Consider the following 57,671-nt stretch of genomic DNA (forward strand, 5'->3'; position numbering starts at 1 on the left):
TTCAAGCAGCTCATGAAACACGTTCGAATCGGCGCGCATCCAGACCGCCGCGCGCGCCGTTGGCGTGGCGCAATCGGCCATGGAAACCGGCCTGCGCTATGCCGAGGAGCGGGTTCAGTTCGGCAAGCCGCTGATCGCCTTCCCGCGTGTCGCCGACAAGATCGTGATGATGGCAGTGGAGATCGCCATCGCCCGCCAGATCACCTATTTCGCAGCGCGCGCCAAGGACGAGGGCCGGCGCACCGATCTTGAGGCCGGCATGTCGAAGCTGCTGGGCGCCCCGCGTCGCCTGGGCGGCGGCGGACAATGCGTTGCAGATCCACGGCGGCAACGGCTTCGCGCTGGAATATCCGGTGTCGCGCCTGCTGTGTGACGCCCGCATTCTCAATATTTTCGAGGGCGCGGCGGAAATCCAGGCCCAGGTGATCGCCCGCCGCCTGCTCGAAGGCGGCAACTGAGGCGAGGTTCTAGGGAACCGGGGGCGGGCCGGCCGGACCGGCCGCCGCACCCGCGACGGCCGCCCGCAGCGCGGCGGCAAGGCCGAGACGCTCCGTGAGGGCGGCGCGGGCTTCCGGTGTCATGTCGCGCCGGAAATGGTCGCCGTCCATATAGAGAAATTCGCCCTTCTCCCGGCTCATGCAGCCCTGCGCGTCACAGAGCGCATCGCCCGGCACCACCACGACGGTGTCGCGCCGCTGGCCCTGGAGGGAGCGGAACAGGGTGGTGACGGCGTCCTGCACCTCAGGCAGATACATATCCGCGCGACGCATGCGGCCGAGTTCGCGATCGCAGGGCGCGCGCAGCAGAGAACCGTCCTGCGCGGCGAGGCAGGTCAATGGGTCGATCTGCCAGCGCGGCACGTCGCCAACCACCATGAAGCCGCGGCCGGGGCCGGCGAGATCATCGGCGACGCGGGCCAGTTCGCCAGGCAACAGCGCCAGCCCGGCCTCGGGGCTCAGCGGATCGCCCGGATTGCGATAGAGCGCGCTCACCATGAGGTTCCAGTCGGCGCCGAGGATCACCAGCTTGATATCGGGTGACGCCTTCAATTGCGCGCTCACCGCCGCATAGCTGGCGTTGCAGATATCCAGCGGGCCGACGCCGCTGCGCTTCAGCCCATGCTCGGACACCACGGCGGAGCAGCTGCGGATGGTGGCGATCGACACCCCCACCTGTTTGCCTGCAACGTCCAGAAGCGGCGCCAGGTGCTCCGCATGGCTGTCGCCCCACAGGATCGCCCGCGTGCCGGCGGTCGCCCAATCCGCCCCGACCACGCATCTGCGCTGGCCGGCGAGGGTGACGTGCTCGCGGCATTGCCACGCCCACATATCGTTGGCCGAGCCCATGGCGGCGAGCGCGGGCGACACCCGGCTCGGGATGCCGCCGCTCAGATCCACCGCGAGACCGGCGCCCGCCACCGCCACGCCGGCAGCCAGCCCGGACAGAAGCACAATGCGCGGCCGCACCCGCGCGCGCCGGAACGGCTGCTCGACGAAGCGCCAGGACAGCCACGCCAGACCCACGCTGACGGCGATGAGACCTGCGGCCCGGACTGAAGTGAGCGGTTCGCCGTTGCGGTAATAGAGCGCGAACACCAGCACGGGCCAGTGCCAGAGATAGAGCGAATAGGAGATCTTCCCGATGGCGGGCAGCGGCCAGAATGCCAGCAACCGGCTCGCCAGGGTGGGTGCCGCCGATGGCAGCAGCAAGAGGGCGGCGCCCGCCACGGGCGCTATGGCATTGGCGCCCGGAAAGCTGCTGAGCGGCGTCAGCAGGAATGCCGGCACCAGGATCGCCGCGAGCCCGGCGATTTTCAGCAGGTCCATCGCCGCGCGCGGCAGCGCCCGCAGCCGGTCTTGCGCGAGGAACACCGCGCCGCCGGCCGCTAGTTCCCAGGCGCGCCCGAACGGCTGGTAGAATGCGCTCTTGGCCCCTTGGCCGACCTTGATGAGGGCAAGGGTGAGGCTGAGCGCGATCACCAGCGCGATCACCGCCCCCACCGCCGCCGGCCAGCGGCGCGACAGGCGCACGGCGCCTGCGAGCAGCAGCGGCCACACCAGATAGAATTGCTCCTCCACCGCCAGCGACCAGATGTGCAGCAGCGGCATGGTCTGGGCCGCGCCGTCGAAATAGCCGGTGTTCTGGAAGAAGAAGAAATTGGCGAGGCCAACCGAGGCGAACGCCGCGCTCTTGCCCAGCACCGCGAACGCGGCCGGCGTTAAAATCAGCGCGCCGGCGACGAGGCCGGCGATCAGCAGCACGGTGAGGGCGGGCACGATGCGGCGCACCCGCCGGTCATAGAAGCCCGCCACGGTGAACGTGCCGCGCCGCGCCTCCTCCAGGATGATGCCGCTGATGAGATAGCCGGAGATGACGAAGAAGACGTCGACGCCGATGAAGCCGCCGTGCGGCTGGAAGCCGGCATGGAACAGCACCACAAGGGTTACGGCGAGCGCCCGCAATCCATCGATGTCGGCCCTGTAGGCTGTCAGGCCCGTATCCCCCGCAATGCGCGTCTCAGTTCGCCCAGCCATAAACAAGCCGCCCCGCCCGATCAACGTCCTCCGCTTACTCTCTCGCTCGCCCTCGGGGAGTATTGCGGAATGCGCGGTGGCTTCCTCTCCTGATTGCGGGGGAGGGCTGGGGAGGGGGCAGGAGCCTTAAGAAGAGGCTCTGCACCCGGCTATTTCTCCCCAATTCCCCCTCCCTACCCCTCTCCGCTTGGGGCGGTGGCGGGGCGGATGGCGGATGATAGACCCCGCTATTTCAGGGAGCGCGGCGCGGCGAACAGGGATATGGTCCGCCGGCGATTGCCAGAGCCCGCCATGATTGATTCCCTTTCCTCCCCCGCAACCCCGCTGGACCAGATCCGTGATCACGTACGCGCATTGCCGGAGAGCGGCATTGTCGAGGTGATGAATTACGGCCGCAAGCGCGAGGGGACCATTCCGCTCTGGGCCGGAGAGGGCGATGTGCCGACCCCCGCCTTCATCTGCGAGGCGGCGGCGCGAGCGCTCCATGCGGGCGAAACATTCTACACCTGGCAGCGCGGCCTGCCGGACCTGCGCGCGGCGCTGGCGCGCTATCATAACAGGCACTACGGCATGCCCGAGACGCCGGAGCGCTTCTTTGTCACCGGCTCCGGTATGCAGGCGATCCAGATCGCCTTCGCCATGGTGCTGGGCGCGGGCGACGAGATCCTCATCCCCTCCCCCACTTGGCCGAACGCGCCGGCCGCCGCGCAGACCGCAGGCGCGCATCCGGTGTTCGTGCCGCTGGATTTCGGCCCGCGCGGTTTTACCCTCGATCCCGACCGGATCGCCGCCGCCATCACGCCGCGCACCCGCGCGATCTTCATCAATACCCCCGCCAATCCCACCGGCTTCGTCGCGCGCCGGGAGGATCTGGATGCGATCCTCGCCATCGCCCGCAAGCACGGGCTCTGGATCATCGCCGACGAGATCTACGGGCGCTTCCATTACGAGGGCGGGCGGGCGCCCTCATTCCATGACGTGATGGCGCCGGACGATCTCATTTTGTTCGTGCAGACCTTCTCCAAGAACTGGGCCATGACCGGCTGGCGGATCGGCTGGATCGAGGCTGACCCCGTGCTCGGGCAGACCATCGAGAATCTGATCCAATATTCCACCTCCGGCGTCGCCGCCTTCATGCAGCGCGGCGCCATCGCGGCGCTGGACGAGGGGGATGGTTTCGTCGAGGAGCAGGTAGCCCGCGCACGGCACGGCCGCGATCTGGTGGGCGACGCGCTGCTGGCCACCGGACGGGTAAAGGTGGTGAAGCCTGCGGGCGCCTTCTATCTGTTCTTCGGCATCGAGGGGCAGAGCGATGTGCGTCGCCTCGGGCTGACTTTGGTGGATGAGGCGGGGGTGGGCATTGCGCCGGGCACCGCCTTTGGGCCGGGCGGAGACGGCTTTATCCGCCTCTGCTTCGCGCGCGGCGAAGCGCAGCTGGAAGCCGCCTCCCAGCGGCTCTGCGCCTGGATCGAACGGCAGGCGCGCTAGCAGATGATGGCTGAAAGCTTGCGGCGCCCCAGGTTGGCGCAACCGAAGAACGCGCGGTCTGGCGGGAAAATGCGCGCCGTGAAGACGCCGGCCGGCTGACCCATGGCCGTGGTCTTCTCCCCCGCATTGGTCCGCGCCGCTTTGGTGCCCACGCTGGTGACACTCGGTGCCGGCGCGCTCGGCGGCTTCGCCCTGTATGCCTTCAATTTTCCCGCCGCCTGGATGTCCGGCGCGCTGGTCGCCACCACCATCGTCACCTTGTGCGGCGCGCCCACGCTGGTGCCCGAGCCGGTCCGCTTCGTGTGCTTCCTGTTGCTGGGCACCTCCATGGGCACGGCCTTGACCCCGGATATGCTCACCCAGGCCAGCAACTGGCCGATCAGCATGGGTTTTCTCGCGCTCAGCGTGGCGGGGGTGATGGGGGGCGTCACCCTGTTCCTGATGCGGGTGGCGAAATGGGACCTCGAGACGTCCTTCTATGCCTCGGCGCCCGGCGCGCTCGCCGCGACCCTCGCCATGGCGAGCGCCAGCGGGGCGGACATGCGCCGTGTCGCCTTCGCCCAGGCGATCCGCCTGTTCCTGTTGGTGGCGGTGCTGACGCAGGTGCTTGGAAGCGTCAACGCCGGGCCGCACGGCGCGGCTGTGGTGGTGTCAACGCCGTCCTCGCTGGTGGATCTGGCGATCCTGGTTCTTGTCGGCCTCGCCTGCGGGCTTGTCGCAGCCTGGCTCAGGGTTCCCGGCGGGGTGATGGTGGGGGCGCTGTTCGGCAGCGCCGCGCTTCACGCCTCCGGTCTCTCCGATGCGCATCTGCCCAATATCCTGCTGATCCCTTGCTTCGTGGTGCTGGGTTCGACGGTGGGCATCCGCTTCCAGGGCACCACCCTCGCCACTCTGAGGGAATGTTTGCTCGCTTCGCTCGGCGCGTTCCTCGTTGCCATCACCGTCTCGGTGGTGTGCGCCATCGCCGCCGCATGGGCCACGGGCGAGGACGTGGGCAAGCTGGTCACGGCGTTCGCGCCGGGGGCGCTGGAGACCATGACGGTGCTCGGCTTCGCGCTGGGCTATGATCCCGCCTTCATGAGCGCGCACCACATTTTCCGCTTCGCCGGCCTCTCCGTTGCGCTGCCGCTGCTGGCGCATCTGCTGTTCCAGAGCCGCCGGAAATTGTGAGCCGGGGTCACGGGTTCGTGTTGGCCCCACCGGTTGCGCCGGGCGATTGCTGCACTGCAAAAGAAGCGGCCGGCGCTGGGCCGGTGACGGGACGGGAAGACCATGACTTTCATCAATGATTTGGCCCTTCTGGTGGGGCGTCTGCTGATGGCCGCGCTGCTGCTGCCTTCCGGCATCAAGAAGATCACCAATATTCCCGGCACCGCCGCCTATCTCGGCAGCGCGGGCGTGCCCTATCCCGACATCATGGCGCTGGTTTCCGGCGTGGTGGAGGTCGGCGCCCCGATCCTGCTGATCCTCGGCGTCCTGCCGCGCATCACCGCGATCCTCACCGGCGGGTTCATTCTGGTGGCGACCCTGGTGTCCCACCGCTTCTGGCAGATGCCGGATGCCACCTTTGTCGCGCAGCAAACCCAGTTCCTGAAGAACATGGGCCTGATCGGCGGGATGATGTTCTATTTCGTCGCCGGCCCCGGCCGCTTCGGCCTCGGCAGGAAGTGGTAGCAAAAGCAATCCCGTCGTGCGGTCGGGGGACTATCGCGTGATCTGGGGTCCCCCTCTCCCTTCCCGGGAGAGGGCGTCTCCCCTGCGTAATGGACGCCGCTTGCATTTGCGCAAGCACCCGCTTGCGATGGCGAAGCTTGTGTTTGCGAGGGGAAGGTTTAGGTCGAAGGCGAGACCCTGCGTGGTCACTCCGTTCACAGGTGCTATCCATGACCTACAAAGTCGACCCTGCTGCCCTCGATACGCTGTTCCTCAAGGCGCGCTCCCAGAATGGCTGGACCAGCGAGCCGGTCACCAACGAGGAACTGCGCGAGCTGTACGAGCTGATGATCTACGGCCCAACGTCGGCCAACACCCAGCCGGCGCGGATTGTGTTCCTCACCACCCCGGAAGCCAAGGAGCGCCTGCGCCCCGGCCTGTCCGAAGGCAATCTGAAGGCCCTGGCCGCCCCGGTCATCGCGCTGATCGCCTATGACCTGGAATTCCATGACAAGATCCCGCAGCTGTTCCCGCATGCGCCGGGCTTCCGCGACCTGTTCGTCAATAACCCGGGGATGATCGAGCCCCACGCCTTCCGCAATTCCTCGCTCCAGGGCGCCTATTTCATCCTCGCCGCCCGCGCGGTCGGGCTGGATGTCGGCCCCATGTCGGGCTTCGACGCGCCCAAGGTGAACGCCGAATTCTTCCCCGGCGATAAGGTGAAGGTGAACTTCATCGCCGCTCTCGGCCATGGCGACCCGTCCAAGGTCATGCCGCGCCTGCCCCGCCTGCCCTTCGAGGAAGGCGCGCAGGTTCTCTGATTTCAGATGACTTTCCCTCCCCCTTGAGGGGGAGGGTCGGGTGGGGGGTATGGCGCCGCCGCCAGGACCACCCCCGCCGAATTTAGTGGAGAGATACCCGCCACCCCCGCCCTCCCCCTCGAGGGGGGAGGGTGAGAGCGGCGGAGTGGGAAATCGCCTCGCCCCTCCCGCCAAATATCGCCGCTGCGACGAACGGGACTTGCGCGGGGACATGCGATTCCGCTATGGTGCCCCTGCTTTCCCCAACGCAGGCGATGCGCGCTATGTTTCTCCGGTCACTCAGATCGGGTCGGCGCGTAAGGCGAAGCCAGACAGCCGGCTTTCCTGAAGACCTGCGAAATCCCCGCCACATAACCCGGCTTCCTCGCGAAGCTGCTGGTACAATTCAAGATTTCGAGGCTTTCCCTTATGCGGGAAGTAAAACTCCAGGATCTCAAGTCCAAGACCCCCGTCGAACTGCTGGCCTTCGCCGAAGAGAATGAGGTGGAGAACGCGAGCACCCTGCGCAAGCAGGAACTCATGTTCGCCATTCTCAAGCAATTGGCGGCAAGCGAGACCGAAATCATCGGCGAAGGCGTCGTCGAAGTGCTCCAGGACGGCTTCGGCTTCCTGCGCTCTCCCGATGCCAATTATCTTCCGGGGCCGGACGACATTTATGTCTCCCCCTCGCAGATCCGCCGCTTCGGCCTGCGCACCGGCGATACGGTCGAGGGTCAGATTCGCTCACCCAAGGAAGGCGAACGCTATTTCGCCCTTCTGAAGGTCAATACGATCAATTTCGAAGACCCTGAGAAAACCAAGCACAAGATCAATTTCGACAATCTGACGCCGCTGTACCCGGACGAGCGCCTGAAGCTCGAATGGGACGATGCCGGCGGCAAGAAGGACTTCTCCGCCCGGATCATCGATGTGGTCTCGCCCATCGGCAAGGGCCAGCGCGGGCTGATCGTGGCGCCGCCGCGCACCGGCAAGACTGTGCTGTTGCAGAACATCGCCAAGTCCATCACCGCCAACCATCCGGAATGCTTCCTGATCGTGCTGCTCATCGACGAGCGTCCCGAGGAAGTCACCGACATGCAGCGGTCGGTGAAGGGCGAAGTCGTCTCCTCCACCTTCGACGAGCCCGCGACACGCCACGTCCAGGTCGCGGAAATGGTGATCGAGAAGGCCAAGCGCCTGGTCGAGCATGGCCGCGATGTGGTGATCCTGCTGGATTCCATCACCCGCCTCGGCCGCGCCTACAACACCGTCGTGCCCTCCTCGGGCAAGGTGCTGACCGGCGGTGTGGACGCCAACGCCCTCCAGCGGCCCAAGCGGTTCTTCGGCGCCGCGCGCAATATCGAGGAGGGGGGATCGCTGACCATCATCGCGACCGCGCTCATCGACACCGGCTCGCGCATGGACGAAGTGATCTTCGAGGAGTTCAAGGGCACCGGTAATTCGGAGATCATTCTCGACCGCAAGGTCTCCGACAAGCGTGTGTTCCCGGCGCTCGACATCACCCGCTCCGGCACGCGTAAGGAAGAACTCCTGGTTCCGGCCGACGTGCTCAAGAAGATGTACGTCCTGCGTCGCATCCTCAATCCCATGGGCACGGTGGACGCCATCGAGTTCCTGTTGGACAAGCTGCGGCAGACCAAGACCAATCAGGACTTCTTCGATTCCATGAACACCTGAGGCGCGGCCCCGAAAGGGGCCGCCCGTGCCCCAGCCCGCGAGGGCACGCGGGCGTCAGGTTGCAGTCATCGGCGCCGGCCCGCGTGAAGCGGTCCGGCGCCGTTTCTTTTTCCGTCTGGCGCTTTCCCATCAGGCCCTTGCCCTTCCGTCCAGAGGACAGCGGCCGGGCCGTGTCTTGACGTTCCGTCTGTCAAAGCTGGGCCATACGGCCACGTTTGCGTTTTGGTCATCCATCCACGCGATGATGTTCAAGCAAATGCGGGGATTTGGGACATGAGACTCACGGGTGAGCGGACGACGCGCCATTCTTCTGATCCCAGACGCATTCTGCTGGATTGTTCGAGGACGCCGATGCTGCAGTCACCCACGGGTATTCCCCGCGTGGTGCAGCAGTATCTCAAGTTCGCCCCGGAAGCCGCGCGCCGTGTCGGCGTCGATCTCGTCCCGGTGGAAATCGCCCAGCCAGGCCGTTTCCAGCTGTTCCGCTTTCCCGGCACCTCCTCGGGCGAAAGCCGTCACACCTCCCGCCGGCCCAAGACCCCCGCTAGCACCATGGCGGTGAAGGTGCTGATCCAGGCCATGCGCTATCTCTGCCCCGTCCTGCGCCAGATCTTCCTGCTGGTGGGTGCTGTGCTGCCCTTCCACAAGGTGGAGAAGGTGACATCGCGCTGGGCGCGCTCGATGGACAAGCTGATCCCCAAGGTCAAACGCTACTTCGATCTGATGCCCACCATCCGGGAGCCCGTCGAAATCCGGCGCGGCGACATCATGTTCGTGCCGGGGTGCTGGTACAATATGGACATTGACGACTATCAGGCGGCGCGCGCGCAGGGGGCGGAAATCGTCTTCCTGATGCACGACGTCATGCCTGTCACCCTTCCGCAGATCCACGAATATCCTTGGCGGTGGGAGTTCCGCGAACGTCTGATCAAGGCGCTTGCCGTCGTCGATCATTACTATGCGATTTCCTGGCAGACCTTGAACGATGTGAAGGCGTTCGCGCAGACCCGCGACGTCACCATCAGGGGCGCGGTGGCTTACAACGGTTTCAACCCCTCCGTCGGTGTCGCCGATGCCGCTTCGCTCTCGCCGGAGGGGCAGGCGGTGATGGCCCAGCGGCCCTGGCTCATGGTCGGCAGCGTGGAGCCCAAGAAGGGGCACGGCGATGCGGTCGCCGCCCTGGAGACCCTGTGGGACGCCGGCTATGAGCGCCCCCTCGTGATCATCGGTCGGCCCGGCTGGCACGTCGAGGAAACCGCCGCTCCGATCCGCGAATCCCGCTGGCTCGGCAAGCGCCTGTTCTGGGCAGACACTGTGGATGACGCCGCGCTCGAGGCCTATTACGTCGGTGGACACGGCTTCATCTCCGCGTCGGTGGCGGAAGGCTTCGGCCTGCCGGTGCTGGAGGCTGCCGCGCGCGGCCTGCCGGTGGTGGTGCGCGACCTCTCGGTGTTCCGCGAAGTGCTTGGCGACAGCGGGATCTATTTCACCGACGTGCCCAACCTCGCCGCGGCGGTGGCGGCGCTGGAGGACCCCGAGCATCTCGCCGCCGCCCGCGCCGCCATTGCCGACCTCACCTGGTACGATTGGCCCGCCGTGATCAACGCCGTGATCGCCGATCTGCTCCGGCCCGACCGCAGCGTCGACCGGATCGTGCCGGAGCCGGAGACGCGCCGCCCGGTGTTCTCCGCGCCGGCCGCAAACGACACGGAGGCGAAGACACACGCAATTCGTGGCGGCGCAATCGAAATACACCCAAAAGTTGCTCTATTGGGAGCCTTATAGGCGGCTGATCGAGGGTGTTTCCAGCCTCCGCATCATCCGACTAAAAACACCCGCTGTTGACGCTCCTGACGCATTTCAGGGGCTATCGATTTACCGAGCCGACAAAAAGAGGGGGTTTTGACCCCTCAGGCGGCAAAAGCGGCCTTTAGGCCCTCCACGTCCGTCACCGGCAGGGAACAGCGCCCATCGCGGCAAATGAAGGCCGCTCCGGTCTGCGGCGCGGCGTCCGCCTGGGCGCGGGCGAGGCTTCCCGCAGGCAGATCGGCCACCGCGCCGGCGCGGATCACCACGCGGGTGAGGAAGGGCAGGCGCAGCGCCGCCTGCGCGAACGGCTCCCGCGCCTCACCGACCACCACGATCTCAGCCAGCGAGAGGCGCGTATCGAGCGCATTGAATAGGGCGCCATGGGCGAGGGCGGTGGCGGCCGCAACGCCGGAGAGGGCGGTGAGCACCCGGTCCGCGCGATCCCGCAAATCGTCCCGCCCAGTGAGCGCGGCGAGCCGCACCAGGGCGTCTGCCGCCACCGCATTATAGTTCGGCAGCGCCTCGTCCATGGTGGCGAGAGGGCGCACCACGAGGGCGTCCGCATCGTCCGCCGTGAGGAAATAGGCGCCGGTCACAGGGTCGGCGTGGTGCTGCTCCAGCGCCTCCAGGAAGGCTTCGGCCTTGGCCAGCGGGGCGGCCGCGCCGGTCGCCTCGTGCAGCGCGATACCCGCCCGCGCCATGGCCGCGAGGTCTGAGGCGAGGCCGGGAAACAGCAGCCGCCCCTCGCGCCAGGAGTGACCCAGCCGGTCTTCACGGACCATCAGCCGGCACACGGCGTCGAACGCGCGGCCCGCCATCTCCACCCATTCGGCCTCGCCGAGGAAGGCGCCGGCACGGGCCAGCGCCGCGATCATCAGGCCGTTCCAGTCCGCGAGGATCTTGTCGTCCAGCCCCGGCCGCACCCGCCGCGCCCGCGCCTCCAGCAGCTTTTCGCGCATCGGCAGCAGGCGCGCTTCGTCTTCCTCCGAGACATCGCCCGCCTTGGTGCGGTTGAGAATGACGCTGCCGTCCCAATTGCCCTCGGGGCTGACATCGTAGAAACCGCCGAAATAGGCCGCATCCTCCGAGCCCAGGACCGCCCGGATCTCTTCGGCGGTCCAGACATAGAACTTGCCTTCGTGACCCTCGCTGTCGGCGTCGAGCGAGGCGCAGAAGGCGCCCTCCGGGTTGGTCATTTCCCGCTTCAGCCAGACAACCGTCTCGCGCGCGCGGCGCAGAAACAGCGGGTCGCCGGTCTCCACATGGGCCAGAGCGAGCAGTTCGAGAAGCTGGGCGTTGTCGTACAGCATCTTCTCGAAGTGCGGCACCAGCCAGATTTCATCGACGCTATAGCGCGAGAAGCCACCGCCCAGATGGTCGTAGATGCCACCCTCGCACATGCGGTTGAGGCTAAAGGCTGCGGTGGCCCGCAGCGTTTCCTCGCCGGTCCGCCCCCCGGCGCGCCACAGCAATTCGAGCAGGCCGGACTGGGGGAATTTCGGCGCCCCGCGCAGTCCGCCGTGGGTGCGGTCGAACAGCCGGGCGACCTGCCCCGCCGCCGTATTCAGCTCACTCACCCCGATGGTTGCATGCCCCTCGGGTCGCGCGGCGGCGGCGATCCGCGCCAGAATGGCTTCGCGGTTCTGGCGCACCTTGTCGGGGCTGGCCTGGTAGACCTCCGAAATCTGCCGCAGAACGTCGGCAAATCCGGGCCGTCCGTAGCGCGCTGTCGGGGGAAAATAGGTGCCGCCCCAGAACGGGCCGCCCTCGCCATCCAGGAACATGGTGAGCGGCCAGCCGCCCTGTTCGCCCAATTGGTGGAGCGCGGCCATATAGATCTGGTCGACGTCCGGCCGCTCCTCGCGGTCCACCTTGATGTTCACGAACAGGGTGTTCATCACCTGCGCGATGGCCTCGTTCTCGAAGCTCTCGTGCGCCATCACATGGCACCAATGGCAGGCGGCATAGCCGACCGAGAGCAGCACTGGCCGGCCGGTGGCGCGCGCGTGCTCGAACGCCTCCGGCCCCCACGGCCACCAATGCACCGGGTTGTCCTTGTGCTGGAGCAGATAGGGGCTGGTCTCTCCCGTCAGGCGGTTCTCGCTCATGTTCGACTCCATTCGCGCGGTGGGGCGATCGGTTCTAAGAAGGAAGGGCAGGCGACGCGTCGTGCCACCATCCTGTTCCCTGTCGAGGGCTCTCTCGTGCGGTCATCGGACACCATCTTCGCCCTGTCCAGCGGTCGTTTGCCCTCGGGCGTCGCGGTGGTGCGCGTATCGGGGCCGGATGCCCAGGCCGCGGCGCGGCTCATGGCGGGGGCCGTCCCCGCACCACGCCACGCCACCTTCAAGATCCTGCGCGACGCGGCCGGCGCGCCGCTGGACCAGGGGCTGATCCTGTTCTTTCCCGCGCCCGCCAGCGCCACCGGGGAGGATATCGTTGAACTGCACCTGCACGGCGGGCGGGCTGTGGTGGCCTCGGTTCTGCGAACGCTGGCAGGCATCGCCGGGTTCCGGCCGGCCGAGCCGGGGGAATTCACCCGCCGCGCCCATGCCTCCGGCAAGATGGACCTCGCCGAGGTGGAGGGCCTCGCCGACCTTATCGCCGCCGAGACCGAGGCGCAGCGCCGGCAGGCTTTGGCGCTAGCCTCTGGTGGTCTGTCCAGGCGGGTCTCGCTGTGGCGAGAACGGCTGGTGCGGGCGCTGATGCTGGTGGAAGCCACCGTCGATTTCTCCGACGAAGGTGACGTTCCCGACGACCTATCCGCCCCCGCGCGGCAGGAAGCGGCCGCCCTGTGCGCCGAGCTGCGGGCCGCCCTGGTGGATGCGGAACGCGGCGAACGGGTGCGCGACGGCCTCGCCATCGCCATCGCCGGCCCGCCCAATGCGGGAAAATCCACCCTGTTGAACCGCCTCGCCGGGCGCGATGCCGCCATCGTCTCGCATATCCCCGGCACGACGCGGGACATATTAGAGGTGCATCTCGAACTCGCCGGCCAGGCGGTGACGCTCATCGATACGGCGGGCCTGCGCGACACGACCGACGAGATCGAGGCGGAAGGCGTGCGCCGCGCCCGCGCCCGCGCCGCCACTGCCGATCTGGTGCTGTGGTTGAGCCCACACGATGACCCCGCGCCCGCCGATCTGCCCGGCGCGATCCCCGTGCGGACCAAGGCGGATATCGGCGAGGGCGACACCGGCGGCGTCATGGTGGAAGGGGAGGCGCTGGCGATCTCGGCGCTCACCGGCCACGGCATCGACGATCTGGTGCGCCTCATCTCCGCACGGGCGGAAGGCCTCGCCGGCGGCGAGCCCGCCCTCATCACCCGCGCCCGTCAGCGCCACGCCCTGTTGCTCGCGCTAGAGCATCTGGAGCGTGCCAAGTCCACCGGCGCTGCATTCGCCGAAGACCTGTTTGCAGAGGACTTACGGCTCGCGGCGCGGGCGCTCGATGCGGTGGTGGGACGGGTGGACGTCGAGGACGTGCTGGACGCCCTGTTTCGGACCTTCTGCATCGGGAAGTGAGCGGAATGTTTCATGTGAAACATTCTTGGTGGGCGGGTGCGTCCGCTCCGATGCAGTGGCCTTGGTGAGAAGCCGGCACCTCGCTGCATAGCGGCGTTCCTCCCATCCTCACTGGCCCCCTCCCCAGCAAGCGGAGAGGGAGCGCGTTCGCACCGGTCGGGGCAACCTGATCTCACTGGATTGAGGCCGACCCCACCAACCGCAACACACGCCTCTCCCACCCGAAACGCCCCTTCGCACCCGCCCCATCCCCGGCTATCACTGAAGCCCCAGATACAGCGGCGGGCGGATGACCAAGGATTACGGCGACACCAATTTCATCACCGGCCTGCGCGCCGTTGCGGCGATCGCAGTGGTGCTGCTGCACGCGGGTGGGGCAGGGCTGCGGGAGATGGGGGCGGCGGGGGCGGCGTTCGTCGAAATGGCGGGGCGGGGCGGGGTCTATGTGTTCTTCGTCATCTCCGGCTTTAGCGTCAGCGCCTCCTATCTCCAGGCGCCGAGCTATGGTGCCTATCTGAACCGCCGGTTCTGGCGCATCGCGCCGCCGTATTATTTCTGGATCGCCGTCGTGGCTCTGGGGCTCGTGCCGCCTGCGGGGTGGGTGGAAATCTTCAAGGTGCCGGTGGATGCCTACAATGTGCTGCTGCACGTCAGCTTCCTCAGCTTCCTGGATTACCGCATCGCCGATTCCATCATCGGCGTGGAATGGTCGCTGCCGATCGAGATGTTCTATTACCTGCTGATCCCGATGGTTCTGGTGCGGGTGCGCAACTGGATGCAGATCGCGCTGCTGGTGGCGGGGTCTTATGGGCTGTATCGCCTCGGCCTCTCCAACCTCTCCCGCCTGCCGGTGAAGCAGGAGTTTGCCGGGCTGGCCTTCATGTGGAGCCCGCTGCCCTATGTGTTCTGCTTTGCCCTTGGCATCGCGGCATTCCGCATCCGGGAGCGGTTCGCCGCGCCGGGATGGGCGGGCGATCTCGCCCTCCTAGGGTCCGCCGCAGCCATTCTTGCCCTGGCGTTCAAGCTGAATGTGGTGGTGGGAGCGCTGCGCACCGATTTCGTGCTGTTCTCGGCGGCGACCTTCGCCATCATCGCGCTCGGCAGCCGGCGTGCGCTGCTGACCAACGCGCTGCTGAGCAACCGGCCGGTCCAGTATCTCGGCCTGATCAGCTACAGCCTCTATCTCAGCCATTCGGCGGTGCTGCACATGCTGGGCGCCATGACGCCGGCAAATCTCACGGTGAAGTTTGCTGTCGTCCTGGCGCTGACCATCCTTGTTTCCGCCGCCACCTATGTTCTCATCGAGAAGCCGGGGCAAAATCTCGGGAAGCGTTTCGAGCGGCGTCCGCGGGAGAAGGCGGCGTAGCCGGGGGAGGGGGATTCAATTCCCGCCCTCGGCTTTCCCCGTCTTGGGATAGAACACCTCTCCCCGGTCCAGCATGCCGACGAATTTCGCGATGCGCGCCGCGCGGGTCTTCTCCGTCTTGGCGGTCTGGATGCGATAGAGCACGGCGTAGCGGTTCGGCCCCTTCAGCGTCGCGAAGAAGCGGGCGGCTTCCGGCGCGGTGTCCAGGGCCGCCTGGAAATCCGCCGGCACCTTCTCCGTGCCTTGGGGGGCATAGGCTTTGTCCCAGCGCCCGTCCGCCTTCGCCGCCGCGATCTCGCGCAGACCCGCCGGGCGCATCTCGCCATTTTCCATGAGGGTGATCGCCCGTGTCCGATTGCGCTGCGACCAGACGCTCCTCGGCCGGCGGGGCGCGAAGCGGATCAGCCAGTAATCGTCATCCAGCGGCCGAAGCTGGCCGTCGATCCAGCCGTGGCAAAGCGCACCCTGGACGGCGTCCTCCTTGGACAGGGTCGGGACCGGTGCGCTTTTCTTCGCAAGCTTCAGCCAGATGCCGGGCGATGTCGGCCCGGTTTGTTCCAGCCACCGGGTCCAGGCGGCAAGGTTCGGAAAGCAGAGGACGGGCAGATCGGGTGCGGTCTTGGCCATGGGCGTCCTACATGTTTCACGTGAAACATCTCATCGTAAACGACCAGGCGCGCGCGTGCCTTGACCGCGCCGCGAAAGTGGCGTTCCAACAGGATCGACACAAGGCCGCAGTGGCGGCGATGGATCGGGATCATGGACACGACGTTCGATGTGATGGTGGTGGGCGGCGGGCATGCCGGCTGCGAGGCGGCGGCTGCGGCGGCGCGCCTTGGCGCGCGCACGGCGCTTGTCACCATGAGCGCGGCGACCATCGGCGCCATGTCGTGCAATCCCGCCATCGGCGGCCTGGGCAAGGGCCATCTCGTGCGCGAGGTGGATGCGCTCGACGGCCTCATGGGCCGGGTGGCGGACCAGGGCGGCATCCAGTTCCGGTTGCTCAACCGGCGCAAGGGTCCGGCGGTGCGCGGTCCGCGCGCCCAGGCCGACCGCAAGCTCTATGCCCGCGCCATGCAGGCTGCGCTCGCTGAATATGCCAGCCTCACCATCATCGAAGGCGAGGTGGACGACCTGGTGCTGAGCGAGGGGCAAGTGAGTGGGCAAGTGACCGGGCAAGTGACCGGCCTCGTCCTCACCGACGGGCGCGTGTTCGCCTGCGGCGCCGTGGTGCTCACCACCGGCACCTTCCTCAACGGCCTGATCCATATGGGCGAGGTGCAGATCCCGGCCGGGCGCATCGGCGAGAAGCCCTCGCTCGGCCTCTCCGGCACCCTGGCGCGGCTGGGCCTGGCGCTGGGTCGGCTTAAGACCGGCACGCCGCCGCGCCTGGACGGGCGCACCATCGATTGGGCGTCGCTTGAGATGCAGCCGGGCGACGAGGTGCCGGAGGCGTTCTCCACCCTCACCACCCATCTGCCGAACCCCCAGGTGGAATGCGGCATCACCCGCACCACCCAGGCGACCCACGATGTGATTCGCGCCAACCTCTCCCGCTCCGCCATGTATTCCGGGCGGATCGAGAGCACCGGCCCGCGCTATTGCCCCTCCATCGAGGATAAGGTGGTGCGCTTCGGCGACCGCGACGGTCACCAGATCTTCCTGGAGCCGGAGGGGCTGGACGATCCCACGGTCTATCCCAACGGTATTTCCACCTCGCTGCCGGAAGACGTGCAACGGGCGTTCCTGGCAACCATGCCGGGTCTTGAGAAGGTGGTGATCCTGCGGCCCGGCTATGCCATCGAATACGACCATGTGGACCCGCGCGAGCTTTCGCCCACGCTGGAGGTGAAGCGCGCCCCCGGCCTGTTTCTCGCCGGCCAGATCAACGGCACCACCGGCTATGAGGAGGCCGCCGCCCAGGGTCTGCTGGCGGGGCTCAATGCCACCCGCCGCGCCGGGGGAGGGGCGGGGGTGGTGATCGACAGGGCGGAGGGCTATCTCGGGGTGATGGTGGACGATCTGGTGACGCGCGGCGTCACCGAGCCCTACCGCATGTTCACCTCGCGCGCGGAATATCGCCTGACGCTGCGGGCCGACAATGCCGACCAGCGCCTTACCCCGCGCGGCATTTCCCTGGGCCTCATCAGCCGCACCCGGATCCGCGCTTTCGCGGAGAAGGCGACGGCGCTGGAAAGCGCCCGTGCCCGTGCCCGCGCGCTGAGCCTGACGCCCAACGAGGCGGCGACCCACGGGCTTGCGCTCAACCGCGACGGACAGCGCCGTACCGCCTTCGATCTTCTCGCCTATCCCGACATCGACATGTCGGTCATTAGCCGGATATGGCCGGAATTCAACGCTATTTTGCCGGCTATTGGTGAGCAGTTGGAGATCGACGCGAAATACGCCGTCTATCTCGACCGGCAGGCCGCCGATATCGCCACCCTGCGCCGCGACGAAAATCTCATCCTGCCGGACGACCTCGCCTATGCCGACCTTCCAGGCCTCTCGAACGAGCTGAAGCAGAAGCTCGCCCGGGTGCGTCCGCGCACCGTGGGGCAGGCGGGGCGGATGGAAGGGATGACCCCCGCCGCTCTGGCGCTGCTGGTCACGTATGCCCGTCGGCAGGGGGCGAAGACGCATGCCGAGGCGGGTGTGGCGGATGTCGCCCTGTGAATACCGGGGACGAGTCGTGGACATGGGCGTTGGAGGCCACCGTGATCCGTCCAGATCTACCGCTTGGGGGGCCTTGATGATGGCCACATCGACACGCACATCGGTGCAAAATGCGGTTTCACGTGAAACATTCGCCCGCCTGGAAATCATCGCCGATCTGCTAATCCATTGGCAGAAGACGATAAATCTCGTCGCCCCGGCGACCATTCCCGACCTCTGGTCCCGCCACATCGCCGATTCGCTGCAATTGATGAACCATGTTCCCGAAACCCCCTTGTCCTGGGTCGACTTGGGTTCAGGGGGTGGATTTCCCGGTCTCGTTGTCGCGGCGGTGCTGGCGGAGCGGGCGGGATCGAAAATGGCGCTGGTGGAAAGCGACACCCGCAAGGCGGCGTTTCTGCGCGAGGCGGCGCGGCGCGCGAGCCTGCCCGTGAGTGTGCACCCGCAGCGGATTGAGCAGGTGGCGCAGGCGCTTGCGCCGGGCACGCAGGTGGTGTCCGCCCGCGCCCTGGCGCCGCTGCCCAAGCTGCTGGACCTCGCCGCGCCGTTCCTCGCCGCAGGCGCGCTCGGGGTGTTTCAGAAGGGAAAGGATGCGGAAGGCGAATTGACCGCCGCGCGCAAAGACTGGACACTCCAATATGAACTTCGCCGTAGCCTCAGCGATCCCGACGGACGGGTTCTGCTGGTGACGCGGGCGGAGAAAACGGCCTCCTCCCCGAAGCCTGGAAACCTCAAGGGAAACCCCAGAGGTTGAAGGCAGGGCAGCCATACGCGGACACGCGCACATGATCCAATCCCCCACCACCGCCCCGATCACCGGCGGTGCCACGCCGCGCATCCTCGCGCTCGCCAACCAGAAGGGCGGGGTGGGGAAGACCACAACCGCCATCAACCTCGGCACCGCGCTCGCCGCCATCGGCGAGACCGTGCTGGTGGTGGACCTCGACCCTCAGGGCAATGCCTCCACCGGCCTTGGTATCGAGCGGTCACGCCGCAAGATCACCACCTATGACGTGCTCTACGGCGACGCCGCCATGCTGGACGCGGTGCAGGAGAGCGGCGTGCCGGCGCTTTACGTGGCGCCCTCCAGCCTCGACCTGTCCGGGCTGGAGATGGAGATTTCGCACGAGCGCGACCGCAATTTCCGCCTGAAGGCGGCGCTGAAGGCACTGGCGGAAGATCCGCTGGCGCCGCGCTTCACCTATGTGCTGATCGATTGCCCGCCCTCGCTTTCGCTCATCACCGTGAACGCCATGGCGGCGGCGAACGCCATCGTCGTGCCGCTGCAATGCGAGTTCTTCGCGCTGGAGGGGCTCTCCCAATTGCTGAAGACCGTGGAGCAGGTGCGCGCGGCCCTCAATCCGAGCCTCACCATCCACGGCATCGTGCTGACCATGTACGACAACCGCAACAACCTCTCCGACCAGGTGATGGCGGATGTGCGCAGCTTCATGGGCGACAAGGTCTACCAGACCGTCATTCCCCGCAACGTCCGGGTGTCCGAGGCGCCGTCCTACGGCAAGCCGGTGCTGCTTTATGATTTGAAATGCGCGGGCTCGCAGGCCTATCTACGGCTCGCCTCCGAAGTGATCCAGCGCGAGCGCGCCGCGCGGGCGGTGGCGGCTTAAGGATTTGAGGCCTTTCCCCCGCAGAGCCATTGCGAGTTCCCTCTCCCGCTTGCGGGGGAGGGCTAGGGAGGGGGAAATGGTGATGATCGACCGGGTGGGGCCTAGGCTCTGAAGCGGCCGCCCCCTCCCCAACCCTCCCCCGCAAGCGGGAGAGGGGGCGCTTTGGCACTGAATTGAGATAAACCAAGACAAAGGAACGACACATCATGGCGGAGGAAGGCCGTTCGCGGCTCGGGCGTGGGCTGGCGGCGCTGATCGGCGACATGGGGCCCGACGAGGCGCGCCCCGCGCCGAATCAGAAGAGTGCCAGGGGCGACCGCAGGGTGCCCATCGAGTTCGTGCGCCCGAGCGCCCGCAACCCGCGCCGCACCTTCCGCGAGGAGGGGTTGGAGGAACTGGCTAATTCGATCCGCGAGAAGGGCATCATCCAGCCCATCGTGGTGCGCCCGCAGGACGGCGACCGCTATGAGATCGTCGCCGGCGAGCGCCGCTGGCGCGCCGCGCAGCGGGCCGGGCTGCACGAGATTCCCGTCATCGTGGTGGACCTCAGCGATCGCGAGGCGCTGGAAATCGCCATCATCGAGAACGTCCAGCGCGCTGACCTCAACGCGCTGGAAGAGGCCCAGGGCTATGAGGCGCTGATGGCGCAGTTCGACTACACCCAGGCGGACCTCGCCAAGGTGATCGGCAAGAGCCGCCCGCACATCGCCAACACCCTGCGCCTTCTGAAGCTGCCGGAGGGAGTGAAGGTCTATCTCGCCGATGGCCGGATCAGCCCCGGCGCCGCCCGCGCGCTGCTGACCCATGACGATCCCGAGCGGCTCGCCCGGCAGATCATGGAAAAGGGCCTGACCGTCCGCGACGTGGAAAACCTCGGCAAGGCCAAGGCCGCCATCGCCAACCGGGTCGCCGCGCCCAAGGATGCCGATACGCGGGCACTGGAAAAGCGCCTGTCGGATATCCTGGGCCTCGCCGTCTCGCTCCAGTCCAAGGGCGAAGCGGGCGAGTTGCGTATCCGCTTTTCCGATCTCGACCAGCTTGATTTGCTGTGCCGCAAGCTCGGGGCGGACTGAAGCTCCGTCGTCATACGATTGTGTAAGCCGCCCCATCTTGGCGCTCCGACGTCATAGGCGTACCGTCATGTGGGCGTCATGGGTCTGGCGCATAGGCCTTCGCTCTGCGAAAGGCGAGGGACATTCATGAGCGACATGGCGCGCCCGGCGACGGCACCTTCCCCGAAGCCAAGCAAGTCGAAGTCGAGCGTGATACCGGACGCGCCGCCGAGCAGGCTCCAGACCTTCCTGTTCTTCGCGGTCCTGGTCGGCGGCCTGCTCTATGTGGCGGGATCGATATGGACCGACGTCCAGGCGGCGGCACCCGGCTCGCTCGCCTTCATGGCGTTCCTGATGCTGTTTCTGGCGCTGCTGATCGCGCTGGGCTTCGAGTTCGTGAACGGCTTTCACGACACCGCCAACGCGGTCGCGACCGTCATCTACACCCATTCCCTGCCGGCGCATTTCGCCGTGGTGTGGTCGGGCTGCTGGAATTTCATCGGCGTGCTGGTGTCCTCCGGCGCGGTGGCGTTCGGCATCATCCAGCTTTTGCCCGTGGAGTTGATCCTCAATGTCGGGTCGAGCGCCGGCATGGCCATGGTGTTCGCCCTGCTGATCGCCGCTATTCTGTGGAATCTCGGCACCTGGTATCTCGGCCTGCCGGCTTCCTCCTCCCACACGCTGATCGGCTCGATCATGGGGGTGGGCATCGCCAACCAGCTGTATCAGGGGCATAGCGGGCTCTCCGGCGTGGACTGGAGCCAGGCGGCGAACATCGGTTATTCGCTTCTGCTTTCACCCGTGGTCGGCTTCTTCGCCGCCGGCGCGCTGCTGCTGGCGCTCAAGGCGATGGTGAAGAACCCCGCACTGTACAAAGAGCCCAAGGCCAACAAGGCCCCGCCGTGGTGGATCCGCAGCCTGCTGGTGCTGACCTGCACTGGGGTCTCGTTCGCCCACGGCTCCAACGACGGGCAGAAGGGCATGGGGCTCATCATGCTCATCCTCATCGGCATCGTTCCCACCACCTATGCCCTCAACCGGGCGGTAGCGCCGGAGGATGTGGCCGAGTTCCGCGCCCTGACGCTTGCCACCGCCGCCTCGCTGACAAAAGGACTGCCGCCGGTGCCGGCGGGGGAGGCGGACCCGCAGGCCGTGCCGTCCAGCAACGCGCGCGGCATCCTCACCGTCTTCGTTCGCGACCATGATTTGCAGCCCGACACTGTGCCGGCGCTTGCGCAGATCGCCCGCGAGATGGGCGCCATGGTGGCCACCACCACCTCGCTGGCCCAGGTGCCCGCCGCCATCGTGCCGAACATGCGCAACGACATGTATCTCGCCTCCGAGACCATCCGCATCATGACCAAGGCGGGCGAGCCCAAGTTCGACCCGGAGACCAGGGAAAACCTCGCCGCGTTCAAGCGTTCGCTGGACGAGGCCACCAAGTTCATTCCGCTCTGGGTGAAGGTGGCGGTCGCGATCGCGCTTGGGCTCGGCACGATGGTGGGCTGGAAGCGCATCGTCATCACGGTGGGCGAGAAGATCGGCAAGACCCACCTCACCTATGCCCAGGGCGGCGTCGCCGAACTCGTGGCCATGGGCACCATCTTCGCCGCAGACCATTACGGCCTGCCGGTGTCCACCACCCACGTCCTCTCCTCCGGCGTCGCCGGCACCATGGCTGCGAACCGCTCCGGCCTTCAGCTCTCCACCATCCGCAACCTCGCGATGGCCTGGGTCCTCACCCTGCCGGCCGCGATCCTGCTCTCAGGCGGCCTCTACCTCCTCCTGCGCCAGTTCATGTGAGGAAGGGGCGTTGCTTCTCCCTCTCCCGCTTGCGGGGGAGGGCCGGGGAGGGGGCAGTGAGCCTCAGGAGAAGCACACCCAACCCTCTCTCACCAATTCCCCCTCCCTACCCCTCCCCCCGCAAGCGGGAGAGGGAATCCTCGGCGCCGCTCTGTCATTTAAGGGGAGAAAGCCGTGTTTCCGGGGATGGCGCGCGGGGCTCGCTTCCCTCGGGCTGCGGCGCAAACTAGCGTGCGGCCATGACCGATCATGCCGCTGTGCCCGCGCCGGATGAGGCCGCTGCCGATTTGCCCGCCGAGGCGTCGATAGAGGTGCCCGCAGTCGCGCCGGACGCGCCGAAACGCGATGAAAGCCAGCCGGTCCCGGCTGCGGCGGGCTACGTCACCCCGGTCATGGCGCAATATGTGGAGATCAAGGCGGCCAATCCGGATTGCCTGCTGTTCTACCGCATGGGCGATTTCTATGAGCTGTTCTTCGAGGATGCGGAACGCGCCTCGCAGGCGCTGGGCATCGTGCTCACCAAGCGCGGCAAGCATCTGGGAGAGGACATCCCCATGTGCGGGGTGCCGGTCTCCCGCGCCGAGGAATATCTCCACAAGCTGATCGCGCTGGGCTTCCGGGTGGCGGTCTGCGAGCAGTTGGAAGACCCGGCCGAGGCCCGCAAGAGGGGCGGCAAGAGCGTGGTGCGGCGGGACGTGACCCGGCTCGTCACCCCCGGCACCATCACCGAGGACGCGCTGCTGGATGCCAAGCGCGAGAATGTCCTGATGGCCGTGGCGCGGGTGCGGGCGGGCGATGATGCCCACGCCTATGGCCTTGCCTATGCCGATGTTTCCACCGGCGGTTTCCGGGTTGCCGCGTCCAGCCGCGCCAATCTGTCGGCGGATCTGGCGCGGATCGAGCCGGCCGAGGTTCTGCTTTCCGACGTGCTCTATGACGATCCCGACCTGCGCGACGTCTGGGACGCCCTGCCGGCGGTGACGCCGCTGCCGCGCCAGGGGTTCGAGGGGGCTGGCGCCGAGCAGCGGCTGGCGCAGTTCTTCCGGGTCGCCACCCTCGACGCCTTCGGCAGCTTCGGCCGGGCCGAACTGATCGCCGCCGCCGCCATCGTCTCTTATGTGGAGCGGACCCAACTCGGCGCCCGCCCGGCGCTCGCCCCGCCCACCCGCGAGGCGGACGGCGGGGCCATGCTGATCGACGCCGGCACCCGCACCAATCTGGAACTGGTGCGCACCACGTCCGGCGACCGGCGCGGCTCGCTGCTGGCCGCCGTGGACCGCACCGTGACGGCGGCCGGCGCCCGGCTTCTGGCGCGGCGCCTCTCCGAGCCGCTCACCGACCTCTCAGCCATCCGCGCCCGGCACGATGCGGTGGCCCATCTCGCCCATGATCCCGAATTGACCGCCACCCTGCGCCGACGGCTCGCCGGGGCGCCGGACCTTGCCCGCGCGCTCTCGCGCCTCTCCCTGGGACGTGGCTCGCCGCGCGATCTTCTCGCCATCGGCCAGGGCCTAGAGGAGGGGTTCGCGCTCGCCGCCGCCTTCTCCGGCACCCCGCCGGCCGACCTCGCCCGCTGCGCCACCGCCTTGGCGCGGGCCGAGCCGGGGCTGGCGCGCGACCTCCTCGCCGCCCTGGTGGAGGAGCCGCCGCACCTGCGCCGCGACGGCAGCTTCATCCGTGCCGGCTATGATCCCGATCTCGACAACACTCGTGGTCTCAGGGACGAAAGCCGGCGGATCGTGGCGGCGCTGGAACGGCGCTATGTCGACGAAACCGGCATCAAGACGCTGAAGATCCGGCACAATGCGGTGCTGGGCTATTTCGTCGAGGTGACGGCACAGCACGGGGAGAAGCTACGCGAGCCGCCGCATCTCGCCACCTTCACCCATCGCCAGACCCTGGCGGGGGCGGTGCGGTTCACCAGCATCGAACTGGCGGACCTGGAAAGCCGGATCGCTTCGGCCGGAGAGCGGGCGCTCGCCATTGAGCAGGCTTTGTTCGACCGGCTGGCAGCGGATGTGGTGGAGGCGTCGGATGAAATCCGCTCCGCCGCCGAAGCCCTGGCCGAACTGGATGTGCACGCCGCGCTGGCCCGTCTCGCGGTGGACGAGCGCCACGTTCGCCCCGAAATGACCGAGGGTTTCGACTTTCACATCGAGGGCGGCCGGCACCCCGTGGTCGAGCAGGCTCTGGCCCGCGCCAAGGGTCCGTTCGTTGCCAATGATTGCGATCTCTCCCCGCCGGAGGGAACGGAGGGCGGGCGCATCTGGCTCGTGACCGGCCCGAACATGGCCGGCAAGTCCACTTTCCTGCGCCAGAACGCGCTGGTGGCGGTGCTGGCGCAGGCCGGCTGCTTCGTGCCGGCGCGGGCCGCCCGCCTCGGCATCGTCGACCGGTTGTTCTCCCGCGTGGGTGCGGCGGACGATCTGGCGCGCGGCCGCTCCACCTTCATGGTGGAGATGGTGGAAACCGCGGCCATCCTGAACCAGGCGACGCCGCGCTCGCTGGTGATCCTGGATGAAATCGGCCGCGGCACCGCGACGTTCGACGGCATGTCGATCGCCTGGGCAAGCCTGGAGCATCTGCACGAGGTGAACCGCAGCCGCGCGCTGTTCGCGACCCATTTCCATGAATTGACCGCGCTCTCCCAGCGCTGCGCCCGGCTCACCAACGCCACCGTGAAGGTGGCGGAATGGCAGGGCGACGTGGTGTTCCTCCACGAGGTGGTACAAGGCGCGGCCGACCGCTCTTACGGCATCCAGGTCGCGCGGCTCGCAGGCCTGCCGCCGGCGGTGATCGCCCGCGCCAAGGCGGTGCTGGCGGAACTGGAAGCGGCGGAACGGGCCTCGCCCTCACAGCGGCTGGTGGACGAACTGCCACTGTTTGCCGCCGCGCGCCGCCCGGCGGCCGAGGCACCTCACGCGCCGGCCGACGACCGGCTCAGCATTGCCCTGGACGATATCGACCCGGACGAACTGACGCCCCGCGCCGCCCTGGAAGCGCTCTATGCGCTCAAGGCTGTACGGCGGACAGGGAAGGGCTGAGGGAGTGCTGGTGCTTTGTCCCGGACAAGCGACGGCGTAGCCGGAGCGCAGATCCGGGGCCCAGCGCAAAAGTCCGGGGAACCCGTCAATCCGCGACCAGCGCGGAGAGCATCTTCGTCGCGTGGCGCCGAAGATGGATTGAAGCGCCTTTGGCGATCCTTTGCGCTGAGTCCCGGGTCGCATTCCACTGCGCTGCGCTCCGTTGCATGAGCCCAGGACAAATGCGCCCCGACAAGCCTGCTCTGTTCAGCCTCAACCCGGCGGGGTGAACGGCATCGGCGGGGGAGCGGTGGGCAGGAGTTCGCCCCAGGCCGAGAAGGCGTCGCGGAACGCGGCGTCGCCGGTCGGGCCCTTCTCGAAGGCGAGGATTGCCCGCTTCTGGTTGGTGTAGACCACCGGAATATCGATCCAGGGCCGGGTCTGGAGCAGCTCGATGTTGCGCTCCTTGTCGGCCTGCACCGCAGAGAGGCCAACCAGGAAATAGGTCGGGCTGACCCGCACCGACAGGCCGGCGAGCGGCGCGCCCTGGGCGCTCTCGGTCTGCTTCATGCGGATGCCGGGCACATTGCTGATGCCGCCATAGGCGAAATCCGCCGGCAGGGTGAAGGTGATCTCCACCGTGTGCGAGGCCGGCAGCGCCTGGTCGGTATTGCGGCGAAGCGTGAAGCTGATCGACATCCGGCCAGGGATCTGAAGGTCGGCGCGAATGCCGAGGTCCGGCGGCATTCCGGGGCCGCCGTTCACGGTCTCGGTCTTCCAGGTCACCGTGCCCTCATAGCTCTGGAGGCCCTGAGCTGCGCCCTGTGCCTCCTCGAACAGATAGGCCCGCTGGGTGGTGGCGCTGGCGCGCGGGGCGGCCACGGGTGAGCGCCGGTTGTCGGTGCTCGCCTGGTTCACACGGTCGGAGCTTTTGCTGTGGTCGGCGCTCTTGGCGGCATCGGCCGGCTGCGCCGGCACGACGGCGGCGGTCTGCTTCTGGCCGCCGAACAGGGTTTCGCGGTTCACGATTGCATAGGCGCCGCCAGCGATCAGCACGCCGATCAGCGCCACGACCAGCACGGTGCGCTGCCAGCGCGGCGCGCCGGTGCCGGCTTCCTTGGCGGGCATGCGCGGACGCTCGGAGCGGCTGCCGACCTTGTTGCCTCGGCCGACCTTGGGCCGCTGGTCGGTGGCGGGGGAAACCGCTTCCTCCGGTTCGGCCTGGGCGGCGGGCGCTTCGACCGGCTCCGGAGCCGGGGGAGGTGTGGGCTCAGGGGGGGCTTCAACCGGCGGTGCCGGGGGCGGCGCCTCGGGCTCGGCTACGGGTTCTTCAACGACCGGCTCTTCGACCGGCTCAGGCTTGTTCTCTTCCTCGATTCGGCGAATGGCGCTTTCCAGCGCCTGGCGCTCGCGGCCGATCTCGCCCTCGGGCAAAGGCGGCTCGACGCTGCGCAACTGCTTCAGCAGCGCACCACGAGCGCGATCGAACACGATCTTGCGGGTCTCGCCGGTATTCTGGGCGAGCCCGGCGATCGCGCGAACCAGGAGCGGGTAGTAATCGGCCATGGGTCAGAAGAATGCCCGGTAGAGGCAAAGCCTTGGTTAAGCCTGGAACGGATTTTGAACGAGAATTGTGTCGTTCCGTTCCGGGCTCGTGGACAGGATCGCCACGGGGCAGCCGATAAGCTCCTCCACCCAGCGCACATATTTCACCGCGCCGGCCGGAAGATCCGCCCAGGAGCGTGCCCCGGCCGTGGATTCACGCCAGCCGTGGATGGTCTCATAGATCGGCTCAAGCCGGGTCTGCGCGCCACCTTCGGCCGGGAGATAGTCGATCTCCTTGCCGTCGAGGCGATAGCCGACGCAGATCTTGATCTCGTCGAACCCGTCCAGCACGTCGAGCTTGGTCAGCGCGATGCCGTCGATGCCACAGGTCTTCACCGTCTGGCGCACCAGCACTGCATCGAACCAGCCGCAGCGGCGCGGCCGTCCGGTGACGACGCCGAACTCGCGGCCCACGGTGCCCAAGGTCTGCCCGACGGCGTCGGTCAGTTCGGTGGGGAAGGGGCCTTCGCCGACGCGGGTGGTGTAGGCCTTGGTGATGCCCAGCACATAATCCAGCGCCGAGGGACCGACACCCGACCCGCTCGCCGCGGAAGAGGCGACCGTGTTGGATGAGGTCACATAGGGATAGGTGCCGTGGTCGATGTCCAGCAGCGAACCTTGCGCGCCCTCGAACAGGATGCGCTTGCCCTCGCGCCGGGCCTTGTCCAGCAAGTCCCACACCCGGTCCATGAACGGCAGGACCTGGGGCGCCAATGCCTCCAAATAGGCGATCAGCGCGGCAGCGTCCACCGGCTCAAGGCCGAGGCCCTTGCGCAGCAGATTGTGGTGGGTCAGCAGCCGGTCGACCTTGGCCGGAAGCGTGGAGGTGTCGGAAAGATCGACCAGCCGGATGGCGCGCCGTCCCACCTTGTCCTCATACGCCGGGCCGATGCCGCGTCGGGTGGTGCCGATCCGGGTCTCCGGGCTCGCGGCATTCTCGCGCAGGGCGTCGAGTTCGCGGTGCACCGGCAGGATGAGGGGGGTGGTTTCGGCGATGCGCAGCCGGTCAGGGCCGATCACGACGCCTTGCTTGGCGAGCCGCGCCAGTTCGTCCACCAGCGCCTGCGGGTCGAGGACCACGCCATTGCCGATGACAGATAGCTTGCCCGGGCGCACGACGCCGGACGGCAGCAGCGACAGCTTATAGACGACGCCGTCCACCACCAGGGTATGGCCGGCATTGTGCCCGCCCTGGAATCGAACGACCACGTCGGCCTGCTCGGAAAGCCAGTCGACGATCTTGCCTTTGCCTTCGTCGCCCCATTGCGAGCCGACCACGACCACGTTGGCCACCGCGTGAGGTCCTCCGCCGGGCGCTGCTTGCCGTCCCTTGGGATGTGGCAGCCGCGCAAACAAAGCAAAGCCCCAGTTTGGTCCGGGGCCATTAAGCCCGCGTCATAGAAGATCGCATCCGTGGAGGCAAGGCGCGGATCGTCTCGGGCACGCCCCATGGCGAAACCGGTGCCGGTTCGACACACCGCCGCCCGAGGCTGCGGCTCCGGCCGGTGTGGCCGACCCGGATGATCGGGCGGCGTGGCCGGGACCAGCTCTGGTTGACAGCGCCGGCCCTGTTGGTTTTTGATCCTGACAGCGCGCACTTGGAGCGCCGCCTGTCCGCGGCAAGGGAGCCAGCTCCCATCCAGTTGACCTAATCCTTACGAACCCTTCTTCCGGCCTTTCGTAAGCGGACACAAGGCTATTGGAAGGAAGGTTTTCCAATGGGCCGCGCCCTCACGCCCCAGACCAATATCATTAGCCTCCGGAAAGAGGCCAAGCGCTGGCTGAAAGCTCTGCGCGCTGGTGACGCAAAGGCTACAGCCCGGTTCGCTGCGGCGTGGCCGGACGCGCCGGCCGAGCCCGGTCTTCGCCACATCCAGCACGCCCTTGCGCTGGACCATGGCTGCGAGAGCTGGATCGCGCTCAAGGCAGCAATCGAGGAACTCGCCCTGGCCGGCAAGACTCGCGCGGCACGCGTCGATCAGGTGCTGCGCCACGGCTGGGACGGCGACCTCTCCCTGGCGCGCCGCCTGCTCCGGCTGGAGCCCGGCCTTGCCCGCGAAAACCTGTTCACCGGCGCCGCGTGCGGCGACCTCGCGACGGTTGAGCGGCGCCTGGCGCGAAATCCCGAGGACGCGCGCGCAGCCGGTGGTACGCTGAACTGGACCGCTCTCGCCTATGTCGCCTACAGCCGTCTGGATTCCGTCAACGCAGTCGCCATCGCGCAGCGCCTGCTGGAGGCCGGCGCCGATCCCAACTTCCAGTTCGACGATGGCTGGGGCAATTCGTTCAAGGTCGTGACCGGCGCCATCCGGCTGGGCGAGGGCGCCAAGCCCAGCCATCCGCAGGCCGGGGAGCTGGTGGAACTATTGATCGCGGCCGGTGCCGATCCGTTCGACTTCCAGGCGCTTTACGACATCTCCATCGTCGGCAAAGACACCCATTGGTACGAGGTACTGTGGCGCCACTGCGAAGCGCAGGGCATTGCCGACGGCTGGCGCGATCCAGCCGCCGGACGGCCCGGCGGCACGCTGGCGATGAGTACGCTCAATTATCTATTGGGCAATGCTGTCGCCCAGAACCATCTCGCCCGCGCCGAATGGCTGCTGGTGCGGGGAGCAGACCCCGATACGCCCCACGCCTATACGGGCCAGCCGGTCCATGCCTTGGCCCAGCTTTCGGGTTTCATCGAGATGGTCGTCCTGCTGGAACGCCATGGCTCAAGGTTGTCCCCATTAAAGGGCGTGCAGGCCTTCCAGGCCGCCTGCCTTCGCGTGGACGAGCCGGCGGCCCGTGTCCTGCTCGCGGCCGATCCGGCGATGCTGGACGACCCCGCGCCGCTCATCGCAGCGGCGGAATTCGGAAACGCGCCCGCCGTCGCCCTTCTGCTGTCGCTCGGCGCCTCTGCCTTAAATCTTGGCGAAGACGGCATCAGCCCGCTTCACCGGGCGGCTCAGGCCGGTTCATTGGACGCGGTCGACCTGCTGATCGCCGCCGGCGCCGATGTCGACCTGCACGAGCGGCGCTGGAAGGGCACGCCGCTCAGTTGGTCGGTGGTGATGGGAAATCCGCATGTGGCAGAGCGGATGGCGCCGCTGAGCCACGACGTGCGCACCCTCGCCTATATGGGACGGCTCGAGCGGCTTGAGGCGGTCCTACGGGCCGCGCCTGGGATGTCCAACCTTCGCCTGCCGGACGAGGTAGCCCCGACCCCGCTGTTCTGCCTGCCGGACGACCCCGATCTCGCAGTCGATGTGGCGCGCATTCTTCTCGCCCACGGTGCGGACCCCACCCTGCGCGACGGGAAGGGCTGCAGCGCCATCGATGTGGCCCGCGAACATGATTTCGACGCGGCGGCCGACCTGATGGAGGCCGGAATCCCGCGCATTTCCACACCTCGCTGACAGGCGGAATGCTCCAGGCCTTGCTGGCGCCGCCATACAGCAAGCAAGGCGCCGGTGGTCATCCGCTGTTGCGCAGGCCCGCCGAGATGCCGTTGATGGTCAACTGGATACCGTGCAGCACCTTGTCGTCGGGGCCGACGGCCGAGCGGTTGCGTCGATGCGCCTTGAGCAGTTCGATCTGCACATGGTTGAGCGGATCGAGATAGGGGAAGCGGTTGCGGATCGAGCGGTCGAGCAGCGGGTTGCTCTCAAGCAGCTTCTCCTGGCTCATGATTTCCAGCAGCCGGCCGACCGATCCCTCATATTCCGCCTTGATGCGCGAGAAGATGCGCTCGCGCAGAACCACGTCCTCCACCAGTTCGGCATAGCGCGAGGCGACGGCCAGCGAACTCTTGGACAGCACCATGTCCATGTTGGACAAAAGGGTGCGGAAGAACGGCCAGTCGCGATACATGGCGCGAAGCTGCTCCATGCCGTCCGGGCGGTCGGCGAGGAATTTGTCCACGGCGGTCGCGAAGCCGTACCAGGCCGGCAGCATCAGGCGGCACTGCGCCCAGGAGAACACCCAGGGGATGGCTCTGAGCGCGGTGATGGCCCGCGTCTTTTTCCGCGAGGCGGGGCGCGAGCCGATGTTGAGGGTGGCGATCTCCGAGATCACGGTGGAACCCCAGAAATAATCCTCGAAGCCCGGGGTCTCGTAGACCAGCCCGCGATAGGCATCGAACGCCGATTGCGACAATTCTTCCATGTTGGTCAGGAAGTCGGGACGCGGCGCGGTCTCGCCTGACTGAAGCAGGGTGGCTTCCAGCGTCGCCGCCACCAGGATCTCCAGATTGCGCCGGCCGACCTCGGGGTTGGAGAATTTGGAGGAGATGATCTCACCCTGCTCGGTGACGCGGATCTGCCCGTTTACCGCCCCGCCCGGCTGGGCGAGGATGGCGTCATAGCTCGGGCCGCCGCCGCGCCCCACCGAGCCGCCGCGCCCGTGGAACAGGCGCAGCTTCACGCCGTGGCGGCGGAACACCTCGATCAGCCCGATCTCGGCCTTGTATAATTCCCAGCCGGAGGTGACGAAGCCGCCGTCCTTGTTGCTGTCGGAATAGCCGAGCATCACCTCCTGCACCCCGCCCCGGCTGTCCACCAAGGCGCGGTAGGCTGGGATTGAGAACAGGCGGTCCATCACCGGCGCGCAGGCCTGCAGATCGCCGATGGTCTCGAACAGCGGCACCACATTGATCGCGCTGGTGCCGTCGGCGCGCACCAGCCCCACCTCCTTCAGCAGCAGCGCTGCCTCCAGCATGTCGGAGACGCCTTCGGTCTTGGAGATGATGCAATTGGGGATCACCGCCTCGCCGAGCGCTGCGTGGGCCTCGGCACCGGCAGCGAAGATCGCCAGTTCGTCACGGGTCTCCTCACTATAGCTCAGGTAGCGCGAGGCCAGGGGCCGTGCGGTGGCAAGCTCCTGCGTGAGGAGGGCAATGCGGGCGTCCTCGTCCAGCTGCCCGTAGGCAGTGCCGGGCACCACCGCTTCCAGCAGTTCGCCGACCGTGCGCTCGTGGACCTCGGAATTCTGGCGCAGATCGACACTGGCGAGATGAAAGCCGAAACAGTCCGCTGCCCGACGCAATTGCCGCAGCCGCCCCCGTGCCAGCACCCGCGAGCCATTCTCCGCGAGTGAACGGTAGATAACGTCGAGATCCGCCCCCAGGGCGGCGGCGGACACGTAGGGTTCAAGCCCCGGTGCCACCGGGGCTGGCGTCTCGCCCCGCAGCACGGCGGCGGCGCCCTGCAGGCGCGCCAGCACCACCGAGAGCGCGACACGGTAGGGCTCCTCGCGATTGCTCATGCCAAGGTCGGGCGAAAGCGCCATGAGCGCGCGCATGTCCTTGGACACCTTGACCAGCCGGCTCGCCAGGGAGAGTTCGGCGGCCAGCGTGACCACCTGCTCCTGGTAGAAGCGCATGATGCGCTCGCGATGCATCTCCACCGTCTCGCGCAGTACGGTGGCAGTGACGAAGGGATTGCCGTCCCGGTCGCCGCCGATCCAGGAGCCGATGCGCAGGAAGGAGGGAACCTCCGGCGCGGTGCTCTCGTCCAGCGTTTCCAGATGGTCCTCCACCGCACAGAACAGGCGCGGCAGCTCTTCCAGGAAGGTGTAGTCGTAATAGGACAGGCCGTTGGTGACCTCGTCCATCACGGTCAGCTTGATGCGCCGGAGCAGTGCGGTCTGCCACAAAGTGAGGATGGCGCGCCGCAGCGCCTCCTCCTGTTCGGCGGCCTCGCGCGGGGTGGCGGTGACGCGCTCGGCGCGGTCCAGCAGGCCGGCGATCTCCATTTCCCGGTTCAGCGTGCTCTTGCGCCGAACCTCGGTGGGGTGTGCGGTCAGCACCGGGCTGATCAAGGCTTCGGCGAAGAAATCCCGCAGGTCGGCCGCTGACTTCCCCGCCGCCGCGGCGCGCCCAAAGGCATTGGCGACCGTGCCCGGACGCGGCGCGGAGCCGGCGATCTCATGGGCGCGGTTGCGGCGGGTGTGGTGCACGTCCTCGGCGATGTTGGCGAGGTGGGAGAAATAGCTGAAGGCGCGGATGATCTGCACCGCCACCTCCGGCGAAAGCTCGCCCAGAATGGTTTCCAGCTCCTGCCGCGCGCCCTCGTCGGCATGGCGGTGGAAGCGGATCGAGGTGCGCCGCACGATTTCCACCAGATGATAGACCGGCTCGCCCTCCTGCTCGCGCACCGTGTCGCCGAGCAGCCGCCCGAGGCGGCGGATGTCCTCGCGCAGCGGCCGGTCCTTGTCGCTGGAGGTGTCGCTGGAATCCTCGCTTGGCTCACCAATCACTGCCCACACCGCGCTCGACATGGCCGCTCCCGCTCTGGCTGGTTTGGCACACTCTAAGGGGTCTTTTTGCGGGAGCGAAACCTTATGCGGCAGGTGCGAAGTAGAAGTTGCGGGACGCACCGTAAAAGGCCCGCGCAAACCCCGTCCACCCGGCGAGATTCATGCCAGCTTCACGGAGTTTTAGCCGTTTGCGCAGAGCGTGTGCGGTGCAAGGCTTGCGGAACCTAGGGTTTGCGGCGACAAGCGAGAGACCGGAAGACTTTCGACGCCTCGCGGGGGGCGGCATCGCACCGGGGGGACCATGGCACAGCCGATCGCGGCCTCACAGGCGCACGCTTCACAAACCTCCACCGCCCTCGACCTTGCGGTCCGCGCGGTGAAGCCGGCCATGTGGAGCGTTGTGGCCTTCAGCTTCTTCATAAATCTGCTGGGCCTCACCGGCTCGATCTACATGATGCAGGTCTATGACCGCGTGCTGTCGTCGCGGAGCATCCAGACCCTGGTGCTGCTGACCGTAATCGTCGCCATTCTCTATGCAGTGGGCGCCGCGCTGGAGGCGCTGCGCACCCAGCTTCTGATCCGTGCCGGCGTGAAATTCGACGAGAACATCAAGGAGCACGCCTTCGACGCGGTGCAGCGCGCCTCGTTGCGGCGGCCTTCGCCCAGCCATGTGCAGGCGCTGCGCGATGTCGACACGGTGCGTGATTTCTTCGCTGGCGCCGGGGTGATTTCGTTCTGCGACGTGCCGTGGGTGCCGATCTACATCATCTTCGCCACCATGCTGCACCCCTGGTACGGCATTCTCGCCGTGCTGAGCTGCCTGATTTCCGGCGTTCTTGCGTTCGCCAACGACCGGGTGACGCGCCCGATCCTCGACCGCGCCACCAAGGCCAACATCAGCGCCAACAATCAGGCGGTGACGACCTTCCGCAATGCCGAGGTGCTCCAGGCCATGGGCATGGTGCGCCAGTTGCGCCAGCGTTGGGGCGTGCATCGCGGCGCCGCCATGGGCTGGCAGGGGCTGGCGGCGGACCGTGCGGCGTTCCTGGTGGCCGCCACCAAGTTCAACCGCGTGTTCATGCAGAGCATGATCCTGGGGCTCGGCGCCTATCTCGCCATCAACCGCGAGATTTCGCCCGGCATGATGATCGCCGCCTCGATCGTGGTCGGCCGCTGCATCCAGCCCATCGAGACCGCCATCGGCAATTGGAAGGGCATCGTTTCCGCCCGCTCGGCCTATCGGCGCGTCCAGGAATTGCTGCGCATGATGCCGCCCCAGGGTCCGAAGATGCGCCTGCCCAACCCCACCGGCGCGGTGCAGGTGGAAAACCTCGTGGTCCATGCCCCCGGCCGCGACGTTCCGGTGCTGCGCGGGGTGTCGTTCGCGATCCCCGCCGGCGCGACGCTGGGCGTCATCGGGCCGAGCGCCGCCGGCAAGTCCAGCCTCGCCCGCGTTCTGGTCGGGGTGTGGCCCGCCAGCGCCGGGTCGGTGCGGCTCGATGGTTCGGACCTCTCCCATTGGGACCCGGAACAGCTAGGCGGCTCGCTCGGCTACCTGCCGCAGGATGTGGAATTGTTTGCCGGCAGCATCGCCGACAACATCGCCCGGTTCGGTGAGCGGGACGAAGCCAAGATCGTCGAGGCGGCGCAGATGGCCGGCGTGCACGAGATGATCCAGCGCCTGCCGCAGGGCTACAACACCGACATCGGCGAGAGCGGCGGTTCGCTGTCCGGCGGCCAGCGCCAGCGCGTCGCGCTTGCCCGCGCCATCTATGGCAAGCCGGCGCTGATCATTCTGGACGAGCCCAATGCCAGCCTTGATGCGTCCGGCGAGCAGGCGCTCACAGCCGCCGTGCAGGCGCTGAAGGCGGCCGGCAGCACGGTGGTGCTGGTGACCCACAAGACCAACAGCCTTGGCCTGTGCGACATGATTTTGCTGCTGAACGAAGGCACCGTGCACGGGTTCGGCCCGCGCGACGAGGTGCTCGCCAAGGTGCTCGGTCCCCGGCTTGTGCGCCCGGAAGGCGGACAGCCCGCGCGGGTGCAGCCGCCGGCCGGCACAGTGGTGGAGGCATGACATGAGCGAGACGCCCGTCAATCCTGCAAAGAGCCCAACAAAGATCTCTGCGCCCGAGAAGGCCGCAGCCAAGGTCGCCGAGGCGCGCCCGCCGGTGCCGTCGAAGGTTTCCCTTTTCAAGGCGAGCGCCGTCGGCCACGCCGCGAACCTGCGGGCTTCGCTGGAACGGCGCATGCCGGAGAACGCGGGCGCCCTGGTCGCCGACGCGCGCAAGCGCCTCGTTGCGGTCCGCGATGTCCTGCTTCCGCCGGTGAAGGAAGAGACCCTGGTGGATGCCACCTCCGGCATTCCCGCCCCCGCCCCCTCGGGTGACTACCGCCGCGTCGCGACCATGGGCTACGGCGTCATCGCCCTGACCTTCGGCGTGTTTGGCGGTTGGGCGGCCTTTGCCAGCATCGACAGCGCGGTGATCGCGCCGGGCGTGGTGTCGGTGGAAAGCAAGCGGCAGGTGGTGCAGCATCTCGAAGGCGGCATCGTCGCCGAAATCCTGGTCAAGGATGCGCAGATGGTGTCGGCCGGGCAGGTGCTGTTCCGCCTGGACCCGACCACTTCACTCGCCAATTTCGATTCGATCCGCGCCCAACTCGACGGCCAACTCGCCACCGAGGCGCGCCTCGAAGCCGAGCGCGCCATGGCCCCCGCCGTTGTCTTCCCGCCCACCCTGCAATCCCGTGCTTTGGATCCCGTGGTGAAAGCCGCCATATCGGATCAGCTGGCGCAGTTCCGCGACCGCAGGGCCTCGATGTCCGGGCAGGTCGAGATTCTGAACAACCGCATCAAGCAGGGTGAGACCGAGATCGACGGCCTGGCACGCGAGCGCGCCTCCGCCGACCAGCAATTGTTCTATTGCGACGACGAACTCGACGGCATCCAGAAGCTCAGCGACAAGGGCCTGGTCTCCAAGCCCCGCCTGGCCCAGCTCCAGCGTGAAAAGGCCCGCCTCCAGGGCGTGGTCGGCCGCAACATCGCGGACACCGCGAAGGCGCAGGCGAACATCGGCGAGATGCGGATGCAGATCAATCAGCTCAACCAGAAGCAGCAGGAGGAGATCGCCCAGCAGATCGTCGAGACGCGCCAGAAAATCTCCGACCTCAAGGAGAAGCTGAACGTCTCCGAGAACGTGCTGAAGCGCGTCGATATCCGCGCGCCGCGCGCCGGGGTGGTGCAGAACATCAACCCCAAGATCTATTCCATCGGCGCGGTGGTGCGGCCCGGCGACACCATGCTGGAAGTGGTGCCGCAGAACGACGAACTGATCGTCGACGCGCAGATCCCCACCACCGATATCGACCGGCTGCACAATGGCGTGTCAGGCGTGGAGGTGCGCTTCCCCGCGTTCCATTCTCGCACCACCCCGCTGATCCTTGGCGAACTGCGCACCGTGTCGCCGGACCGGCTGATGGACGAGACCACGCACCAGCCCTACTTCCAGGCGGTGGTGGCGGTGAGCAAGACCGATATCCCCGAGGACATGAAGGCGCGGCTGCGCCCGGGAATGCCGGCCGAGGTGGTTTTCAATACCGGCGAACGCAGCGTGATGTCCTATCTCACACGCCCCCTCGCCGATGCCCTGGCCCGCTCTTTCCGCGAGAAATAAGCGCCGGTTCCCTTCGGCGTTGACAGGGTTTGAGGCCACTCCTAGGGTGCCGCCCCCAGGATTGCTGCGCTGCGGGTTCCGCGGCGGAAAATGAGCTGCGGAGTCCGTTCCAAGGCCCCCTCAGCAAGCTGGGCAAGGGAGCGCGCACCGCATGAAAATCCTCGTCCCCGTGAAGCGTGTCGTCGACTACAACGTGAAAGTTCGCGTCAAATCCGACGGGTCCGGCGTCGAGCTTGCGAACGTCAAAATGTCGATGAATCCCTTCGACGAGATCGCGGTCGAAGAAGCCCTTCGCCTGAAGGAAGCCGGCAAGGCCACCGAAGTGGTCGTCGTTTCCATCGGCCCGGCCCAGGCCTCCGAAACCCTGCGCACCGCGCTCGCCATGGGCGCCGATCGCGGCATCCTGGTGAAGACCGACGGCATCACCGAGCCGCTCGCGGTCGCCAAGATCCTCAAGGGCGTCGTTGGCGAGGAGAACCCGAGCCTGGTGATCCTCGGCAAGCAGGCGATCGACGACGACGCCAACCAGACAGGCCAGATGCTCGCCGCCCTGCTCGGCTGGGGCCAGGGCACCTTCGCCTCCAAGGTGGCGCTCGAAGAGGGTGCCGTGCTGGTGACCCGCGAGGTCGACGGCGGCGCGCAGACGGTAAAGCTCACCCTGCCCGCCATCGTCACCACCGACCTGCGCCTCAATGAGCCGCGCTATGCTTCGCTTCCCAACATCATGAAGGCGAAGAAGAAGCCGATCGATGAGAAGACCCCAGACAGCTACGGGGTGGATGTCACGCCGCGCCTCACGGTGCTGAAGACGTCCGAACCGTCCGGCCGCAAGGCGGGCGTGAAAGTGGGTTCGGTTTCCGAACTGGTGGCGAAGCTGAAGGACGAGGCTGGGGTGATCTGATGACGACGCTGCTGATCGCCGAACACGACAACACGAGCCTCAACGGCACCACCGCCAAGGCCCTCACCGCCGCCGCCGCCCTCGGCGGCCCGGTGCATATCCTGGTGGCCGGCTCTGGCTGCGCCGCCGTGGCGGATGCCGCCGCGAAGCTTTCGGGTGTCGAGAAGGTCCTGCTGGCCGAAGGCCCGACCTATGCGCACCGCCTCGCCGAGCCGCTGGCCGCGCTGGTGGTCTCCCTCGCCGGCAATTACGACGCCATCGTCGGCCCCTCCACCGCAATGGTGAAGAACGTGCTGCCGCGCGTCGCCGCGCTGCTGGACGTGATGCAGGTGTCGGACATCATCAAGGTGGTCTCGCCCGACACGTTCGAGCGGCCGATCTACGCCGGAAACGCCATCCAGACCGTGCAGAGCGGCGAGGCGAAGAAGGTCATCACGGTGCGCACCGCCTCGTTCGCTGCGACCGGCGAGGGCGGCTCCGCCCCGGTCGAAGCGGTGGGCGCGGGCGAAGACCCTGGTGTCTCCAGCTTCGTCGACGAGGCTCTGTCCGCCTCCGACCGGCCGGAACTGACAGCGGCGCGGATCATCGTCTCCGGCGGCCGGGCCTTGGCCTCCAAGGAGAAGTTCAGCGAAGTGATCGAGCCCCTGGCGGACGCCTTCGGCGCCGCCGTGGGCGCCTCGCGCGCCGCCGTGGATGCGGGCTATGCGCCCAACGATCTCCAGGTCGGCCAGACCGGCAAGGTGGTGGCCCCCGAGCTGTATGTGGCGATCGGAATTTCCGGCGCCATCCAGCATCTCGCCGGCATGAAGGATTCCAAGGTGATCGTTGCGATCAACAAGGATGAGGAGGCACCCATTTTCCAGGTTGCCGATTACGGCCTGGTGGGTGATCTATTCACGATCGTGCCGGAACTGAAGGCCGAACTCGCCAAGGCCAAAGGCTGAGGCAACAAAGGCTGACGACGGGCCAAGGGCCGGCGCCCGGAGCACCGAGCATTTGGCACCGTCACGCTGACCGGTGGGGGCGTGCCTCCCGCCGATTTCACCTCAGGCGAAAGACGAAAGCATCATGCCGCTCGAGATCAAGAAGGTCGGAGTGATCGGCGCCGGTCAGATGGGCAACGGCATCGCGCATGTCTGCGCGCTGGCGGGCTACGACGTGATGCTGATGGATGCCAACCCGGATCGCATCCACGCCGGCCTTGCCACCATCAACGGCAACATGGCCAAGCAGGTGGCGCGCGGCACGGTGACTGAGGAAATGCGCCAGGAGGCGCTTTCGAAGATCATCGCCTCGCCGACCTACGAATCGCTGTCCGAGTGCGATCTCGTCATCGAATCCGCCACCGAGCGGGAAGAGGTGAAGCGCAAGATCTTCACCTCGCTCTGCGAGGTCCTGCGGCCGGAAGCCATGCTGGCCAGCAACACCTCTTCCATCTCCATCACCCGTCTCGGCGCGGCGACCGACCGGCCCGAGCGTTTCATCGGCATTCATTTCATGAATCCGGTGCCGCTGATGGAATTGGTTGAGCTGGTACGCGGCATCGCCACCGATGACGACACGTTCGAAAGCTCCAAGCAGTTCGTCACGCGGCTGAACAAGACCTATGCGGTGGCGGAGGATTTCCCCGCCTTCATCGTCAACCGCATCCTGCTGCCGATGATCAACGAGGCGATCTATACCCTTTATGAGGGCGTCGGCTCGGTGGACGCCATCGACCGCGCCATGAAGCTGGGCGCGAACCACCCCATGGGGCCGCTCCAGCTCGCCGACTTCATCGGCCTCGATACCTGCCTCGCCATCATGCAGGTGCTTCACGAAGGTCTGGCGGACAGCAAGTACCGCCCCTGCCCGCTTCTGGTGAAATATGTCGAGGCCGGTTGGCTCGGCCGCAAGACCCAGCGCGGCTTCTACGATTATCGCGGCGAGAAGCCTGTCCCGACGCGGTGAGGCAGCGTTAAGGCGGCGTCTGGTTTCTGCTTGCGCGCGTTGCCTTAAGTCCTTTCGAGGGTTGGGCATGCTGACACGACGCGGTTTTCTGGCGGGCGGGCTTGGCACCGCCCTTCTCTCGCGTTCCGCCTTTGCCCAGGTGCAGGGCGGGGATGCGCTGCAAGCTCTTATCAATGCGGAATGCCGCCGTGCCCGCGCCGAACGCGGCGCCCGCCTTGCCCTGGTGCTGGGTGTCGTGGGGCCGCAGGGCCAGGGCCGGCTGCTGTTCGCGGGTGGCGAGGGGCTGACCAATTCGGCTGGGATGCCTCTGGTGCTCGATGGGCGGACGCCGTTCGAGATCGGCTCCATCTCCAAGGCCTTCACCACCAGCCTGCATTATCGCGCCCATGGCCCGTTCCAGGGCACGCTCGGCTCCTGGCTGGGCAAGAGCGCGGACCTGTCGCCTGACGTGGCGGCGCTGGAACTGGCGAACCTCGCCGCCTACCGGCCCGGCCTGCCGCAGGACAACCAGGGCGGCGCCTATCCGCCCGGCACCCTGGCGAATTTCAAGAGCCTGTTCGGCTTTCTCTCCAGCTATCGTCCGCCGGCCGCCCAAGGCACCTGCTACGCCTATTCCAACCTCGGCTGGTCGCTGCTCGCCATGGCGGGCACCGGCATCGCCGGTGTTGATGCCGAGGGGTTCGCTGCGCGCTACGACCGCCAACTGAGGGATTATTGCGCCACCTTCGGCGCGCCGGACACCGGCTGGTTCCGTCCCGCGATGAAGCCACGCCTGCCGATGGGCTACACCAAGCAATGGACGCCCCTGCCGCCGAATGCCCCCTACCGCCCGACGAGCCCGGTGGGTGTCGGCTCGGGCGGCATCGTTTCAACAGGCGCGGACATGCTGGCCTATCTCAGGCTCAACATGGGGCTGATGAGCGGCGGGCTCACCGACCCGGCTCTTGCCTACCAGCAGGGGCTCGACCTTCAGTCTCCGGTCTGCAACGGGCCAGGCGCCCAGCGCACCGCCTATGGCTGGTTCCGCGCCAATGTCCGCACGCCCGGCGGGCCGGTGACGGTGCTCAACAAGAATGGCGGCGTCGCGGGCTTCACCGCGTGGATGGGCTTTTCCGCCTGGCAGGGCAGCGGCAAGCCCTCCCCGCTTGGCATCTTCGCCCTCTGCAACGGCCCGCAGGCAACGCCCGTGGGCCTGCAGGCGATGAAGCTTCTGCTCCAGCCCTAGCTCGGCCCGGCCAGTGCCGCCTTGATCAGAGCCTCGGCATCCTCGCTCGCCCATTCGGCGGGGCCGGCGAGGAAGCCGATTTCGCAGCCCTGGCCGTCGACCAGCAGCGTTGTGGGCAGGCCGAAGCCCCGGCCGGCGGCGCGCAGGGCGGAGAAGGTCTTGGTGCCGGGATCGGCATAGAAGGCCAGCGACTTGACGCCGATCTCGTTCAGGAACGCCTTGGGCTTCTCCACGTCGCGGGTGTCGAGATTGATTGCCACCACCTGGAACCGGTCACCGCCGAGCGTCTGCTCGAGCTTGTCGAGGGCGGGCATTTCCTTCCGGCACGGCACGCACCAGGTGGCCCACAGATTGACCAGCAGCAGCCGACCCTTGAAATCGCCCAGGGTCATCGGTGCGCCGGAGGCGTCGGTGAAGCTCAGCGGCGGCAGGCGCCGGGGCTCGGTCGCCAGCGAGAGCGCCGCGATCTCGCCCTTGGCGAGGCTTTTGAGCCGCGCCGCCGCCGAGACCGCCGGGGCGCAGGCCGGGTCCTTCACCGGAGCGGACGCCGCTTCGCCCGTTCCGGCCTGATTCTGCGCGGTCTGGGACGCGGGCGCATTGCGGGGGCCACCCTCCATCACGTATAGGGCGAGCGCCCCGGCCAAGGTGCCGGCGACCACCGCCGCACCGAGCACGGCCACCATGCGTCCGCGCCCGGCGCGAGGCGCAGGGTCGGCGGAGGGGATCGGGGCATCGGGTTCTGTCATCTCGGGAGGTCCGTCATGAGCAACAAGATGTGGGGCGGGCGGTTCTCTTCGGGGCCCGACGCGATCATGGAGGAAATCAACGCCTCCATCGGATTCGACCAGCGTCTTTACGCCCAGGATATCGCCGGGTCCAAGGCCCACGCTGCCATGTTGGCTGCGCAGGGCATCGTGGCGGCGAAAGATGTCCAGAAGATCCAGAAGGGTCTAGACACGATCCTGTCAGAGATCGAGGCCGGCACCTTCACCTTTCGGCGTGACCTCGAAGACATCCATATGAATGTGGAGCAGCGGCTCGCCGACCTGATCGGCCCGAGCGCCGGCCGGCTGCACACCGCCCGCTCGCGCAACGACCAGGTGGCGACCGACTTCCGCCTGTATGTGCGCGACACGGTGGACGCGCTGGACGCCCAGATCGCCGACCTGATGGTGGCGCTCGCCGAAAAGGCGCTGACCCATGCGGCCACCGTGATGCCCGGCTTCACCCATCTGCAGACCGCCCAGCCTGTGACGTTCGGTCACCATCTCATGGCCTATGTGGAGATGCTCTCGCGTGACCGGGGCCGCCTGCGGGATGCCCGCGCGCGGCTGAACGAAAGCCCGCTCGGCTCCGCTGCGCTGGCGGGAACCTCGTTCCCGATCGACCGCGATGCCACCGCCAAGGCGTTGGGCTTCGACCGTCCCACCGCCAATTCCCTGGACGCCGTTTCCGACCGCGATTTCGTCATGGAGACGCTTGCCGCCGCCTCCATCTGCGCCATCCATCTCTCGCGCTTCGCCGAGGAAGTGGTGATCTGGACCTCGCCCTCGTTCGCGCTGATCAAGCTGTCGGATAAGTTCACCACCGGTTCCTCGATCATGCCGCAGAAGCGCAATCCCGATGCCGCCGAACTGGCGCGCGGCAAGTCCGGGCGCATCATCGGTGCGCTCACAGGCATCCTGGTGGTGATGAAGGGCTTGCCGCTGGCCTATGCCAAGGACATGCAGGAAGACAAAGAAGGCGCGTTCGATGCCTTCGCCGCGCTCTCACTGGTGGTTGCCGCCTGCGCCGGCATGGTACGGGACTTGGAGCCGGATGCCGCCCGCATGCGCACGGCCGCCGGCCAGGGCTATTCCACCGCGACCGATCTCGCCGACTGGCTGGTGCGTGCGGTGGGCATGCCGTTCCGCGAGGCGCACCATGTCACGGGGCGGATTGTCGGCATCGCTTCGGATCGCGGCGTGCCGCTGCATCGCCTCACGCTGGAGGACATGCAGAGCGCGGATCAGCGGATCACCCAGGATGTGTTCTCCGTGCTCTCCGTCACCCGCTCGGTGCAGAGCCGCACCAGCTATGGCGGCACCGCGCCGGTGCGGGTGCGCGCCCAGGCGCGCCGCTGGCTGAAAAAGCTGAACGTGAAGCCCGCCTGAGGCCGGCCCGGTGGCCGCGCCCGGCTTCGACGATGCGTTTCGCGCGCGCCTGCACGATCTGCTGGTGTGGCGGCGCGATGTGCGCCTGTTCAGGCGTGATGCCCTGCCGGAAGGCGCGCTGGAGCGCCTGATCGAGATCGCCAGCCTCGCGCCCTCGGTGGGCTTGAGCCAGCCCTGGCGGTTCGTGGTGGTGGAAGACCCCGCCCGGCGGTCTGCTGTGCGGGCCTGCTTCGAGGCGAGCAATGCCGAGGCGCTGGCGCGGCAGGCCCCGGAGCGGGCGGCGTCATACGCCCGGCTGAAACTGGCCGGCCTCGACGAGGCGCCCTGTCATCTCGCGGTGTTCGCCGATCGGGGCACCGCCCAGGGACACGGGCTTGGCCGGCTGACCATGCCGGAGACCATCGATTATTCCGCTGTGATGGCGGTTCATACCCTCTGGCTGGCGGCACGGGCGGAGGGCATAGGCCTTGGCTGGGTGTCGATCCTCGAGCCCAATGCGATCGCGCAGATTCTCGATGTGCCGGCGAGCTGGTCCTTCATCGGCTATTTCTGCATCGGTTTTCCGCAGGCAGAGGCAGATGCGCCGGCCCTCGAACACCTTGGCTGGGAGCGGCGCCGAGCGGCGGCTGCGACCATCGTGCGGCGGTAAGGATGCATCCGCCGTGCTCAAGGGCTCGCGTTTGCCGCTGTCGCCGTTATAGTGGCGGCAAATTCGCCGGGAATCCTCGCGCCGTGTCTTTTCGTCCCCTCCTCGTGTCGTGCGCGCTTGCCCTCGCTGTTGCGGGTTGCGGCGTGAAGGGCCCGCTTGAGCCGCCGCCCGGCGCGCAGACGACGCCGAAGTCGCAGTCGAGCACGTCCGCCACACCCGCCCCTGCTGCTGCAACAAGCACCACCTCTTCCGAGGCGCGTCAGGCGGGTGAGCAGGCATGGGGCGCCAATCCCGTAGGGACCGGGGGCCTCAATGCGCCCGACATGCCGGGAAATTCGGTGTCCCGCCCTGTTGCGCCGAACCCCGCGACGCACAAGCCCTTCTTCCTCGACTTCCTGCTCTGAGGGCAGGCATCCCCCATGCATCATTTTGCTCTAAATGACGGTCGGCTTCACGCCGAAGGCGTCGAACTGACCGCCCTCGCGGATCGCGTCGGGACGCCCTTCTATTGCTATTCGACCGCGACGCTGGAGCGTCACTATCAGGTCTTCACGCAGGCATTCGCCGGTCGTGACGTGACCTTGTGCTACGCGCTGAAGGCCAATTCCAACCAATCCGTGATCGCCACGCTCGCCCGTCTCGGGGCCGGTGCGGACATCGTTTCCGGCGGTGAATTGAAGCGAGCGCTGGCAGGCGGCGTTCCGCCCAAGCGCATCGTGTTCTCCGGCGTCGGCAAGACACGCGATGAGATGGCCGCTGGGCTGGCCGCCGGCATCCTGTGCTTCAATGTCGAGAGCGAGCCGGAGCTGACGGTGCTCTCCGAGGTGGCGACGAGCATGGGCCTCGACGCGCCGATCTCGGTGCGGGTCAACCCGGACGTGGACGCGAAGACCCACGCGAAGATTTCGACGGGAAAGTCGGAGACCAAGTTCGGCATTCCGATTTCCCGTGCCCGCGCCGTCTATGACCTGGCAGCGCGCCTGCCGGGCATCGCCATCACCGGCGTCGATATGCACATCGGCAGCCAGATCACCGACATGGCGCCGTTCGAGAATGCCACGCTGCTGCTCGCCGAACTGGCGCGCGACCTCCATGCGGCGGGGCATCGCCTGCACCATATCGATCTGGGCGGCGGCCTCGGTGTTCCCTATGCCGCTACTGATCCGGCGCCGCCGGAGCCGGCCGCCTATGCCGAAGTGGTCACGCGGGCGCTGGGCGACCTCAAGCTGCCGCTGATTTTCGAGATGGGACGGATGATCGTCGCCAATGCCGGCATTCTCGTTACGCGCGTCCTGTATGTGAAGCGCGGCGAGAACCGGACCTTCGTGATCGTCGACGCGGCCATGAACGATCTGATCCGCCCGACGCTGTATGAGGCGCATCACGACATTCTCCCCGTGGTTCCGGCGCCCGAAGGCACCGAGGTCGCCATCGTGGACGTCGTGGGGCCGGTCTGCGAGACCGGCGACTATCTCGCCCTCGGCCGGTCCATGGCGCTTCCCAAGCCCGGCGACCTGTTGGCGGTGATGACGGCGGGGGCCTATGGCGCGGTCCAGGCGGGCACCTACAACACCCGCGCTTTGGTGCCGGAGGTGCTGGTCAGCGGCCGGCAATGGGCGCTGGTTCGCCCGCGCGTATCGGCCGAGACCCTGATCGGCCTGGACACGCCGGCGCCCTGGCTGTCCAAAGGTTAGCTGAGCCGGGGGAACACTCCGGCAGTCAGTGGGTTAGTCTGAAAAGGAGCCCTCTGATGACCCGTCCCCCACAGGTGCCAAAGCACCATTTCCAACTCCGCCGGGATACGCCCGGCATGCCCGCCGACCCCGGCTATTCGCTGGAGATGGTTGAGGAAGAGGCACCCGCGTCCATAGGCGAGCAGCCAGGCTGGCACCTGTGGGGCATGATGGTGGGCTTCATGGCCGCCGGAGCGGCGATCCTGACGATATTGTCCCTTAATACCTGATGAGCTGACGTTGTTCGTCGCAAGCGGGTGTCCCATTGCGGGACGTCCAGTGGCCTGGAAAAGAACAGCCTTGGAACATCCCGTGTCCGAATCGCGGTCCGGCTGTCGGTGCCCTTTCGTTCTCACGAGGCGGCATGACGCGTTGATGGAGCCGTAACGGCGCCGCCCTTGCTCCGCCGCGTCGCCCATGCCCTTATCTTGGCGCCGGTTCCCATTCTGCCGGCGTGCCCGGAGGCGCCCCATGCCGGCGATCGGACCCAATCTTGTAGTGATCGTCCTGCTGGTGCTGGCGATCGCTGTGATCTTCGCGGGGGTGAAGACGGTCCCGCAGGGCTATGAGTTCACCGTCGAGCGGTTCCGCCGCTACACCAAGACCCTCACGCCGGGCCTCAATCTGATCCTCCCCTTCATCGACCGCATCGGCAATAAGGTGAACGTCATGGAGCAGGTCCATGACGTGCCGACCCAGGAAGTCATCACCAAGGACAATGCCACGGTCGCGGTGGATGGGGTGGTCTTCTACCAGGTGATCGACCCGGCGAAAGCGAGCTATGAGGTTTCCCGGCTCGACATTTCGATCCTGGCTCTGACCACCACCAATATCCGCACCGTCATGGGGTCCATGGACCTCGATCAGTTGCTCTCCCATCGCGATGAGATCAACGAGCGTCTGTTGCGGGTGGTGGACGCCGCGGTCTCGCCTTGGGGCGTGAAGATCAACCGCATCGAGATCAAGGACATCGTGCCGCCGGCCGACCTCGTCGCCGCCATGGGGCGCCAGATGAAGGCCGAGCGCGAGAAGCGCGCCGTGGTGCTGGAGGCCGAGGGCCTGCGCCAGGCACAGATCCTCAAATCCGAAGGCCAGAAGCAGGCGCAGATCCTGGAAGCGGAGGGCCGGCGCGAGGCCGCCTTCCGCGACGCGGAGGCGCGCGAGCGGCTGGGCGAAGCGGACGCCAAGGCCACCGCAATTCTCTCCACCGCCGTGGCCGGCGGCGACCCGGCGGCGCTGAATTATTATATCGCGGAGAAATACGTGAAGGCGTTCGAGCGCCTTGCCGCCTCGCCGAACCAGAAGGTGGTGCTGATACCCTACGAGGCGACGGCGCTGCTCTCCACCCTTGGCGGAATTGGTGAAATCGCCCGCGAAGCGTTCGGTGAAGGCGCGCGCACGCGCCGCGCGTCTGGGGCGACAGGCCCGGCCGGCGGCACCTTCTCCGGCAGGGCGACGCCTGAGGCATGACGCAGATGATGGATACGGTCCTCCAACTGGGGCCTTGGGGCTGGTTTGTGCTCGGCGGCATTCTGCTCGTGGCGGAAATCGTCACGCCGGGCGCGTCCCTGGTCTGGCTCGGCGTGGCGGCGTTCGTCACCGGCGGCCTCGGGCTTCTTGCGCCGTTCTCGTGGCAGACGCAGATCCTGGTCTTCGCCGCTTTGTCGCTGCTTGCGGTCCTGCTAGGGCGCTGGCTGGTGCGTGCCCCGGAAAAGGCCAGCGACCGGCCCTTTCTCAATCGCCGCGCCGACGCCATGGTGGGCCGCAGCTTTTTTCTGGAGACACCGATCCAGGAGGGCGCCGGGGCGGTGCGGGTGGATGATTCCCTGTGGCGGGTGGATGGGCCGGATTTGCCGGCGGGAGCCCAGGTCAAAGTGGTGCGGGTGGATGGGCCCACCCTTATCGTCGAACCGAACTGAAGCGGACGGAACACACGCATGTCCACGCCGGCCCCGGACCGCGAACAACCTGCCCGCCTTGACGCCTTCCCCCACCGCCTGACCATCACCACGCGCTGGGCGGACATGGACATCTACGGCCACGTCAACAATGTAGTGTTCTATTCCTTCTTCGACACCGCCGTGAATGAATACCTCATGGCTTGCGGCGTGCTCGACCCCAACAGCAGCCAAGTGATCGGACTGGTGGTGGAAACCCGCTGCGTCTATTTCCGCAGCGTCGTGGTGCCGGCTCCTGTGATCGCGGCGGTGCGGGTGGCGCGGCTGGGCGGCAGTTCGGTGCGATATGAGGTGGGTATCTTCCAGGGCGATGACCCCACCGCCTGCGCGCAGGGGCATTTTGTCCATGTCTATGTGGACCGCACCACCCGCCGCCCGGTGCCCCTGCCCCAGGACATGCGCGCCGCGCTCGCCCGGCTGGCCTGATGAGCTTCAGGGACCGAGCAGGTCGATCAGCGGCGGGATCAGCGGCTCGTCGGCCGGCGGCATGGCGAGTTCGCGCAGCTTTCCCGGGCGCACCCATTTCAGCGCGGTGTGCTCCAGGGCCTGGACGCGGCCGTCCCAGCGGCGGCAGATCCAGAGAGGCATCAGCAGGTGGAAACTCTCATAGGCATAGCTGGCGAAGGTGAGCGGGGCGAGGCAGGCTTCCTTCACCTCGATGCCCAATTCCTCGCGCAGCTCGCGGATGAGGGTTTCCTCCGGCCGCTCGCCCGGCTCCATCTTGCCGCCGGGAAACTCCCAGAGGCCGGCCAGCTGCTTGCCCTCGGGGCGCTGGGCCACCAGCACCCGACCGTCCGCATCCACCAGGGCGCAGGCGACGACGAGCGTGATCTTCATGACCGATAGTCGCCGTTGATGGCGACATATTCCTTCGTGAGATCGCAGGTGAGCACCCGGTCGGCGCCGTGGCCGAGGCCGATATCGACGGTGAGGTCGATGACGTCGTTCTTCATATATTGCGAAACCTGGGCTTCGTCATAGGTCGGATCGCGCATGCCCTCGGCGGCGACGCGGATGTCGCCGAAGGAGATGGTGAGGCGGTCGCGGTCGGCCGGTTCGCCGGCCTTGCCGACCGCCATGACCACGCGGCCCCAGTTCGCGTCCTCGCCGGCCACGGCGGTCTTCACCAGCGGCGAATTGGCGATCGACATGGCGATGCGCCGCGCCGACTTGCGCGAGACGGCGCCCGTCACATGAATGCGCACCAGCTTGCGGGCACCCTCCCCGTCCCGCGCCACCTGCTCGGCGAGATCGGCCAGCACGACGTGCAGTGCCTTGCGGAAGTCGCGCAGCCGCTTGTCGTCGTGGTGCTTGATGGACGCGACGCCGCGCGCCTTGGCGGCGCCGGTGGCGAACAGCAGCAGCGTGTCGGAGGTGGAGGTGTCGCCGTCGATGGTGACGGCATTGAAGGTGTCGCGCACGCCCTTGGACAGCAGCTTCTGCAGCACGTCGGCGGCGATCGGCGCGTCGGTGAAGACGAAGGAGAGCATGGTCGCCATGTCAGGCGCGATCATGCCGGCGCCCTTGGCCATGCCGGCGATGGTCACGTCCACGCCATCCAGCGACACCGTGGCGGTGGCGAGCTTGGGGAAGGTATCCGTGGTCATGATGGCGCGGGCGGCATCGATCCAGGGACCGGGTGCGAGGCGATTGGCGGTGTCCTGAAGCACGCCCTCGAACTTGGTGCCGTCCAGCGGCTCGCCGATCACCCCGGTGGAGGCGAGCAGGATCTCGGAGGTCTTGCAGGACAGCGCGCGGGCGGCGATCTCGGCGGTGAGTTCGGTCGCCTCGCGACCCTTCACGCCGGTGAAGGCATTGGCATTGCCTGAATTGACCACGAGGCCCCGCGCCGCGCCCTTCTTCAGAACCCACCGGCACCATTCGACCGGCGCGGACGGGCAGAGCGAGCGCGTCGTCACGCCGGCGACCGTGGTGCCTGGCGCGAAGGCGGCCAGCAGCACGTCGGTGCGGCCCTTGTAGCGAATGCCGGCGGCGGCGGTGGCGAAGGTCACGCCGGGAACCGGGGGGACCTGAACTTCGACCTTGGGGGCGAGGGGGGATATGGACGCGGACATGGACCCACCTTTACCGGCGCCGGGAAGTCGGCGCGATGGATGTGCCGCAGGTCGCGGCAAGAGGCAAGGGGCCGGCAATTTCCTGTGCCGGCAACAAAAAGGGCCGCCCGAAGGCGGCCCTTTGATCCCGGGCGCGGAGCATCTGTTTCCGCGGCTCAGTTCTGCTTGCGCAGCTCAGTTCTTGGGCGCGGGCGCGGTAGGTGCAGCCGGGGCGGCGGCGGGCGCCGCAGGGGCGGGAGCCGCTGCGGTCTTTTCCACCTTGGCGTCGGCGCGCAGCTTGGTCACGAGGTCGGTCTGCGATTTGCGCACCAGATACTGGTCGATCTGGTCGGAGACCTGGTCATAGGTCGGCACCGGCTTCTGGCGCTTGTCCTCGACCTTGATGACGTGCCAGCCGAACTGGCTCTTCACCGGGTCGGACACCTGGCCCTTTTCCAGCTTGAACGCCGCTTCGGCGAACTCGGGGACCATCTGGTCCTTGGTGAAATAGCCGAGGTCCCCGCCATCTTCGGCGGCGTCCTTGGAGTTTTCCTTCGCCAGCTTCGCGAAATCCGCGCCGGCCTTGGCCTTGGCGGCGATTTCCTTCGCCTTGGCTTCGTCGTCCACCAGGATATGGCGGGCGTGAACCTCGATCTCGGGCTTATTGGACGCGACGAATTCCTCGTAGGTCTTGCGCTTGGCGTCCTCGGTCACGGCCTTCTTGGCCTCGGTGGTCATCAAGGCTTCCATCAGCGCCTTGGTCCGCGCGTAGTTGATGCGCGCCACGAATTCGGGGCTCTGGTCGAGCTTCTGAGCCGCCGCTGCCTGGGACAGGAGCGTCATGTCGGTGAGGAAGGAGAGCACATAATCCTTGCGCTGATCCGGCGGCACCTGCTGAAGGCCGGGGCCGACATCTTCCTCGGCGATGGCGATTTCGCTGGCGCGGATCGGCGTGCCGTTGACGGTCGCGACCACCGGGTCGGCGTCGGCCTTGGGCGCGGGCGCCGCAGCCTGGGCGGGCGCGGCAGGCGTTGCAGCCGCAGGAGCGGGAGCTGCCGCCGGCGCGGCGGGCTTGGCGGGGGCGGGAGCCTGGGCCTGCGCCATGTTCAGGGCGAGAGCCGACAGAGCCGCCGCCAGCACGGCGGTTTGGGCAGTACGCGTCATGTGCGGTTGTCCTTCGTTATCCTTAGGGGCGCCCCCGCAGGGCCCTCCCGGCGGCGCGCACCCTCGCTCAGCTTCACGGGCCTTGCAAGGGGACCGAATGCGCTTCGCGCTTTACCCCATGCCTTTCCGGGGTGGCGCCGACGCGGCATGAAGGCGGCATTCCCATGGCGGCGGCGCTTTGTGCGAAAAACCTTAGTCGGAAAAAACCCACATGCGGCCTTCCGCTTTGGCCCGCGACGCTGTATAAGGCGCCCCTTCAATCAAGAAGATTGGGTTTCGCTGAGCCTGCGCGAACCGACGCTGCGGGCGGGGCTTGATACAACGTTTGCCGGAGTTTTGGACATGGCCGTCCCGAAGAGAAAAACCTCGCCGTCCCGTCGCGGCATGCGCCGTTCGGCGGACGCGCTGAAGCAGCCGACCTATGTCGAGGACAAGGATTCCGGCGAACTTCGCCGTCCCCACCACCTCGACCCGAAGACCGGCATGTATCGCGGCCGGCAGATCCTGAAGCCCCGGGCGGAAGCCTGAGCCTGGACAGCGACGCCCGCCAATGCGGGCGTCAGCGACGTTGCGGTGTGGCAATGCCCGCCGCAACCCTTTGATTGCGTTGCCGCCTCGGCATCATTGCGCATCAAGGCCGGTGACTTTTCAGTCGGGATATGCGACCCATCGGTGACACCCTCTGCCGGAAATGGCGGGGTCGCCGAGGAAGACGCATGCTCACGCCCATCCCGCTGCTGATCGTCCCGTTTGCCATTTACAATATCATCGTCTTCCTCACGCCCGGCGTCGAATGGGGCGCGGTCATCGCGTCCCTCACTATGATGTCCGGGGCCGTCTGGCACGTCACAGTGGGTGACGCATTCCTGGCTTTCTGCCTGTTCGTGCTGATGTTCGAGGTGCTGAAGGCAACGCGCATTTCCTCGCGTTCCATCGTCGATCACATCCTGTCGATTTTGGTGTTCGTCCTGGCCCTGGTTGAATTCCTCATGGTGCCCCAGGCCGGGACCTCGATATTTGCCTTGCTTGTCGGTATAATGTTACTCGATGTCATCACCGGGTTTTCGGTCTCGGTGCGCGTGGCGCAGCGCGACGTTGCGTTCACGCCTCCGGCGGCTTGATCCGGTGTCGATGCCAGAGGCGCGCTGATAATCTCGGCGCCTCCATTTCAAAGCTTCTCTTGATGTGAGCGTGACCAGCTTGGGACAAGACAGAGAGACCCGGCCGGCGGGAGGTTCCACATCCGCCGTGAGCGATTCCTCGTCCTTCGCGGGCCTATCCACACGCGCTGAACTGATGGATACGCTCGCCGGCCTGCTCAACGCAGGCGACGCCGGAAATTGGGGTCTCCTGCTTGTCGGCATCGACCATCTCGGCCGCATGAACGACACCTTCGGTTTCGGTGTGGCCGACCAGATTGTTTCGGAAATCGCGCAGCGGCTTCAAGTGTTTTCCGATTCGACCGACCTGATCGCCCGCTATTCCGGAAGCAAATTCGCCTTTTTGGCCTGCAGCCGAAATACACAGGCTGAATTAGAGGCGCTTGCCGCCGATATCTCGGACGCCATCTGGGAGCGCCCGATTCAGACCGAGGTCGGCCCGCTGCCGGTTTCCGTGACCCTGGGTGGTTTGTCGGGCGCCCCTGTCGGAACCACACCGGCGACGGTGATGACAAACGTGAAGGATGCGCACGACCTGGCGAAGCGCACGGCGCGCGGGTCGTTCCAGATGTATAAGCGCGATGTCGCGGCGGAGAAGCGGCAGCGGGCCAATCAAAAGATCGCCGGCAAGATCGTGAAGGCGATCTGGGATGGCCGAGTCTCCCTGGCGCTCCAGCCCGTGGTTCATATCCGCACCCGCGAACCGGTCTTCCACGAGGTGCTGGTGCGGATCTCTCCGGCCCCGGCCGAAGGCTTGCGGGATGCCACCCACATCATCTCGGCGGCCGAACGGCTTGGCCTGATGGGGTTGCTGGACCGGCATATTCTCGGCCTGGCGACGCAGGCGCTGCGGCGCCATCCCGAGCTTCACCTCTCGGTCAACGTGTCCCCGTCGTCCCTTGCGGATCGGGCGTGGCTGAAGTTATTTGCCAGCGAAGTATCACAGGACATCGGCCCTCGGCTGATCATGGAGCTGACGGAATCCGCCGTGGTTCACGACCTGGACGCGGTCGGTGCGTTCGTCGCTCAGGCGCACGCGTGCGGGGCGCGCGTCGCCATCGACGATTTCGGCGCCGGTTCGACATCGTTCCGCAATCTGCGGGCCTTGGGCGTGGACATTGTGAAGATCGACGGCAGCTTCGTCGTCAACATGCGCAAGTCGGCCGATGACCGGGCGTTTGTGTATGCCCTGATCCAGCTCGCGCGGCAGCTCAACATCCAGACCGTGGCTGAGTGGGTGCAGAATGAGCAGACCGCCGCCGCGCTTGCTGAGGTGGGCTGCGATTATATCCAGGGCGCGCTCACCGGCATGGCCGTGCCGTATGAGGCGCCACTGCCGCAATAGAGCGCTGCCGCAGACCGCATGAGCCAAATGACGCAATAAAACGGGCGCCCGACCTTGGCTGGGCGCCCGCTTGGCAGAGTGGCTGCTTACTCCGAGCCTTCGGGCTTGGAGGCCAGCCTTTCCAGCTTCTGCTGCATATCAATCATCTGGCGCTTCAGCAGGTCCAGTTCGTCGACCGGCCGCTCGGGGGTGGTCGTCGCCGGAGTGGCTGCGGTTTCATCCTTGTTGAAAGGCATGAAAATATTGAAGGCCCGCTCGAACATTTCCATGTTGCGACGCACATGCTCGTCGAAGCCACCGAACGGGGTGCCCGTCAGCGTCTTCGCCACATGATCGCGCATCTTCTCCTGCTCCTTGGTGAAGCTGTCGATGGAGAGTTCGAGATATCGCGGCACCATCATCTGCATGCTGTCGCCGTAGAAGCGGATGATCTGGCGCAGGAACGCGATGGGCAGCAAATTCTGCCCCTTGTTCTCTTGCTCGAAGATGATCTGCGTCAGCACCGAGTGGGTGATGTCGTCCCCGGTCTTGGCGTCATAGACGACGAAGTCCTCGCCTTCCTTGACCATGGTGGCAAGATCTTCGAGGGTCACATAGGTGCTGGTGCCGGTGTTGTAGAGCCGACGATTGGCGTACTTCTTGATGGTGACGGGCTCTTGGTTCTTGGCCGCTTTGCTCATTCCGTTTCCTCTCTCTCCCCCAGAAGGTACGGCGTTTTTCGCGACGCGGCCAGATTTTTGTGCGCAGCATGGGGAACTATTGTGCGCAGCATAAACACTGCGCAGATTGAGTTTCGCGGCGTCCCGCATTGACATTCGCCGCCATTGACACGACATCGCACGGCAACGGACGATGTACCGCTCGGGGCGCGGCATGTTGGACGCTCTCGCCGCAAAGGCCTCGCCTGCAGGAGATCACCATGAGTGACGACGTCGTCATCGTCGGGGCCGCGCGCACCCCGGTGGGTTCATTCAACGGAGCCCTCGGCTCCCTTGCCGCGCATCAGCTCGGCGCCATTGCCATCAAAGCCGCGCTTGAGCGCGCCGGCGTTGCCTCGGATCAGGTGAGCGAGGTCATTCTCGGCCAGGTTCTCACCGCCGCCCAAGGCCAGAACCCGGCCCGGCAGGCGTCGATCGCCGCCGGCGTGCCGATCGAAAGCCCCGCCTGGGAAGTGAACATGGTCTGCGGCTCGGGCCTGCGCTCGGTGGCGCTGGGCGCCCAGGCGATCCTGACCGGCGACAGCGAAGTGGTCGTGGCCGGCGGCCAGGAATCCATGAGCATGTCCACCCACGCCGCGCATCTGCGCAACGGCACCCGCATGGGCTCGCTCGACCTGACCGACACCATGATCAAGGATGGTCTGTGGGACGCCTTCAACGGCTATCACATGGGCAACACGGCCGAGAACGTGGCGACCAAATACCAGATCACCCGCGCCGACCAGGACATCTTCGCGGTGGCGTCGCAGAACAAGGCGGAAGCCGCCCAGAAGGCCGGCAAGTTCAAGGATGAGATCGTCGCCGTCACCATTTCGTCCCGTAAGGGCGACGTGGTGGTCGACACCGACGAATATCCCCGCCACGGCGCGACCGTGGAAGCCATGGCGAAGCTGAAGCCGGCGTTCGTCAAGGACGGCACCGTCACCGCGGCGAATGCCTCCGGCATCAATGACGGCGCCGCCGCCGTGGTGTTGATGAGCGCGAGCCGTGCCGCCGCCGAAGGCAAGAAGCCGCTGGGGCGGATTGTCTCTTGGGCGCAGGCCGGCGTCGATCCCTCCATCATGGGCACCGGGCCGATCCCCGCCTCCAAGGCGGCGCTCGCAAAGGCCGGCTGGACCGTAGACGACCTCGACCTGATCGAGGCCAACGAGGCCTTCGCCGCACAGGCCATCGCGGTGAACAAGGAACTCGGCTGGGACACCTCGAAGGTGAACGTGAACGGCGGCGCCATCGCCATCGGCCACCCCATCGGCGCGTCCGGCACCCGCATCCTGGTGACGCTGCTCCATGAGATGGAGAAGCGCGACGCCAAGAAGGGCCTCGCCACGCTTTGCATCGGCGGCGGCATGGGCATCGCCATGTGCATCGCCCGCGACTGACGAAGCGTACAGTCTGCAATGAAGGCCGGCTCCTCGCCCCTCCAGATCACATCTGTGGTCTAAGACGGGCGAAGGGTCGGCCTTTCGTGTTTCATACGTTTGTTTAGCGACAGCAAGACGCGGAAAAATCTGTCGAACGCAGGCGAGACGTTGCGTAGAAGCAAGCCGTCGGTGCAGGCTTCGAAATAACCAAGCAAAACGAAGAGGGGAGAGAAACATGGCGCGCACTGCACTTGTCACAGGCGGCACCCGAGGGATCGGCGAGGCCATCTCCATCGCGCTGAAAGGCGCCGGCTACAATGTCGCCGCCAGCTACGCCGGAAACGCCGCCGCCGCCGAGGCATTCAAGGAAAAGACCGGCATTCCCGTGTTCAAGTGGGACGTGTCCGATTTCGAGGCCTGCAAGGCCGGCGTCGCCAAGGTCGAGGCCGAACTGGGGCCGGTGGAAATCCTGGTCAACAATGCCGGCATCACCCGCGACGCCACCCTGCACCGCATGACGCTGGAGCAGTGGAACGCGGTGATCAGCACCAACCTGACCAGCTCCTTCAACATGTGCCGCCAGGTGATCGAGGGCATGCGCGCCCGCAAGTTCGGGCGCATCGTCTGCATCTCCTCCATCAACGGCCAGAAGGGCCAGTTCGGGCAGACCAATTATTCCGCCGCCAAAGCCGGAGAGATCGGTTTCGTGAAGGCGCTTGCCCAGGAGAGCGCGGCGCTCGGCATCACCGTGAACGCCATTGCGCCCGGCTATGTCGCCACCGAAATGGTGCGCGCGGTGCCGGAAGAGACGCTGAAGAAGATCATCGCCACCATCCCGGTGGGCCGCCTCGGCGAGCCCGAGGATATCGCACGCTGCGTGCGGTTCCTGGTGGGTGACGATGCCGGCTTCATCACCGGCTCGACGCTGACCGCCAACGGCGCGCAATACATCACCTGAGACTTACAGGTCGTTGCCCCGGGCGCTCTGCCCGGGGCGCTTCTCCAGCTTCATGTGTGCCGCGATGGCGTGGGTCAATTCTGTCGCGGCGACGCGGATCGGCCTTGTCGCCATCGCGTTGTGGTCGACCCTGGCGCTCGCCACGGCGGCGACCGGCGCGGTCCCCCCGTTCCAGCTCACGGCGCTGACCTTCGCCATCGGCGGATTGGTTGGGCTGGTGGCCGCGCTGCGCGGTCCCGGCCTCAGCGTCCTGCGGCAGCGGCCCCTGGCCTGGGCCCACGGCATCGGCGGGCTGTTCGGCTATCATTTCCTGTATTTCACCGCCTTCAAGCTCGCCCCGCCGGCCGAGGCCGGGCTGATCAATTATCTTTGGCCGCTTCTGATCGTGATGCTGTCGGCGCTGCTGCCCGGCGGGCGGCTGAGGCCGGCCCATGTCATCGGCGCGCTGCTCGGCCTGTTGGGCGTCGCGGTTCTGCTGGCGGGGCGGGGGCTGACCGGCTTCAGCGCCGCCTATCTCCCCGGCTACCTCGCGGCCTTCGCGGCGGCGTTCGTCTGGGCCGGCTATTCCGTGCTCTCCCGCCGCTTCGCTGATGTGCCGACGGAAGCCGTCGCCGGCTTCTGCCTTGGCACGGCGCTGCTGGCGCTGCTCTGCCATCTGGCATGGGAAACCACCGTGTGGCCGGCAAACATCATCGAATGGACGGCGGTGGCGGCGCTCGGCGTCGGTCCGGTCGGAGCGGCATTCTATGCCTGGGATATCGGCATGAAGCGGGGGGACGTGCGGTTTCTCGGCGTCGCGTCTTATGCCGCGCCGGTGCTCTCCACCGTGCTTCTGGTGCTTGCCGGCTATGCGCAGATGGGCTGGCCCCTTGCCCTGTCTTGCGTGCTGATTGTCGGGGGCGCTGCGCTCGCGGCGCGGGCGCGGACCTGACGGCGTCTGGTTGCAGGCGCTGAATGCCATGGCGGCCGTGCTTGTCAGAGCCCGGTTGAAGCTTTAGCACTCCGCCCCAATCACGATGCGCCCTCCAAGGCCCGCTGACACAGGAACAGTCCAATGGCGACCCACAAGCTCCTTCTCCTTCCCGGCGATGGCATCGGCCCCGAGGTCGTGGCGCAGGTAAAGAACGTCATCGCCTGGCTCGACAAGGAGGGTCTCGCCTCGTTCGCCGTGGAAGAGGATCTGGTGGGCGGTAGCGCCTACGACGCGCACGGCGTCGCCATCTCCGAGGGCGCGATGGCGAAGGCCAAGGCCGCCGACGCCATCCTGCTGGGCGCGGTGGGCGGACCGAAATGGGCCAATGTGCCTTACGAGGCGCGCCCCGAGGCGGGCCTGCTGCGCCTGCGCAAGGATCTCGTCCTGTTCGCGAACCTGCGCCCGGCCCTGTGCTATCCCGCGCTCGCGGACGCGTCCTCCCTGAAGCGCGAAATCGTCGAGGGCCTCGACATCCTGATCGTGCGCGAGTTGACCGGCGGCGTGTATTTCGGCGAGCCCAAGACCATCACCGATCTCGGCAACGGCCAGAAGCGCGCCATCGATACCCAGGTCTACGACACCTATGAGATCGACCGCATCGCCCGCGTCGCCTTCGAGCTGGCCCGCACCCGCCGCAACAAGGTGACGTCGTCCGAGAAGAACAACGTGATGCGCTCGGGCGTCCTCTGGAAGGAGGTCGTCACCGCCCTTCATGCCAAGGAATACAAGGATGTGGAGCTGGAGCACCAGCTTGCGGATTCGCTCGCCATGCAGCTCGTGCGCTGGCCCAAGCAG

General features: G+C 66.9%; 47 protein-coding genes and 1 pseudogene (1 of these 48 running past the window's edge). 37 read left to right on the plus strand and 11 right to left on the minus strand.

All coding sequences use genetic code 11. The features are described from left to right. Positions 1-458, plus strand: a pseudogene (locus tag ADADO0_RS00435) (acyl-CoA dehydrogenase family protein); the annotation flags it as partial. A 9-nt stretch (positions 459-467) separates the two neighbouring features. Here the strand turns inward: ADADO0_RS00435 and ADADO0_RS00440 are convergent. Then, positions 468-2,534, minus strand: a complete 2,067-nt coding sequence (locus tag ADADO0_RS00440) for an acyltransferase family protein (RefSeq protein WP_511303087.1) — start codon at positions 2,532-2,534, stop codon at positions 468-470. 291 nt (positions 2,535-2,825) lie between these two features. Here ADADO0_RS00440 and ADADO0_RS00445 point away from each other — a divergent pair, with 291 nt between their 5' ends. The 6 genes from ADADO0_RS00445 to ADADO0_RS00470 all read left to right on the plus strand — a co-directional run bounded on the left by ADADO0_RS00445 (position 2,826) and on the right by ADADO0_RS00470 (position 9,958). Then, positions 2,826-4,022, plus strand: a complete 1,197-nt coding sequence (locus tag ADADO0_RS00445) for a pyridoxal phosphate-dependent aminotransferase (RefSeq protein WP_511303088.1) — start codon at positions 2,826-2,828, stop codon at positions 4,020-4,022. A gap of 102 nt (positions 4,023-4,124) precedes the next feature. Continuing rightward, complete coding sequence (locus tag ADADO0_RS00450) at positions 4,125-5,192, plus strand: AbrB family protein (RefSeq protein WP_511303090.1); 1,068 nt, start codon at positions 4,125-4,127, stop codon at positions 5,190-5,192. Between the two features lie 102 nt (positions 5,193-5,294). After that, a complete protein-coding gene (locus ADADO0_RS00455) occupies positions 5,295-5,696 on the plus strand; it encodes a DoxX family protein (protein ID WP_511303092.1) in 402 nt (133 codons plus the stop codon). A 209-nt stretch (positions 5,697-5,905) separates the two neighbouring features. After that, positions 5,906-6,496 (plus strand): malonic semialdehyde reductase, encoded by a 591-nt coding sequence (locus ADADO0_RS00460; RefSeq protein ID WP_511303094.1) that lies wholly within the window; start codon positions 5,906-5,908, stop codon positions 6,494-6,496. Between the two features lie 408 nt (positions 6,497-6,904). Continuing rightward, positions 6,905-8,173 carry a transcription termination factor Rho gene (gene rho, locus ADADO0_RS00465; RefSeq protein ID WP_511303095.1) on the plus strand — a complete coding sequence of 423 codons (1,269 nt, stop codon included), beginning with the start codon at positions 6,905-6,907 and terminating at the stop codon, positions 8,171-8,173. Between the two features lie 351 nt (positions 8,174-8,524). Then, positions 8,525-9,958, plus strand: a complete 1,434-nt coding sequence (locus ADADO0_RS00470) for a glycosyltransferase (protein ID WP_511303096.1) — start codon at positions 8,525-8,527, stop codon at positions 9,956-9,958. 125 nt (positions 9,959-10,083) lie between these two features. Here the strand turns inward: ADADO0_RS00470 and ADADO0_RS00475 are convergent, their stop codons facing one another. Then, a complete protein-coding gene (locus tag ADADO0_RS00475; RefSeq protein WP_511303097.1) occupies positions 10,084-12,090 on the minus strand; it encodes a thioredoxin domain-containing protein in 2,007 nt (668 codons plus the stop codon). 96 nt (positions 12,091-12,186) lie between these two features. On the opposite strand from ADADO0_RS00475, the gene mnmE reads away from it, so the two are divergent. Further along, positions 12,187-13,506: a tRNA uridine-5-carboxymethylaminomethyl(34) synthesis GTPase MnmE gene (mnmE, locus tag ADADO0_RS00480; RefSeq protein ID WP_511303099.1), complete on the plus strand. Its 1,320-nt coding sequence runs from the start codon at positions 12,187-12,189 to the stop codon at positions 13,504-13,506. A 289-nt stretch (positions 13,507-13,795) separates the two neighbouring features. Next, a complete protein-coding gene (locus ADADO0_RS00485) occupies positions 13,796-14,872 on the plus strand; it encodes an acyltransferase family protein (RefSeq protein ID WP_511303100.1) in 1,077 nt (358 codons plus the stop codon). A 15-nt stretch (positions 14,873-14,887) separates the two neighbouring features. Here ADADO0_RS00485 and ADADO0_RS00490 read toward each other — a convergent pair whose 3' ends face one another. After that, positions 14,888-15,499, minus strand: coding sequence for a YdeI/OmpD-associated family protein (locus tag ADADO0_RS00490; RefSeq protein ID WP_511303102.1), 612 nt, complete (start codon positions 15,497-15,499; stop codon positions 14,888-14,890). 132 nt (positions 15,500-15,631) lie between these two features. Here ADADO0_RS00490 and mnmG point away from each other — a divergent pair, with 132 nt between their 5' ends. The 6 genes from mnmG (at position 15,632) to mutS (ending at position 25,075) form a co-directional block, all read left to right on the plus strand. Continuing rightward, complete coding sequence (mnmG, locus tag ADADO0_RS00495) at positions 15,632-17,548, plus strand: tRNA uridine-5-carboxymethylaminomethyl(34) synthesis enzyme MnmG (protein WP_511303104.1); 1,917 nt, start codon at positions 15,632-15,634, stop codon at positions 17,546-17,548. Positions 17,549-17,624: 76 nt separating this feature from the next. Continuing rightward, positions 17,625-18,302, plus strand: a complete 678-nt coding sequence (rsmG, locus tag ADADO0_RS00500) for a 16S rRNA (guanine(527)-N(7))-methyltransferase RsmG (RefSeq protein WP_511303105.1) — start codon at positions 17,625-17,627, stop codon at positions 18,300-18,302. A 31-nt stretch (positions 18,303-18,333) separates the two neighbouring features. After that, positions 18,334-19,176, plus strand: coding sequence for a ParA family protein (locus tag ADADO0_RS00505; protein ID WP_511303107.1), 843 nt, complete (start codon positions 18,334-18,336; stop codon positions 19,174-19,176). A gap of 206 nt (positions 19,177-19,382) precedes the next feature. After that, positions 19,383-20,249 carry a ParB/RepB/Spo0J family partition protein gene (locus ADADO0_RS00510; RefSeq protein WP_511303109.1) on the plus strand — a complete coding sequence of 289 codons (867 nt, stop codon included), beginning with the start codon at positions 19,383-19,385 and terminating at the stop codon, positions 20,247-20,249. 126 nt (positions 20,250-20,375) lie between these two features. Further along, positions 20,376-22,031 carry an inorganic phosphate transporter gene (locus ADADO0_RS00515; protein ID WP_511303111.1) on the plus strand — a complete coding sequence of 552 codons (1,656 nt, stop codon included), beginning with the start codon at positions 20,376-20,378 and terminating at the stop codon, positions 22,029-22,031. 239 nt (positions 22,032-22,270) lie between these two features. Beyond that, complete coding sequence (gene mutS / locus ADADO0_RS00520) at positions 22,271-25,075, plus strand: DNA mismatch repair protein MutS (RefSeq protein ID WP_511303112.1); 2,805 nt, start codon at positions 22,271-22,273, stop codon at positions 25,073-25,075. A 252-nt stretch (positions 25,076-25,327) separates the two neighbouring features. Here the strand turns inward: mutS and ADADO0_RS00525 are convergent, their stop codons facing one another. Continuing rightward, on the minus strand, positions 25,328-26,620 hold the full coding sequence (locus ADADO0_RS00525; RefSeq protein ID WP_511303113.1) for a hypothetical protein: 1,293 nt from the start codon (positions 26,618-26,620) through the stop codon (positions 25,328-25,330). 36 nt (positions 26,621-26,656) lie between these two features. Then, positions 26,657-27,952 carry an adenylosuccinate synthase gene (locus ADADO0_RS00530; protein WP_511303115.1) on the minus strand — a complete coding sequence of 432 codons (1,296 nt, stop codon included), beginning with the start codon at positions 27,950-27,952 and terminating at the stop codon, positions 26,657-26,659. A gap of 425 nt (positions 27,953-28,377) precedes the next feature. Between ADADO0_RS00530 and ADADO0_RS00535 the strand changes: the two genes are divergently transcribed. After that, a complete protein-coding gene (locus ADADO0_RS00535; RefSeq protein WP_511303117.1) occupies positions 28,378-30,060 on the plus strand; it encodes an ankyrin repeat domain-containing protein in 1,683 nt (560 codons plus the stop codon). A gap of 58 nt (positions 30,061-30,118) precedes the next feature. Here the strand turns inward: ADADO0_RS00535 and ppc are convergent, their stop codons facing one another. Next, a complete protein-coding gene (gene ppc / locus ADADO0_RS00540; RefSeq protein ID WP_511303119.1) occupies positions 30,119-32,920 on the minus strand; it encodes a phosphoenolpyruvate carboxylase in 2,802 nt (933 codons plus the stop codon). A 280-nt stretch (positions 32,921-33,200) separates the two neighbouring features. On the opposite strand from ppc, the gene ADADO0_RS00545 reads away from it, so the two are divergent. The 6 genes from ADADO0_RS00545 to ADADO0_RS00570 all read left to right on the plus strand — a co-directional run bounded on the left by ADADO0_RS00545 (position 33,201) and on the right by ADADO0_RS00570 (position 40,649). Next, complete coding sequence (locus ADADO0_RS00545) at positions 33,201-34,976, plus strand: type I secretion system permease/ATPase (RefSeq protein ID WP_511303120.1); 1,776 nt, start codon at positions 33,201-33,203, stop codon at positions 34,974-34,976. 1 nt (position 34,977) lies between these two features. Continuing rightward, entirely contained in the window at positions 34,978-36,573 is a 1,596-nt protein-coding gene (locus ADADO0_RS00550) for an HlyD family type I secretion periplasmic adaptor subunit (protein ID WP_511303121.1), read from the plus strand. A 151-nt stretch (positions 36,574-36,724) separates the two neighbouring features. Next, entirely contained in the window at positions 36,725-37,474 is a 750-nt protein-coding gene (locus tag ADADO0_RS00555; RefSeq protein WP_511303122.1) for an electron transfer flavoprotein subunit beta/FixA family protein, read from the plus strand. Then, positions 37,474-38,418, plus strand: a complete 945-nt coding sequence (locus ADADO0_RS00560; protein ID WP_511303123.1) for an electron transfer flavoprotein subunit alpha/FixB family protein — start codon at positions 37,474-37,476, stop codon at positions 38,416-38,418. The genes ADADO0_RS00555 and ADADO0_RS00560 overlap by 1 nt, the downstream gene beginning before the upstream one ends. Before the next feature lie 124 nt (positions 38,419-38,542). Beyond that, a complete protein-coding gene (locus ADADO0_RS00565; RefSeq protein ID WP_511303124.1) occupies positions 38,543-39,424 on the plus strand; it encodes a 3-hydroxybutyryl-CoA dehydrogenase in 882 nt (293 codons plus the stop codon). Between the two features lie 67 nt (positions 39,425-39,491). After that, entirely contained in the window at positions 39,492-40,649 is a 1,158-nt protein-coding gene (locus ADADO0_RS00570; protein WP_511303125.1) for a serine hydrolase, read from the plus strand. Here ADADO0_RS00570 and tlpA read toward each other — a convergent pair. Continuing rightward, positions 40,646-41,395 carry a thiol:disulfide interchange protein TlpA gene (gene tlpA / locus ADADO0_RS00575; protein WP_511303127.1) on the minus strand — a complete coding sequence of 250 codons (750 nt, stop codon included), beginning with the start codon at positions 41,393-41,395 and terminating at the stop codon, positions 40,646-40,648. The two genes, ADADO0_RS00570 and tlpA, sit on opposite strands and share 4 nt — an antisense overlap. A 15-nt stretch (positions 41,396-41,410) precedes the next feature. Between tlpA and argH the strand changes: the two genes are divergently transcribed. The 8 genes from argH (at position 41,411) to ADADO0_RS00615 (ending at position 47,568) form a co-directional block, all read left to right on the plus strand. Continuing rightward, the gene (argH, locus tag ADADO0_RS00580) at positions 41,411-42,802 is read left to right on the plus strand and encodes an argininosuccinate lyase (RefSeq protein WP_511303128.1); all 1,392 of its coding nucleotides are present in this window, start codon (positions 41,411-41,413) and stop codon (positions 42,800-42,802) included. Positions 42,803-42,812: 10 nt separating this feature from the next. Continuing rightward, the gene (gene bluB, locus ADADO0_RS00585; RefSeq protein WP_511303129.1) at positions 42,813-43,451 is read left to right on the plus strand and encodes a 5,6-dimethylbenzimidazole synthase; all 639 of its coding nucleotides are present in this window, start codon (positions 42,813-42,815) and stop codon (positions 43,449-43,451) included. Positions 43,452-43,534: 83 nt separating this feature from the next. Continuing rightward, a complete protein-coding gene (lptM, locus tag ADADO0_RS00590; RefSeq protein WP_511303131.1) occupies positions 43,535-43,855 on the plus strand; it encodes an LPS translocon maturation chaperone LptM in 321 nt (106 codons plus the stop codon). 15 nt (positions 43,856-43,870) lie between these two features. After that, the gene (gene lysA, locus ADADO0_RS00595) at positions 43,871-45,145 is read left to right on the plus strand and encodes a diaminopimelate decarboxylase (RefSeq protein WP_511303132.1); all 1,275 of its coding nucleotides are present in this window, start codon (positions 43,871-43,873) and stop codon (positions 45,143-45,145) included. A 56-nt stretch (positions 45,146-45,201) separates the two neighbouring features. Beyond that, positions 45,202-45,414, plus strand: a complete 213-nt coding sequence (locus ADADO0_RS00600) for a hypothetical protein (RefSeq protein ID WP_511303133.1) — start codon at positions 45,202-45,204, stop codon at positions 45,412-45,414. Between the two features lie 241 nt (positions 45,415-45,655). Then, positions 45,656-46,654, plus strand: a complete 999-nt coding sequence (locus ADADO0_RS00605) for an SPFH domain-containing protein (RefSeq protein WP_511303134.1) — start codon at positions 45,656-45,658, stop codon at positions 46,652-46,654. Continuing rightward, entirely contained in the window at positions 46,651-47,103 is a 453-nt protein-coding gene (locus tag ADADO0_RS00610) for an NfeD family protein (protein WP_511303135.1), read from the plus strand. The genes ADADO0_RS00605 and ADADO0_RS00610 overlap by 4 nt, the downstream gene beginning before the upstream one ends. An 18-nt stretch (positions 47,104-47,121) precedes the next feature. Beyond that, complete coding sequence (locus tag ADADO0_RS00615; protein ID WP_511303137.1) at positions 47,122-47,568, plus strand: acyl-CoA thioesterase; 447 nt, start codon at positions 47,122-47,124, stop codon at positions 47,566-47,568. A gap of 6 nt (positions 47,569-47,574) precedes the next feature. Here the strand turns inward: ADADO0_RS00615 and ADADO0_RS00620 are convergent, their stop codons facing one another. From ADADO0_RS00620 to ADADO0_RS00630, 3 genes are all read right to left on the minus strand, one after another. Then, entirely contained in the window at positions 47,575-47,979 is a 405-nt protein-coding gene (locus tag ADADO0_RS00620) for a (deoxy)nucleoside triphosphate pyrophosphohydrolase (RefSeq protein WP_511303138.1), read from the minus strand. Continuing rightward, positions 47,976-49,217 (minus strand): bifunctional glutamate N-acetyltransferase/amino-acid acetyltransferase ArgJ, encoded by a 1,242-nt coding sequence (argJ, locus tag ADADO0_RS00625; protein ID WP_511303139.1) that lies wholly within the window; start codon positions 49,215-49,217, stop codon positions 47,976-47,978. Before argJ ends, ADADO0_RS00620 begins: the two co-directional genes overlap by 4 nt. Before the next feature lie 174 nt (positions 49,218-49,391). Continuing rightward, complete coding sequence (locus tag ADADO0_RS00630) at positions 49,392-50,360, minus strand: peptidylprolyl isomerase (protein ID WP_511303140.1); 969 nt, start codon at positions 50,358-50,360, stop codon at positions 49,392-49,394. 342 nt (positions 50,361-50,702) lie between these two features. On the opposite strand from ADADO0_RS00630, the gene rpmF reads away from it, so the two are divergent. The 3 genes from rpmF (at position 50,703) to ADADO0_RS00645 (ending at position 52,865) form a co-directional block, all read left to right on the plus strand. Beyond that, complete coding sequence (rpmF, locus tag ADADO0_RS00635; protein ID WP_511303141.1) at positions 50,703-50,888, plus strand: 50S ribosomal protein L32; 186 nt, start codon at positions 50,703-50,705, stop codon at positions 50,886-50,888. A gap of 188 nt (positions 50,889-51,076) precedes the next feature. Continuing rightward, complete coding sequence (locus ADADO0_RS00640) at positions 51,077-51,481, plus strand: hypothetical protein (RefSeq protein ID WP_511303142.1); 405 nt, start codon at positions 51,077-51,079, stop codon at positions 51,479-51,481. Positions 51,482-51,608: 127 nt separating this feature from the next. Next, entirely contained in the window at positions 51,609-52,865 is a 1,257-nt protein-coding gene (locus ADADO0_RS00645; protein WP_511303143.1) for an EAL domain-containing protein, read from the plus strand. Positions 52,866-52,951: 86 nt separating this feature from the next. On the opposite strand, the gene phaR is transcribed toward ADADO0_RS00645, so the two are convergent. Beyond that, complete coding sequence (gene phaR / locus ADADO0_RS00650; protein ID WP_511303144.1) at positions 52,952-53,545, minus strand: polyhydroxyalkanoate synthesis repressor PhaR; 594 nt, start codon at positions 53,543-53,545, stop codon at positions 52,952-52,954. A gap of 239 nt (positions 53,546-53,784) precedes the next feature. On the opposite strand from phaR, the gene ADADO0_RS00655 reads away from it, so the two are divergent. From ADADO0_RS00655 to leuB, 4 genes are all read left to right on the plus strand, one after another. Continuing rightward, on the plus strand, positions 53,785-54,963 hold the full coding sequence (locus ADADO0_RS00655) for an acetyl-CoA C-acetyltransferase (RefSeq protein ID WP_511303145.1): 1,179 nt from the start codon (positions 53,785-53,787) through the stop codon (positions 54,961-54,963). A gap of 217 nt (positions 54,964-55,180) precedes the next feature. Beyond that, on the plus strand, positions 55,181-55,903 hold the full coding sequence (gene phbB, locus ADADO0_RS00660) for an acetoacetyl-CoA reductase (RefSeq protein WP_511303147.1): 723 nt from the start codon (positions 55,181-55,183) through the stop codon (positions 55,901-55,903). Positions 55,904-55,967: 64 nt separating this feature from the next. Continuing rightward, entirely contained in the window at positions 55,968-56,834 is an 867-nt protein-coding gene (gene yddG, locus ADADO0_RS00665) for an aromatic amino acid exporter YddG (protein WP_511303149.1), read from the plus strand. 123 nt (positions 56,835-56,957) lie between these two features. After that, positions 56,958-57,671, plus strand: the 5' portion of a protein-coding gene (gene leuB / locus ADADO0_RS00670) for a 3-isopropylmalate dehydrogenase (RefSeq protein ID WP_511303150.1). It continues 399 nt past the right edge of the window; only the first 714 of its 1,113 coding nucleotides appear in the window; the start codon lies at positions 56,958-56,960; the stop codon falls past the right edge of the window.

It is taken from the genome of Aquabacter sp., from assembly GCF_965279295.1.
GTDB lineage: Bacteria > Pseudomonadota > Alphaproteobacteria > Rhizobiales > Xanthobacteraceae > Aquabacter.

Coding starts and splice junctions, on each gene's coding strand:
- ADADO0_RS00640 (WP_511303142.1), top strand. CDS start 51,077: ATGCTCACGCCCATCCCGCTGCTGATCGTCCCGTTTGCCATTTACAAT.
- ADADO0_RS00630 (WP_511303140.1), bottom strand. CDS start 50,360: ATGACGCGTACTGCCCAAACCGCCGTGCTGGCGGCGGCTCTGTCGGCT.
- ADADO0_RS00490 (WP_511303102.1), bottom strand. CDS start 15,499: ATGGCCAAGACCGCACCCGATCTGCCCGTCCTCTGCTTTCCGAACCTT.
- ADADO0_RS00545 (WP_511303120.1), top strand. CDS start 33,201: ATGGCACAGCCGATCGCGGCCTCACAGGCGCACGCTTCACAAACCTCC.
- ADADO0_RS00555 (WP_511303122.1), top strand. CDS start 36,725: ATGAAAATCCTCGTCCCCGTGAAGCGTGTCGTCGACTACAACGTGAAA.
- rsmG (WP_511303105.1), top strand. CDS start 17,625: ATGATGGCCACATCGACACGCACATCGGTGCAAAATGCGGTTTCACGT.
- phaR (WP_511303144.1), bottom strand. CDS start 53,545: ATGAGCAAAGCGGCCAAGAACCAAGAGCCCGTCACCATCAAGAAGTAC.
- ADADO0_RS00475 (WP_511303097.1), bottom strand. CDS start 12,090: ATGAGCGAGAACCGCCTGACGGGAGAGACCAGCCCCTATCTGCTCCAG.
- rpmF (WP_511303141.1), top strand. CDS start 50,703: ATGGCCGTCCCGAAGAGAAAAACCTCGCCGTCCCGTCGCGGCATGCGC.
- ADADO0_RS00615 (WP_511303137.1), top strand. CDS start 47,122: ATGTCCACGCCGGCCCCGGACCGCGAACAACCTGCCCGCCTTGACGCC.
- ADADO0_RS00485 (WP_511303100.1), top strand. CDS start 13,796: ATGACCAAGGATTACGGCGACACCAATTTCATCACCGGCCTGCGCGCC.
- lysA (WP_511303132.1), top strand. CDS start 43,871: ATGCATCATTTTGCTCTAAATGACGGTCGGCTTCACGCCGAAGGCGTC.
- ADADO0_RS00445 (WP_511303088.1), top strand. CDS start 2,826: ATGATTGATTCCCTTTCCTCCCCCGCAACCCCGCTGGACCAGATCCGT.
- ADADO0_RS00605 (WP_511303134.1), top strand. CDS start 45,656: ATGCCGGCGATCGGACCCAATCTTGTAGTGATCGTCCTGCTGGTGCTG.
- argH (WP_511303128.1), top strand. CDS start 41,411: ATGAGCAACAAGATGTGGGGCGGGCGGTTCTCTTCGGGGCCCGACGCG.
- ADADO0_RS00535 (WP_511303117.1), top strand. CDS start 28,378: ATGGGCCGCGCCCTCACGCCCCAGACCAATATCATTAGCCTCCGGAAA.
- ADADO0_RS00525 (WP_511303113.1), bottom strand. CDS start 26,620: ATGGCCGATTACTACCCGCTCCTGGTTCGCGCGATCGCCGGGCTCGCC.
- ADADO0_RS00460 (WP_511303094.1), top strand. CDS start 5,906: ATGACCTACAAAGTCGACCCTGCTGCCCTCGATACGCTGTTCCTCAAG.
- tlpA (WP_511303127.1), bottom strand. CDS start 41,395: ATGACAGAACCCGATGCCCCGATCCCCTCCGCCGACCCTGCGCCTCGC.
- ADADO0_RS00505 (WP_511303107.1), top strand. CDS start 18,334: ATGATCCAATCCCCCACCACCGCCCCGATCACCGGCGGTGCCACGCCG.
- rho (WP_511303095.1), top strand. CDS start 6,905: ATGCGGGAAGTAAAACTCCAGGATCTCAAGTCCAAGACCCCCGTCGAA.
- ADADO0_RS00620 (WP_511303138.1), bottom strand. CDS start 47,979: ATGAAGATCACGCTCGTCGTCGCCTGCGCCCTGGTGGATGCGGACGGT.
- ADADO0_RS00565 (WP_511303124.1), top strand. CDS start 38,543: ATGCCGCTCGAGATCAAGAAGGTCGGAGTGATCGGCGCCGGTCAGATG.
- ADADO0_RS00610 (WP_511303135.1), top strand. CDS start 46,651: ATGACGCAGATGATGGATACGGTCCTCCAACTGGGGCCTTGGGGCTGG.
- ADADO0_RS00655 (WP_511303145.1), top strand. CDS start 53,785: ATGAGTGACGACGTCGTCATCGTCGGGGCCGCGCGCACCCCGGTGGGT.
- yddG (WP_511303149.1), top strand. CDS start 55,968: ATGGCGTGGGTCAATTCTGTCGCGGCGACGCGGATCGGCCTTGTCGCC.
- mutS (WP_511303112.1), top strand. CDS start 22,271: ATGACCGATCATGCCGCTGTGCCCGCGCCGGATGAGGCCGCTGCCGAT.
- ADADO0_RS00470 (WP_511303096.1), top strand. CDS start 8,525: ATGCTGCAGTCACCCACGGGTATTCCCCGCGTGGTGCAGCAGTATCTC.
- ADADO0_RS00455 (WP_511303092.1), top strand. CDS start 5,295: ATGACTTTCATCAATGATTTGGCCCTTCTGGTGGGGCGTCTGCTGATG.
- ADADO0_RS00600 (WP_511303133.1), top strand. CDS start 45,202: ATGACCCGTCCCCCACAGGTGCCAAAGCACCATTTCCAACTCCGCCGG.
- phbB (WP_511303147.1), top strand. CDS start 55,181: ATGGCGCGCACTGCACTTGTCACAGGCGGCACCCGAGGGATCGGCGAG.
- ADADO0_RS00560 (WP_511303123.1), top strand. CDS start 37,474: ATGACGACGCTGCTGATCGCCGAACACGACAACACGAGCCTCAACGGC.
- ADADO0_RS00515 (WP_511303111.1), top strand. CDS start 20,376: ATGAGCGACATGGCGCGCCCGGCGACGGCACCTTCCCCGAAGCCAAGC.
- argJ (WP_511303139.1), bottom strand. CDS start 49,217: ATGTCCGCGTCCATATCCCCCCTCGCCCCCAAGGTCGAAGTTCAGGTC.
- ADADO0_RS00570 (WP_511303125.1), top strand. CDS start 39,492: ATGCTGACACGACGCGGTTTTCTGGCGGGCGGGCTTGGCACCGCCCTT.
- ADADO0_RS00550 (WP_511303121.1), top strand. CDS start 34,978: ATGAGCGAGACGCCCGTCAATCCTGCAAAGAGCCCAACAAAGATCTCT.
- ADADO0_RS00510 (WP_511303109.1), top strand. CDS start 19,383: ATGGCGGAGGAAGGCCGTTCGCGGCTCGGGCGTGGGCTGGCGGCGCTG.
- mnmG (WP_511303104.1), top strand. CDS start 15,632: ATGGACACGACGTTCGATGTGATGGTGGTGGGCGGCGGGCATGCCGGC.
- ADADO0_RS00450 (WP_511303090.1), top strand. CDS start 4,125: ATGGCCGTGGTCTTCTCCCCCGCATTGGTCCGCGCCGCTTTGGTGCCC.
- ppc (WP_511303119.1), bottom strand. CDS start 32,920: ATGTCGAGCGCGGTGTGGGCAGTGATTGGTGAGCCAAGCGAGGATTCC.
- ADADO0_RS00440 (WP_511303087.1), bottom strand. CDS start 2,534: ATGGCTGGGCGAACTGAGACGCGCATTGCGGGGGATACGGGCCTGACA.